The 57671-nt window shown below is 40.6% G+C and carries 57 protein-coding genes and 2 pseudogenes (1 of these 59 running past the window's edge); 32 read left to right on the top strand and 27 right to left on the bottom strand.

Annotation, left to right across the window (positions count from 1 at the left end; translation table 11 throughout):
* From AC4HAL_RS04150 to rpsD, 9 genes are all read left to right on the top strand, one after another.
* On the top strand, nucleotides 1-1323 hold the 3' portion of the coding sequence (locus AC4HAL_RS04150) for a hypothetical protein (protein WP_491093114.1). The gene continues 387 nt to the left of window position 1, outside the view; the window shows 1323 of its 1710 coding nt (coding positions 388-1710); the start codon falls outside the window, past its left edge; the stop codon is at nucleotides 1321-1323.
* A gap of 217 nt (nucleotides 1324-1540) precedes the next feature.
* Complete coding sequence (gene mnmA / locus AC4HAL_RS04145; RefSeq protein WP_491093113.1) at nucleotides 1541-2662, top strand: tRNA 2-thiouridine(34) synthase MnmA; 1122 nt, start codon at nucleotides 1541-1543, stop codon at nucleotides 2660-2662.
* A 165-nt stretch (nucleotides 2663-2827) separates the two neighbouring features.
* Entirely contained in the window at nucleotides 2828-3766 is a 939-nt protein-coding gene (locus AC4HAL_RS04140) for a hypothetical protein (RefSeq protein ID WP_491093112.1), read from the top strand.
* A complete protein-coding gene (gene mnmG / locus AC4HAL_RS04135) occupies nucleotides 3763-5661 on the top strand; it encodes a tRNA uridine-5-carboxymethylaminomethyl(34) synthesis enzyme MnmG (RefSeq protein ID WP_491093111.1) in 1899 nt (632 codons plus the stop codon). The genes AC4HAL_RS04140 and mnmG overlap by 4 nt, the downstream gene beginning before the upstream one ends.
* 81 nt (nucleotides 5662-5742) lie before the next feature.
* Nucleotides 5743-7704 (top strand): GGDEF domain-containing protein, encoded by a 1962-nt coding sequence (locus tag AC4HAL_RS04130; protein WP_491093110.1) that lies wholly within the window; start codon nucleotides 5743-5745, stop codon nucleotides 7702-7704.
* Nucleotide 7705: 1 nt separating this feature from the next.
* The gene (gene rplI / locus AC4HAL_RS04125) at nucleotides 7706-8158 is read left to right on the top strand and encodes a 50S ribosomal protein L9 (RefSeq protein ID WP_447452886.1); all 453 of its coding nucleotides are present in this window, start codon (nucleotides 7706-7708) and stop codon (nucleotides 8156-8158) included.
* A gap of 247 nt (nucleotides 8159-8405) precedes the next feature.
* Nucleotides 8406-9767 carry a replicative DNA helicase gene (dnaB, locus tag AC4HAL_RS04120; protein WP_447452885.1) on the top strand — a complete coding sequence of 454 codons (1362 nt, stop codon included), beginning with the start codon at nucleotides 8406-8408 and terminating at the stop codon, nucleotides 9765-9767.
* A gap of 5 nt (nucleotides 9768-9772) precedes the next feature.
* A complete protein-coding gene (locus AC4HAL_RS04115; protein ID WP_447452884.1) occupies nucleotides 9773-10045 on the top strand; it encodes a Veg family protein in 273 nt (90 codons plus the stop codon).
* Between the two features lie 726 nt (nucleotides 10046-10771).
* Nucleotides 10772-11383, top strand: coding sequence for a 30S ribosomal protein S4 (gene rpsD / locus AC4HAL_RS04110; protein ID WP_447452883.1), 612 nt, complete (start codon nucleotides 10772-10774; stop codon nucleotides 11381-11383).
* 158 nt (nucleotides 11384-11541) lie between these two features.
* On the opposite strand, the gene AC4HAL_RS04105 is transcribed toward rpsD, so the two are convergent.
* The 4 genes from AC4HAL_RS04105 to AC4HAL_RS04090 all read right to left on the bottom strand — a co-directional run bounded on the left by AC4HAL_RS04105 (nucleotide 11542) and on the right by AC4HAL_RS04090 (nucleotide 14558).
* Nucleotides 11542-12084 carry a TetR/AcrR family transcriptional regulator gene (locus AC4HAL_RS04105; RefSeq protein WP_491093109.1) on the bottom strand — a complete coding sequence of 181 codons (543 nt, stop codon included), beginning with the start codon at nucleotides 12082-12084 and terminating at the stop codon, nucleotides 11542-11544.
* Nucleotides 12085-12662: 578 nt separating this feature from the next.
* Nucleotides 12663-13664 (bottom strand): DUF4097 family beta strand repeat-containing protein, encoded by a 1002-nt coding sequence (locus AC4HAL_RS04100; protein ID WP_491093108.1) that lies wholly within the window; start codon nucleotides 13662-13664, stop codon nucleotides 12663-12665.
* On the bottom strand, nucleotides 13661-14245 hold the full coding sequence (locus tag AC4HAL_RS04095) for a DUF1700 domain-containing protein (protein ID WP_491093107.1): 585 nt from the start codon (nucleotides 14243-14245) through the stop codon (nucleotides 13661-13663). Before AC4HAL_RS04095 ends, AC4HAL_RS04100 begins: the two co-directional genes overlap by 4 nt.
* Nucleotides 14232-14558: a PadR family transcriptional regulator gene (locus AC4HAL_RS04090; protein WP_491093106.1), complete on the bottom strand. Its 327-nt coding sequence runs from the start codon at nucleotides 14556-14558 to the stop codon at nucleotides 14232-14234. The genes AC4HAL_RS04095 and AC4HAL_RS04090 overlap by 14 nt, the downstream gene beginning before the upstream one ends.
* A gap of 183 nt (nucleotides 14559-14741) precedes the next feature.
* Here AC4HAL_RS04090 and AC4HAL_RS04085 point away from each other — a divergent pair, with 183 nt between their 5' ends.
* On the top strand, nucleotides 14742-15353 hold the full coding sequence (locus AC4HAL_RS04085) for an NUDIX hydrolase (protein ID WP_491093105.1): 612 nt from the start codon (nucleotides 14742-14744) through the stop codon (nucleotides 15351-15353).
* Nucleotides 15354-15676: 323 nt separating this feature from the next.
* Here AC4HAL_RS04085 and AC4HAL_RS04080 read toward each other — a convergent pair whose 3' ends face one another.
* A complete protein-coding gene (locus tag AC4HAL_RS04080) occupies nucleotides 15677-16435 on the bottom strand; it encodes an SDR family NAD(P)-dependent oxidoreductase (protein ID WP_491093104.1) in 759 nt (252 codons plus the stop codon).
* A gap of 77 nt (nucleotides 16436-16512) precedes the next feature.
* Between AC4HAL_RS04080 and AC4HAL_RS04075 the strand changes: the two genes are divergently transcribed.
* The gene (locus AC4HAL_RS04075) at nucleotides 16513-16881 is read left to right on the top strand and encodes a MerR family transcriptional regulator (RefSeq protein ID WP_491093103.1); all 369 of its coding nucleotides are present in this window, start codon (nucleotides 16513-16515) and stop codon (nucleotides 16879-16881) included.
* 201 nt (nucleotides 16882-17082) lie between these two features.
* On the opposite strand, the gene AC4HAL_RS04070 is transcribed toward AC4HAL_RS04075, so the two are convergent.
* From AC4HAL_RS04070 to AC4HAL_RS04030, 9 genes are all read right to left on the bottom strand, one after another.
* Nucleotides 17083-17283 carry a hypothetical protein gene (locus tag AC4HAL_RS04070; protein WP_491093102.1) on the bottom strand — a complete coding sequence of 67 codons (201 nt, stop codon included), beginning with the start codon at nucleotides 17281-17283 and terminating at the stop codon, nucleotides 17083-17085.
* 153 nt (nucleotides 17284-17436) lie between these two features.
* Complete coding sequence (locus AC4HAL_RS04065) at nucleotides 17437-18213, bottom strand: CPBP family intramembrane glutamic endopeptidase (RefSeq protein ID WP_491093101.1); 777 nt, start codon at nucleotides 18211-18213, stop codon at nucleotides 17437-17439.
* 418 nt (nucleotides 18214-18631) lie between these two features.
* Nucleotides 18632-20041: a PTS transporter subunit EIIC gene (locus tag AC4HAL_RS04060; protein ID WP_491093100.1), complete on the bottom strand. Its 1410-nt coding sequence runs from the start codon at nucleotides 20039-20041 to the stop codon at nucleotides 18632-18634.
* Complete coding sequence (locus AC4HAL_RS04055) at nucleotides 20034-21707, bottom strand: glycoside hydrolase family 13 protein (protein WP_491093099.1); 1674 nt, start codon at nucleotides 21705-21707, stop codon at nucleotides 20034-20036. The genes AC4HAL_RS04060 and AC4HAL_RS04055 overlap by 8 nt, the downstream gene beginning before the upstream one ends.
* Before the next feature lie 127 nt (nucleotides 21708-21834).
* Nucleotides 21835-22551, bottom strand: coding sequence for a MurR/RpiR family transcriptional regulator (locus AC4HAL_RS04050; protein ID WP_491093098.1), 717 nt, complete (start codon nucleotides 22549-22551; stop codon nucleotides 21835-21837).
* Entirely contained in the window at nucleotides 22514-23314 is an 801-nt protein-coding gene (locus AC4HAL_RS04045; RefSeq protein ID WP_491093097.1) for a MurR/RpiR family transcriptional regulator, read from the bottom strand. Before AC4HAL_RS04045 ends, AC4HAL_RS04050 begins: the two co-directional genes overlap by 38 nt.
* A 218-nt stretch (nucleotides 23315-23532) precedes the next feature.
* Nucleotides 23533-24312: a CPBP family intramembrane glutamic endopeptidase gene (locus AC4HAL_RS04040; RefSeq protein WP_491093096.1), complete on the bottom strand. Its 780-nt coding sequence runs from the start codon at nucleotides 24310-24312 to the stop codon at nucleotides 23533-23535.
* Nucleotides 24313-24457: 145 nt separating this feature from the next.
* Nucleotides 24458-25063, bottom strand: a complete 606-nt coding sequence (locus AC4HAL_RS04035; RefSeq protein WP_491093095.1) for a Type 1 glutamine amidotransferase-like domain-containing protein — start codon at nucleotides 25061-25063, stop codon at nucleotides 24458-24460.
* 215 nt (nucleotides 25064-25278) lie between these two features.
* On the bottom strand, nucleotides 25279-26427 hold the full coding sequence (locus AC4HAL_RS04030; protein ID WP_491093094.1) for an MFS transporter: 1149 nt from the start codon (nucleotides 26425-26427) through the stop codon (nucleotides 25279-25281).
* Nucleotides 26428-26540: 113 nt separating this feature from the next.
* On the opposite strand from AC4HAL_RS04030, the gene AC4HAL_RS04025 reads away from it, so the two are divergent.
* Nucleotides 26541-26849 (top strand): ArsR/SmtB family transcription factor, encoded by a 309-nt coding sequence (locus tag AC4HAL_RS04025; protein WP_491093093.1) that lies wholly within the window; start codon nucleotides 26541-26543, stop codon nucleotides 26847-26849.
* A gap of 63 nt (nucleotides 26850-26912) precedes the next feature.
* Here the strand turns inward: AC4HAL_RS04025 and AC4HAL_RS04020 are convergent, their stop codons facing one another.
* Nucleotides 26913-28268: an MFS transporter gene (locus tag AC4HAL_RS04020; RefSeq protein WP_491093092.1), complete on the bottom strand. Its 1356-nt coding sequence runs from the start codon at nucleotides 28266-28268 to the stop codon at nucleotides 26913-26915.
* Between the two features lie 96 nt (nucleotides 28269-28364).
* On the opposite strand from AC4HAL_RS04020, the gene AC4HAL_RS04015 reads away from it, so the two are divergent.
* From AC4HAL_RS04015 to AC4HAL_RS04005, 3 genes and pseudogenes are all read left to right on the top strand, one after another.
* Nucleotides 28365-29462, top strand: coding sequence for an ArsR/SmtB family transcription factor (locus tag AC4HAL_RS04015; RefSeq protein ID WP_491093091.1), 1098 nt, complete (start codon nucleotides 28365-28367; stop codon nucleotides 29460-29462).
* 192 nt (nucleotides 29463-29654) lie between these two features.
* Nucleotides 29655-30605 carry an IS30 family transposase gene (locus tag AC4HAL_RS04010; protein ID WP_491093090.1) on the top strand — a complete coding sequence of 317 codons (951 nt, stop codon included), beginning with the start codon at nucleotides 29655-29657 and terminating at the stop codon, nucleotides 30603-30605.
* A gap of 56 nt (nucleotides 30606-30661) precedes the next feature.
* Nucleotides 30662-30778 (top strand): annotated as a pseudogene (locus tag AC4HAL_RS04005) (IS3-like element ISErh1 family transposase); the annotation flags it as partial.
* Here AC4HAL_RS04005 and AC4HAL_RS04000 read toward each other — a convergent pair.
* The 4 genes from AC4HAL_RS04000 to AC4HAL_RS03985 are packed head-to-tail and all read right to left on the bottom strand — an operon-like array spanning nucleotide 30766 to nucleotide 34453.
* Complete coding sequence (locus AC4HAL_RS04000; protein ID WP_491093089.1) at nucleotides 30766-31428, bottom strand: YoaK family protein; 663 nt, start codon at nucleotides 31426-31428, stop codon at nucleotides 30766-30768. The pseudogene AC4HAL_RS04005 and the gene AC4HAL_RS04000 sit on opposite strands and share 13 nt — an antisense overlap.
* 55 nt (nucleotides 31429-31483) lie before the next feature.
* Nucleotides 31484-32821: an FAD-dependent oxidoreductase gene (locus AC4HAL_RS03995; RefSeq protein ID WP_491093088.1), complete on the bottom strand. Its 1338-nt coding sequence runs from the start codon at nucleotides 32819-32821 to the stop codon at nucleotides 31484-31486.
* A gap of 23 nt (nucleotides 32822-32844) precedes the next feature.
* Nucleotides 32845-34038, bottom strand: coding sequence for an oxalate decarboxylase family bicupin (locus AC4HAL_RS03990; RefSeq protein ID WP_491093087.1), 1194 nt, complete (start codon nucleotides 34036-34038; stop codon nucleotides 32845-32847).
* Nucleotides 34039-34090: 52 nt separating this feature from the next.
* A complete protein-coding gene (locus AC4HAL_RS03985; protein ID WP_491093086.1) occupies nucleotides 34091-34453 on the bottom strand; it encodes a hypothetical protein in 363 nt (120 codons plus the stop codon).
* Nucleotides 34454-34855: 402 nt separating this feature from the next.
* Here AC4HAL_RS03985 and AC4HAL_RS03980 point away from each other — a divergent pair, with 402 nt between their 5' ends.
* Together AC4HAL_RS03980 and AC4HAL_RS03975 are read left to right on the top strand one after the other, a co-directional pair.
* On the top strand, nucleotides 34856-35209 hold the full coding sequence (locus tag AC4HAL_RS03980) for a helix-turn-helix domain-containing protein (protein ID WP_491093085.1): 354 nt from the start codon (nucleotides 34856-34858) through the stop codon (nucleotides 35207-35209).
* Nucleotides 35210-35342: 133 nt separating this feature from the next.
* A complete protein-coding gene (locus AC4HAL_RS03975; RefSeq protein ID WP_491093084.1) occupies nucleotides 35343-36257 on the top strand; it encodes a LysR family transcriptional regulator in 915 nt (304 codons plus the stop codon).
* A 446-nt stretch (nucleotides 36258-36703) separates the two neighbouring features.
* Here AC4HAL_RS03975 and rpmG read toward each other — a convergent pair whose 3' ends face one another.
* Together rpmG and rpmF are read right to left on the bottom strand one after the other, a co-directional pair.
* Complete coding sequence (gene rpmG / locus AC4HAL_RS03970) at nucleotides 36704-36853, bottom strand: 50S ribosomal protein L33 (protein WP_002262412.1); 150 nt, start codon at nucleotides 36851-36853, stop codon at nucleotides 36704-36706.
* Nucleotides 36854-36868: 15 nt separating this feature from the next.
* Nucleotides 36869-37051, bottom strand: coding sequence for a 50S ribosomal protein L32 (gene rpmF, locus AC4HAL_RS03965; RefSeq protein ID WP_491093083.1), 183 nt, complete (start codon nucleotides 37049-37051; stop codon nucleotides 36869-36871).
* Between the two features lie 313 nt (nucleotides 37052-37364).
* Between rpmF and hisS the strand changes: the two genes are divergently transcribed.
* The 5 genes from hisS (at nucleotide 37365) to AC4HAL_RS03940 (ending at nucleotide 42452) form a co-directional block, all read left to right on the top strand.
* The gene (gene hisS / locus AC4HAL_RS03960; protein WP_491093082.1) at nucleotides 37365-38645 is read left to right on the top strand and encodes a histidine--tRNA ligase; all 1281 of its coding nucleotides are present in this window, start codon (nucleotides 37365-37367) and stop codon (nucleotides 38643-38645) included.
* Between the two features lie 34 nt (nucleotides 38646-38679).
* Entirely contained in the window at nucleotides 38680-39096 is a 417-nt protein-coding gene (locus AC4HAL_RS03955; RefSeq protein ID WP_491093081.1) for a hypothetical protein, read from the top strand.
* A 116-nt stretch (nucleotides 39097-39212) separates the two neighbouring features.
* On the top strand, nucleotides 39213-40961 hold the full coding sequence (gene aspS, locus AC4HAL_RS03950; RefSeq protein ID WP_491093080.1) for an aspartate--tRNA ligase: 1749 nt from the start codon (nucleotides 39213-39215) through the stop codon (nucleotides 40959-40961).
* The gene (locus tag AC4HAL_RS03945; RefSeq protein ID WP_447452613.1) at nucleotides 40954-41895 is read left to right on the top strand and encodes a YitT family protein; all 942 of its coding nucleotides are present in this window, start codon (nucleotides 40954-40956) and stop codon (nucleotides 41893-41895) included. Before aspS ends, AC4HAL_RS03945 begins: the two co-directional genes overlap by 8 nt.
* Nucleotides 41896-42095: 200 nt before the next feature.
* Complete coding sequence (locus AC4HAL_RS03940) at nucleotides 42096-42452, top strand: hypothetical protein (RefSeq protein WP_491093079.1); 357 nt, start codon at nucleotides 42096-42098, stop codon at nucleotides 42450-42452.
* Between the two features lie 298 nt (nucleotides 42453-42750).
* Here AC4HAL_RS03940 and argS read toward each other — a convergent pair whose 3' ends face one another.
* Entirely contained in the window at nucleotides 42751-44442 is a 1692-nt protein-coding gene (argS, locus tag AC4HAL_RS03935; RefSeq protein ID WP_491093078.1) for an arginine--tRNA ligase, read from the bottom strand.
* A 112-nt stretch (nucleotides 44443-44554) separates the two neighbouring features.
* Complete coding sequence (gene citC, locus AC4HAL_RS03930) at nucleotides 44555-45601, bottom strand: [citrate (pro-3S)-lyase] ligase (protein ID WP_491093077.1); 1047 nt, start codon at nucleotides 45599-45601, stop codon at nucleotides 44555-44557.
* Nucleotides 45602-45773: 172 nt separating this feature from the next.
* On the opposite strand from citC, the gene AC4HAL_RS03925 reads away from it, so the two are divergent.
* Nucleotides 45774-46856: an AbrB family transcriptional regulator gene (locus AC4HAL_RS03925; RefSeq protein WP_491093076.1), complete on the top strand. Its 1083-nt coding sequence runs from the start codon at nucleotides 45774-45776 to the stop codon at nucleotides 46854-46856.
* Between the two features lie 102 nt (nucleotides 46857-46958).
* On the opposite strand, the gene citG is transcribed toward AC4HAL_RS03925, so the two are convergent.
* From citG to AC4HAL_RS03910, 3 genes are all read right to left on the bottom strand, one after another.
* Nucleotides 46959-47852, bottom strand: coding sequence for a triphosphoribosyl-dephospho-CoA synthase CitG (gene citG / locus AC4HAL_RS03920; RefSeq protein ID WP_491093075.1), 894 nt, complete (start codon nucleotides 47850-47852; stop codon nucleotides 46959-46961).
* Complete coding sequence (locus AC4HAL_RS03915; RefSeq protein WP_447452607.1) at nucleotides 47849-48541, bottom strand: GntR family transcriptional regulator; 693 nt, start codon at nucleotides 48539-48541, stop codon at nucleotides 47849-47851. Before AC4HAL_RS03915 ends, citG begins: the two co-directional genes overlap by 4 nt.
* Nucleotides 48542-48863: 322 nt before the next feature.
* Entirely contained in the window at nucleotides 48864-50267 is a 1404-nt protein-coding gene (locus AC4HAL_RS03910; RefSeq protein WP_491093074.1) for a CitMHS family transporter, read from the bottom strand.
* A 255-nt stretch (nucleotides 50268-50522) separates the two neighbouring features.
* Between AC4HAL_RS03910 and AC4HAL_RS03905 the strand changes: the two genes are divergently transcribed.
* From AC4HAL_RS03905 to AC4HAL_RS03865, 9 genes are all read left to right on the top strand, one after another.
* Nucleotides 50523-50867: a hypothetical protein gene (locus tag AC4HAL_RS03905; RefSeq protein WP_491093073.1), complete on the top strand. Its 345-nt coding sequence runs from the start codon at nucleotides 50523-50525 to the stop codon at nucleotides 50865-50867.
* Between the two features lie 18 nt (nucleotides 50868-50885).
* On the top strand, nucleotides 50886-51281 hold the full coding sequence (locus AC4HAL_RS03900) for an acetyl-CoA carboxylase biotin carboxyl carrier protein subunit (RefSeq protein ID WP_491093072.1): 396 nt from the start codon (nucleotides 50886-50888) through the stop codon (nucleotides 51279-51281).
* Nucleotides 51282-51310: 29 nt separating this feature from the next.
* Complete coding sequence (locus AC4HAL_RS03895; RefSeq protein ID WP_447452603.1) at nucleotides 51311-52432, top strand: sodium ion-translocating decarboxylase subunit beta; 1122 nt, start codon at nucleotides 51311-51313, stop codon at nucleotides 52430-52432.
* A gap of 21 nt (nucleotides 52433-52453) precedes the next feature.
* Nucleotides 52454-52582: an OadG-related small transporter subunit gene (locus AC4HAL_RS03890; protein ID WP_491093071.1), complete on the top strand. Its 129-nt coding sequence runs from the start codon at nucleotides 52454-52456 to the stop codon at nucleotides 52580-52582.
* A gap of 78 nt (nucleotides 52583-52660) precedes the next feature.
* Nucleotides 52661-52966 (top strand): citrate lyase acyl carrier protein, encoded by a 306-nt coding sequence (gene citD, locus AC4HAL_RS03885; RefSeq protein WP_491093070.1) that lies wholly within the window; start codon nucleotides 52661-52663, stop codon nucleotides 52964-52966.
* On the top strand, nucleotides 52954-53841 hold the full coding sequence (citE, locus tag AC4HAL_RS03880) for a citrate (pro-3S)-lyase subunit beta (RefSeq protein ID WP_491093069.1): 888 nt from the start codon (nucleotides 52954-52956) through the stop codon (nucleotides 53839-53841). Before citD ends, citE begins: the two co-directional genes overlap by 13 nt.
* A 1-nt stretch (nucleotide 53842) precedes the next feature.
* The gene (gene citF / locus AC4HAL_RS03875; protein ID WP_491093068.1) at nucleotides 53843-55378 is read left to right on the top strand and encodes a citrate lyase subunit alpha; all 1536 of its coding nucleotides are present in this window, start codon (nucleotides 53843-53845) and stop codon (nucleotides 55376-55378) included.
* Nucleotides 55371-55919 carry a citrate lyase holo-[acyl-carrier protein] synthase gene (citX, locus tag AC4HAL_RS03870; RefSeq protein WP_491093067.1) on the top strand — a complete coding sequence of 183 codons (549 nt, stop codon included), beginning with the start codon at nucleotides 55371-55373 and terminating at the stop codon, nucleotides 55917-55919. The genes citF and citX overlap by 8 nt, the downstream gene beginning before the upstream one ends.
* 116 nt (nucleotides 55920-56035) lie before the next feature.
* A complete protein-coding gene (locus AC4HAL_RS03865) occupies nucleotides 56036-57427 on the top strand; it encodes an oxaloacetate decarboxylase subunit alpha (protein WP_491093066.1) in 1392 nt (463 codons plus the stop codon).
* 128 nt (nucleotides 57428-57555) lie between these two features.
* On the opposite strand, the pseudogene AC4HAL_RS03860 reads toward AC4HAL_RS03865, so the two are convergent.
* Nucleotides 57556-57671, bottom strand: a pseudogene (locus AC4HAL_RS03860) (IS30 family transposase); the annotation flags it as partial.

Raw genomic sequence — 57671 nt, 5'->3', positions numbered from 1 at the left:
CCTATTGCTTTGTTTTACCTGACAACCTTTTCCATTCAATATTGGACTATGCGTCAGGGGTTCACAAGTTGGGGAGCGGCTGTTATGCCCTTCTGTTTTATACCAGCTATTCGTTTTACCTTTTATAAAGAGCTTCACCCCCTGCAGCTGGCTTTTGCAGTCAGTCTCATTTTTCAAATTCACCTCTTAAGCACCCTCTTTCTGGTTATCATGTACCTCCCCTTCTTTACCTATGGTTTTTTCCAAAGTAAAAATAAGCTCAAGATTTTTAGGCAAGGTCTGCTATCAGTTATCTTAAGTTTAGTTTTAACAGCCAATGTTTGGGTAGCTCTTCTCTTTTTAAGGCTGGATAATAAACTATTGGACCCCTTCGTTAACGAACTAATCAACAACAATGCCATCAATACAGGTTCAAGCTATTGGATCCTAACACCGTTTCCCCTAGTCTTATTCCTGCTGGGTCAGATCGTTTATCTGCTTTGGCGCTGGACTAGTATGGCTAAGTGGAAGCGTGTCCTTCATGCAGCTTACCTACTCTTTATCATCCTGTCAACAACTATTGTTCCTTGGAAATGGCTGGTTGACAATGGTGTCAAGTTTGCCCAGCTGGTCCAGTTTCCTTTTCGCTTTTTTATCCCCGCTACTATCCTGCTTTTACTTATCGGAAGTATGACGCTTAATCGTTTTGTTAAATGGCGTAAATTGATTTCAGTCGTATTAATTCTTTTTGCCTTAATTGGTGCAGTTCAAACTGTCAATACTGCCCACAGGCAAGCTCAAGCTGCTAAGCGTTCCCGCTATGTTTTAAAACCCAACCTCCACGTTCACCCAACTGGCAGTTACCAAGACCAGTACGATGCTGTCTTCGATAGCAATCTCAATAACCTCTTAAAACGAATTGAAAAATCTACTCCGGATTATGTTCCGGTTTACAAGTCTGTCAAGGGTAATGCCTATAATGCCTATGCTGAAAAAATTATTTTTAAGAGAGACATGACCAAACGGGTTAATAACGATGGAACCCTTACCCTAAGTTGGAGTACTAAGAACAGCGAGACAGAGCTGCCTATTGTCGTTTATAAAAAGACGAGGTTAGTACTAAACCATCATGCTTTAAAACGTGATGACTACAGTCTGTCAACCTTTGGTGTTCCAAAAATAAAAAATAAATTAGGTACTAACCAATTGACAGTTAGCTTTACAGAACCAGCTTATTTCCCGCCTGTGCTGTGGTTGACAATTCTTGCTTGGCTGCTTCTAGCTAGTTACTGGCTCTATCACCGCATCAAGGGTTACAATTTCCAAATTTTGCTTTCTGACTAAATCGTGTTATAATCTTTTACGATGCTGGCTTAGCCAGCACCGCTTTTTTCAATGTCGACCTTCAAATCGATTGTTGAATAACTAGACCCTTCAAGTCTATGTTAACCAAGAATAGTGGCTAAATTTTAGGTTACTATTTCCAATTGAGCAGGGGCTAAAAACAGCTGAGTATCAGCCTTTTAGCCCTAAGTATCTTATATTTGATGGGAGATTATCTATGACAGATAATGCTAAAACACGTGTCGTCGTTGGGATGAGTGGCGGTGTTGATTCATCAGTCACAGCCCTCTTGCTCAAACAGCAGGGCTATGATGTCATCGGCGTCTTCATGAAAAACTGGGACGACACGGATGAGTTCGGTGTCTGCACAGCGACTGAAGATTATAAGGACGTCGCAGCAGTTGCAGACCAGATTGGAATTCCCTACTACTCTGTCAACTTTGAGAAAGAGTACTGGGATCGTGTTTTTGAATACTTCTTGGCCGAGTACCGTGCCGGACGTACGCCAAATCCAGATGTCATGTGCAACAAGGAAATCAAGTTCAAAGCTTTCCTTGATTACGCTATGAGTCTGGGAGCTGACTACGTGGCAACTGGGCACTATGCCCAAGTTAGCCGTGACCAAGACGGCACTGTCCACATGCTGCGTGGGGCTGACAACAATAAGGATCAAACCTATTTCCTCAGCCAGCTCTCACAAGAGCAGCTGCAAAAAGTCATGTTCCCTCTAGGGCATCTTGAAAAGCCTGAAGTGCGCCGTATCGCCGAAGAAGCTGGTCTAGCGACAGCTAAAAAGAAAGACTCGACCGGTATCTGTTTTATTGGTGAAAAGAACTTCAAAGAGTTCTTAGGAAACTACCTACCAGCACAACCCGGTCGCATGATGACCGTTGATGGTCGTGATATGGGTGAGCATGCCGGTCTCATGTACTACACCATTGGCCAGCGTGGCGGTCTGGGAATCGGCGGCCAGCACGGTGGGGACAATGCCCCTTGGTTTGTTGTCGGCAAGGACTTGTCACAAAATATCCTCTATGTCGGCCAAGGTTTCTACCATGAGTCCCTCATGTCAACCTCTTTACAGGCTAGTCAAGTTCACTTCACCCGTGATATGCCTGAGGAATTCAGCTTTGAATGTACAGCTAAGTTCCGTTACCGTCAACCAGACAGTAAAGTAACTGTCAAGGTATCAGGTGACAAGGCAGAAGTCATCTTTGATGAGCCTCAACGTGCCATCACACCAGGACAAGCTGTTGTCTTCTACGACGGTGACGAATGCCTCGGTGGCGCGATTATTGACAATGCCTATAACAATCAAGAAGTTCGTCAATACGTTTAATAGATTCAATTCAGTTACTTTTGCTAATCTAGGTGAATTGACAAAAATAAGGATTTTGATACAATTACCCTAACAATAATCATGATGGTCAAAGCTCATGAGAATTGTGCGTTTTTGACGTACAGTTTTCGAGAGTTTTGGCTATTTTTGTATGGAGGAAGGGAAATGAGCAAAAGAGATTACAAGATTTCAAACCAAGAGATGAGCAATTTTTATAATGATATTTTTTCAAAAATAAATGATGAGTTTGAAATTGAAGATTTAATATCTTATCAGAAAAAATTTATGGGATGGTTGATAGTATTTGGTTTTGTTTTTTATCTCGCAGTAATTATTTTTTTCATCATACCCTTATTTAATTTGATAGTATTATTAGTCCTTGCAGCTTTAATTGTTCGATTGTTTTATTTAGGTAAAAAGTTTAGGGAGCTTAATAAATCATACTTAAATAGACTAACTTATCTGAACAAGTTAAAAGAAATTAACAATTATATTTTAAAAAAACCCTCACGTCCTTTTGATGAAACTATCCAAGGATTGATGAAGGAATTAGAAATAGCCAGTTCTTTAGACCATCGGAGAACTAATTTTTTCGTCGGGATACTCTTAGCTAGTTTCACGGTTATTATAACCTCTATTACAGCTTTAAATGATGGAGATATAAAGAACATATTAGCAGGAGTTCATATAGTATTGAGTATTGCTACATTATTAATTACTGCCACGATTTTTGGTATTCAAAAGGACATTCCATTCTTAGGTAAACAATATAAATATTCTAAGATTAGGAATATATTAAATGACATTGTTTACTATTACGGCTACGATTCCAAAACTCTTAATCGGTATGGTAAGAGAAGTAAAACATTTAGTCTAAATGCTTTGACATCTGAAAAATCAGAACAGAGTCAAGTCAATCCGAATAAAGTTAATAATGACATGAAATACCGACTATTTTATCGCAAACAAACTGATGCTAATATTGTATTAAATATCTTATGGGGACTGTATTCACATAAAAAATCTCAGACAAAAAAGACTATCAAAGTTTTGTGGGCACTGATTGAATATACTATTTCTATCAAACAGAAGGAGACGAAATGACACACACATTTGCAGAAGAATTTGACGTTATTGTGGTCGGGGCTGGTCATGCGGGGGTAGAAGCGGCCCTAGCTGCCAGCCGTATGGGCTGCAAGACCTTGCTGGCTACCATCAACCTTGAGATGTTGGCCTTTATGCCCTGCAACCCGTCTATCGGCGGCTCTGCCAAAGGGATCGTGGTGCGTGAGATCGATGCGCTGGGCGGTGAGATGGGCAAGAATATCGATAAGACTTACATCCAGATGAAGATGCTCAATACTGGTAAGGGTCCTGCTGTTCGTGCCCTGCGTGCCCAAGCCGACAAGGCTCTCTATGCGCGTGAAATGAAGCATACGGTTGAGCAGCAGGAAAATTTAACCCTGCGCCAAAGCATGATTGATGATATCTTGGTCGAAGATGGCAAGGTTGTTGGTGTTGTCACGGCAACTGGGATCAAGTACGGTGCCAAGGCTGTTGTGGTAACAACGGGGACTGCCCTGCGTGGGGAAATCATCCTCGGGGACCTCAAGTATTCATCTGGTCCCAATAACAGCCTAGCCTCTGTAACTCTAGCTGACAACCTTAAAAAACTGGGACTCGAAATCGGACGTTTCAAAACAGGAACCCCCCCACGTGTCAAGGCCTCAACGATCAACTACGACGAAACAGAAATCCAACCCGGCGATACCACGCCTAACCACTTCTCTTTCTTGTCAAAAGATAAGGACTACCTGCAGGATCAGGTCCCTTGTTGGCTGACCTATACCAACCAGTCCAGCCATGATATTATCAATAAAAACCTCCACCGCGCTCCTATGTTTTCAGGTGTCGTCAAGGGGGTTGGACCACGCTATTGCCCATCGATCGAAGATAAGATTGTCCGCTTTGCCGACAAGGATCGCCACCAACTGTTCTTGGAGCCCGAAGGGCGCCATACAGAGGAAGTCTATGTCCAAGGTCTCTCAACCAGCCTGCCTGAAGATGTTCAGCGCGATCTTTTGCGCTCCATCAAGGGTCTCGAAAAGGCAGAGATGATGCGCACGGGCTACGCTATCGAATACGATATTGTCCTGCCTCACCAGCTGCGGGCTACTCTTGAAACCAAGCTGATTTCAGGTCTTTTTACGGCAGGTCAAACCAATGGCACCTCAGGTTATGAGGAAGCAGCCGGTCAAGGTTTGGTAGCTGGGATCAATGCGGCTCTCAAGGTGCAAGGCAAACCTGAACTTATTCTCAAGCGCAGCGATGCCTATATCGGTGTCATGATTGACGACTTAGTGACCAAGGGAACACTGGAACCCTACCGCCTCTTGACCTCACGCGCCGAGTACCGTCTGATTCTGCGCCATGACAATGCCGATATGCGTTTGACTCCAATAGGTCGTCAAGTTGGTCTGGTTGATGAAGAGCGTTGGCTCAGCTTCGAGATCAAGAAAGCGCAGTTTGACAATGAGATGACACGTCTGTCAATCCATAAACTAAAACCTGTCAAAGATACTAATCAGCAGGTTGAAGCCATGGGTTTTAAGCCCTTGACAGATGCAGTAACAGCCAAAGAGTTTATGCGCCGTCCAGAGGTCCGCTACACAGATGTCGTCAAATTCATCGGACCAGCTGCGGAGGATCTGGATGATAAACTCATCGAACTCCTAGAGACTGAAATTAAGTATGAAGGCTACATCAACAAGGCTTTGGACCAAGTCGCTAAAATGAAACGCATGGAAGAAAAGCGTATTCCTGCCAACATTGATTGGGATGATATTGACTCTATCGCTACCGAAGCTCGCCAGAAATTCAAAAAGATCAATCCTGAAACCATCGGTCAAGCCAGTCGGATTTCAGGGGTCAATCCAGCTGATATTTCCATTCTCATGGTCTACTTAGAAGGCAATCAAAAGGCTAGCCGCAAGTCCTAAATGCCCCCGCGATTTGCCTTAAAAGAAGCCTAGAATTTTAGGCTTCTTTATGATATAATATGCAGATTAAGAGGTTTAATAATGAGAAAAATTCGTTTAGAGACCATCCATCTTGTGATGATCGGTTTGATTTTCTTTGGTATCTTGGCTATCTGTGTGAGAACAATGACTTCTCAGACGTCTTTGCTGCTAGCAATTTTCCTTGTCCTCGTAGCAATGGTCGGTCTCCTTTACTACCAAAAACAGGCCTATGAGTTATCAGAGTTAGAGCAGATCGAGCGGCTTAATGACCAGACCGAACTCAGCCTCAAGTCCCTTCTGGATAAGATGCCTGTCGGTGTAGTTCAATTTGATCCGGAAACTGACGACATCGGCTGGTTCAACCCTTATGCTGAGCTTATCTTTACCAATGATGCTGGTGGTTTGGATGTAGATTTACTACGCCGCACTATCCGCGAACAGAAGGAAGGATCGGCCAATCATCGCATTCGGGTCAACAATCACACTTATGTCATCAATTTAGATCTATCAGCTGGCCTCTTTTACTTTTTTGATTCAGCCAGTGATGACACTAGCATAGATACATCTTTCAAACGCCCAGTTATTGGTATCATCTCAGTAGATAACTACGATGATATTACGACTAATTTGTCTGACAGCGATGTCGCACAAATCAATGGCTTTATTGCCAATTTTATTTCTGATTTTGCCCAGCAGCATCAGATTTATTACCGTCGCGTTAGCATGGATCGCTTTTATTTCTTCAGTGATTATAAGGTTTTATCTGCCTTGATAGAGGATAAATTCACCATGCTGGAGCATTTCCGTGAATCTGCTAAAGAGCTGGAACTCCCTTTGACCCTCAGTATGGGAATTTCCTTCGGTGAAAATAACCATCAGCAGATTGGTCAAGCAGCCCAGCAAAACCTTAATATTGCTCTCATGCGTGGTGGGGATCAGGTGGTTATCAAAGAGACTGATGAACACAAAAAAGCCCTCTATTTTGGTGGTGGAACAGTTTCTACCATTAAGCGTTCCAGAACCCGTACCCGCGCTATGATGACGGCTATTTCTGATCGAATTAAGAGTGCTGAGCAAGTCTTCATTGTCGGGCATGCCCATCTGGATATGGATGCACTGGGGGCAGCTGTTGGTATGCAGCGCTTTGCCTCAAATATTTTAGAGGCCAGCTTTGCTGTCTATGATGATACTGATATGAATACTGATATTGCTAAAGCTGTTCATAGGCTGCAAGAAGAAGGCACTACTCAGCTCTTGACAGTTGAAGAAGCTCTAGCTCACTCTAGTGAGAACGATCTCTTAATCATGGTTGACCATTCAAAAACAGCCCTGACCCTGTCTAAGGAGCTATATAACAAGTTTACAGAGGTTATCGTCGTTGATCATCATAGACGAGATGAAGACTTCCCTGATAAAGCTATCTTAACCTTTATCGAAAGCGGTGCCAGCAGCGCCAGCGAACTGGTTACCGAATTGCTGCAATTCCAAAATGGTCGTCATACTCTATCTAAGATTCAAGCCAGCCTTTTGATGGCTGGAATTATGCTGGATACCAAAAACTTCTCAACTCGTGTGACCAACCGTACCTTTGATGTCGCCAGTTACCTGCGTACTATGGGTAGTGACAGTTTGGAAATTCAAAATATTTCAGCAACAGACTTTGATGAATATCGTCAGGTCAATGAGCTGATATTAACTGGCCAATCGTATGGTAACACTATGATCATTGCTCAAGGACCAGAAGATCAGGTTTACAGCAATATCATTGCCAGTAAAGCGGCTGACACGCTCTTGTCAATGGCCAATATCGAGGCCAGCTTTGTTATCAGTAAAAATGCAGCGGGGCAGACGGCAATTTCAGCTCGTAGCCGCAATAAAATCAATGTCCAGCGTATCATGGAACAAATGGGTGGAGGCGGCCACTTTAATCTGGCTGCCTGTCAACTAGATGACAAGACTGTTAAGCAGGCCTATGCAGAATTAACTGACATTATTGATCAAATACTTGAGGAGGAAATCTGAGATGAAAGTTATTTTTCTAGCTGATGTTAAAGGTAAAGGGAAAAAAGGAGAAATTAAAGAAGTCCCAACGGGCTATGCCCAAAATTTTCTGATTAAAAAGAACCTTGCAAAAGAGGCTACTAGCCAAGCCATCAACGAATTAAAAGGTAAACAAAAATCAGAACAAAAAGCTGCCGCCGAAATTCTTGCTGAAGCAAAGGCTGTCAAAGCCCAGTTGGAAAAAGAGGCAACCCGTGTTCACTTTACCGAGAAAGTTGGACCAGATGGCCGTACTTTTGGCTCTATCACAGCTAAGAAAATTGCTGATGAGCTACAAAAGCAGTTTGATATCAAGGTTGATAAGCGTTCTATCGTGCTGGAGCATCCTATTCGTGCCGTGGGCCTAATTGAGGTGCCTGTTAAGCTCCACAAGGAAGTTGAAGCCCAGATCAAACTTAATATTGAAGAAGCTTAAGCTGCCGGTTCTGTAGAGAGAAATACGCTTGCGAAGAGCAATTTTGAACAGTTTTGGTTTTGACTTGCTTTTAGATGATGTTTGCCATTTCGTTTTAGTCTTATTCACTTATTAAACTCAGGGACTAGGGTCTTTGCTAATACCTGTGAATTGGACATTAAGTGTTAAAGCTAGTGCAGTCACTTTCCTAAAATTCTAGTTATGTTATAGATTTAATTTAATATTTTATGAAAGGGGGTAACCGTTTATGCCAGAGACTCAAGAGCTGCGTGTGCAGCCGCAAGATTTAATTGCTGAGCAGGCTGTTCTAGGGTCTATTTTTATCAGCCCTGATAAGTTAATTTCCGTCAGGGAATATATAGAGCCCGAGGATTTTTATAAATACTCGCACAGAATTATTTTTCAGGCCATGATCAAGTTGAATGATCGTAATGATGCGATTGATGCTACAACTGTTCGGGCTATTTTAGACAGTCAGGACGACCTGCAAAATATCGGCGGAATCGCCTATCTTGTTGAGCTCGTTAATAGTGTGCCAACCAGTGCCAATGCTGAATATTATGCTAAAATTGTGGCAGAAAAAGCCATGTTACGCAATATTATCAGCAGATTGACAGAGACAGTCAACGAAGCTTACGATGGCTCGATCGAATCAGATGATATCATCGCCCATGCAGAAAAAGCTTTAGTTGATATTAATGAACGCTCAAACAGCAGTGGATTTCGTAAAATTTCAGATGTCCTCAAGGAAAACTATGAAAGCCTAGAAGAACGTTCCCAGCAGACAACGGATGTTACAGGGCTGCCTACTGGCTTTAGAGATCTGGACAAGATTACGACTGGTCTCCATCCCGATCAGCTGGTAATATTAGCGGCGCGTCCCGCAGTTGGTAAGACAGCTTTTGTACTTAATATTGCCCAGAATGTTGGCACGAAGCAAAATGCTCCTGTCGCTATTTTTTCATTAGAAATGGGTGCTGAAAGCTTAGTTAATCGGATGTTGGCAGCTGAAGGGTTGGTGGATTCTCATGCCCTGCGGACGGGCCAGCTGACTGATCAAGACTGGCAAAACTTGACCTTAGCCCAAGGAACCTTGGCTGATGCGCCAATTTATATTGACGATACTCCAGGAATTAAAGTGACGGAGATACGAGCTCGTTCAAGGAAGCTAGCTCAGGAGTTAGGCGGGCTGGGACTCATTGTTATTGACTATCTCCAGCTGATCACTGGATCTCGCTCGGAAAATCGCCAGCAGGAAGTTTCAGACATTTCCCGCCAGCTTAAAATCCTAGCCAAGGAGTTAAAAGTTCCCGTCATTGCCCTCAGTCAGCTTTCACGTGGTGTTGAGCAGAGACAAGATAAGCGGCCAGTACTTTCGGATATCCGAGAGTCAGGATCTATTGAGCAAGATGCTGATATTGTTGCTTTTCTCTACCGTGATGATTATTACGAGCGCGGTGACAAAGAGGAAGGGCAGGATCAATTAGAAGATAACACCATTGAGGTAATCTTAGAAAAAAACCGTGCTGGAGCACGAGGAACCGTCAAATTAATATTCCAAAAAGAGTACAATAAGTTCTCATCAATCGCACAATTTGAAGAAAGGTAAGAAATATGAGTGATGCATTTACAGATGTTGCTAAAATGAAAAAAATTAAAGAGGAAGTTAAAAACCATGAGGGCCAAGAAGTTGAGATGACTTTGGATCATGGTCGTAAACGGGAGAAAACAAAGATCGGTCGTTTGATTGAAGTTTATCCTTCTCTTTTTGTTGTTGAATACAATGACCATGCCAGCCAGCCTGGTGAAATTAGCAATGCTTACGTTGAGTCTTATACCTACTCTGATATTTTGACCGAAAAGAGCTTAATTCGTTATTTTGACTGATAGGTTAAGGAAGATAAGGGATTTTTCTTTACATTTAATTGACACAAGTGTAAAGCTATACAAATATTGAAGTGTAAAAAATTCCTGTTTAATAGGGGATTTATTAACAGATAGCTTTACAATATCCTTACCCTTGTGTAAAAGCTGCACAGCAAATGAATCTTATCAGCAGGTGTTCTAAAAACAGCAATGTTACTTGTTTAAAAGCGCCTGTCCCAACGCAGCAAGGCATTCCTTGCAATATAGACTTTTGAGTAAATAACTAGGAAGAAAGTGAATAAAACCGAGGCCTTTTGACCTATTATGTATGAAGAAATCAGCCTATGCAAAGAGGCAGTGTTGATGGTGATTTAATTCTCGATAAAGCGAGAAAGGCACCGCTACCAATTGTCTAGACGGACAATATCGATAGAAACTTAAAACCTTCCTCGTAGCATTATAGACGAAATCTTTGCCCCTTCTGGCGGTTGACGTTTTCATTTTATAGATCCAAACGAAAATGAATCAAGTGTTTAATCAGATTCTAGTCAAAAAGCCTTGTCCTAGGCTTTTTTTTGTGTTATACTTACCTTCGTGTGAAATAACAGCAGGGCAAAATAAAGCTCGTCAACAGATGTTCTGAAAAACCAGTAACCTTGGCTGTTTAGGCGAAGGGCATCTGCACGAATTAGGTTTGTCTAAGACGTTATTTCCTACAAAATTTTAATTTTATAGGAGGACATAAATATGTCACGTTATACAGGTCCATCATGGAAACAATCACGCCGCCTTGGCTTGTCACTTACAGGTACAGGTAAAGAGTTGGCACGTCGTAATTACGTACCAGGTCAGCACGGTCCAAACAACCGTTCAAAACTTTCCGAGTACGGTTTGCAATTGGCTGAGAAGCAAAAATTACGCTTCACTTACGGTTTGGGTGAGAAGCAATTCCGTAACTTATTCGTACAAGCTACTAAGATCAAAGAAGGAACGCTTGGTTACAACTTTATGATCTTGCTTGAACGTCGTTTGGACAACGTTGTTTACCGTTTAGGTCTTGCAACAACACGCCGCCAAGCTCGTCAATTTGTTAACCACGGCCACATCCTTGTGGATGGAAAACGTGTTGATATTCCATCATTCCGCGTAGAACCAGGACAAGTGATCTCAGTTCGTGAGAAATCAGCGCAAGTTCCAGCGATCTTGGAAGCTGTTGAAGCAACCTTAGGGCGCCCAGCATTTGTATCATTCGATGCTGAAAAACTTGAAGGTTCATTGACTCGTTTGCCAGAACGTGACGAAATTAATCCTGAAATCAATGAAGCTCTGATCGTTGAATTCTACAACAAGATGCTTTAATCCATATCATATTATGGCCTATAAACCCCCGTCCAGCTGGACGGGGGTTTATTGTCTAATAATTCTGGCGGGCTGGCTGAGCCCTACTAAAATCCCAAAAACTAGTAAAGTTCACAGATCTCTTGCTTGGAAAAAGAATTTCTTCCATGATAATTTGCTCAATTACTATCCGGTAGCAACTTCATCAGGAGTTTAGTAATTTGTTTTGGACTTTCTTTTTTACCGCGAACCACCCAAATTTGATAGACCCCAAACATAGCATGACTGAGATAGACACTATTGTAGAGTCTTTCTATAGAACTGCGTTCGGGGGACGGTGCATTATCATAAAAATCAGAAGAAATCAGCCGCTGTAGGTGATGGCGGATAAAATTTTGAATTTCTTTCGTTCCATTTTGGGTAATCAAGCTGGCAAAGAGTGATTCCCGATCCAGAAATTCAAATACTTCTAGCAGGGTAGACTCAATATCCCTGTGATGTTTATCAAAAACATACTCCAGTTTATTAAAAATAGCCTGTTGATAGCGGTCAATCATATCATACTTATCCTTGTAATGAGTATAAAAGCTTGAACGACTGATACCGGCAGTCTTGGCCAGTTGGCTAGTTGTGATTTCATCAAAATTATGGCTTCCTAATAGCTGGACCATAGCTTGCTCTAATGCCTTTTGAGTGCGTTTCTTGCGATTATCTTTTGTCATCAAATTCTCCTTTCTTTACCAGTCCGTAAAAAACTGGAGCTAAAGTATCACTGCCTGTTTACAGATAGGGCACTCAGTCTAAATTCCAGGTTTTCATGAAGGTGTATTTAGGAGCTATCCTCTCAAGATTAGCTTGCTTTATATAATTTTAATCACAATGTCTAAAAAATATCGAAATATGCTGAAAATCAGCCCTAAATTTGTATAATATAATATAACAAAAACATGGACATACTGTCTAAAATATAGATCAACAAACATTAGTTAGACTAAAGGCTATTGCGAATCAGCCCAGTCTCTGGGCTACGTTACCTATTGGGAGTATCTTTGATTCCCATATTTTGTAATATCATTTTTAAACTCTATGTAGGATCATCCTTGGGGTAATGTTAATTCCCTACCAGCAACAGTCTATATCTTCTTCTTTGCTGTTCAAATTAGTGGCATCAAACCTGAGTCTTAAAATAAGAAAACGAGAAAAATCGAAATTGTCGTTTTATCAAAATTTATCGGTACTCAAAAGAGGCTGAGACGGTCGTAATAGCTGTCTCAGCCGCTCTATCCTATTGAGGGAATTTTTATTCTATTTCAACATCACCTGTGTTGGATGATATATCAAGGAAATTTGTGTTGGAATGTATAAGTTTGTGCGTAAGCTCCTCATCGCCGGTATCTGTTTGGCTAGAAACATTGAGTTGATAATCGCTCAAGGCAAGAGAGATATCTCCTGTATCAACAGAAATTTTATTATTTTTCCTAAAGGTCAAACCGTCACCCTCGACGTCTCCTGTTGACGTATCAATAGACAAGGAGTTTAGAGTTACACTATCCAGTTCAATATCTCCAGTATCTATGGATAAGCTTAGGTCTGATAAACTCGTATTAGAAATATTCATATCCCCAGTGATAAGTTTCAAACTACCTTTTTTTATGTTTGTTTTGTCCAAAGACAAATCCCCAGTATCTATGGATACAGCTAGATCTGACAAGTGGGCATTAGACGTAACCATATCGCCACTAATGAGATCAATGTGTCCCTTGTTTATAGTTGTTCTATCTAAAGACAAATCTCCAGTAGCCATCTTTACATTAGCTTTATCAATCGTAAGTTCATCGAGCTTTAAATCATTAACGTTCAATGAGCTTTTCAATTCATGAATATTGGTTCCCTTGGGCAGGGAGATGACAACTGTATCTCTATCATTTCTATCAATGAGTTCGCCCAAGACTTCCAAATTAAACATTTCAATAGTGATACGGGAGTTAGGAGAACCAGCAGTGACGGTCAATTCATTATTATTAACCTTTGTTTTAATGGGCTGCTTTTTATACTGATAATAGGTAATGCTAGGCTGTTTATCATCAGTAGTTTTAATTAAAAACTGGTAATTAGGATTAGTAGCTTCAAGATTAATCGTATCGAAGTTAGTCAATTTCTTTTTGACAAAACTGCGTTCACCTTGGTACTTCTGCTGGATACCACTAATGCCACCGGTATAAAATCCAACGAAGGTAAGAATCAAACCAAGCAGACTGGCCACGATTCCTATTGCGAGTAATAATTTTTTCCACTTTTTCATTGCCGGCCTCCTCTCTTACCTACCCAGCGGACCAAATTAGTAATTCCCCTGCCCAGTGCACGTGATAATTCCGTGCCTGCTAAAACAGTCAGTGCAGCGATTCCTAAAGCCAGCAATCCCAGCCCCCAGCCCAAGCAGCTAGCTGGCAGAGAAGTTGGCAGATAAGTAAATCCATCAATAAGAAATGCTATACCCGATAGAAATCCAGCTAAGGCCAGCGAAAAAAAGACAAGGATGACAGAAAAGCCTAAAATCACAAAAGTAAGAACCAATGCTAAGGCAGTAATCGCTAAGGGAAAAGCTAAAGGTGAAGCCAAAATGGCCAAAATGGCAATCCAAATCAGTGTCGCATTATTTTTAGGCGATAGATTGTTACGCTCGGTTTTCTCATCTAGGATATTATGAAGGATTTCATTAGCGGCTTCTCTGGGACTTCCCAGCTCCCGTATAACTTCTGCTTCTTTTTCCGACCCAGCTTCATCAAAATATTCCGTAAAATATTCCATGGCTTCCTGATAATCGTCTTGGGGAAGCTTTTTTAAATATTTATCAAGCTCTCTTAAGTAGTCATTCCTTGTCATGTCTAATCCTCCCTTCGATGATGCCGTCGATAGTTGAAATATGGTCATGCCAAACCTGCTTGCGTTGGGTCAGTTGCTCTAACCCAGCTCCTGTAATAGAATAGTATTTACGGTGTCTTCCCTGATATTCTCGGCTGTAAGTTGTGACATATCCAGCTTTTTCTAGTCTCTTGAGAATGGGGTAGAGAGTTGATTCTTTAATATTGGCGATGATTTTGATGGTTTGACTAATCTCATAGCCGTAAGAATCCTCCTTTTCAATGATAGCTAGAATCAAGAATTCAATGAGGACGGATGATACTGGAAAAGACATACGCACCTCCTAAAATTTGATATATATTATTTTTATATACTAAGCATAATCTATTTGATGGCCTTTGTCAATAAAATGTACAAAATTTTTATATATAAGAGGAAATAGTAGTCTTGGCTTGTCCAACGACGGTTAATCATGGTATTATGGGTAAAAAATAAAGCAACAAACAAGGGAGTTCCTATGTCAGGCTATCTCGATATCTTTAAACATTACCAGCCTAAGCCCATCGGCGAGGAGCGTCGCTATGCAGTTCTTTTGCCCTTGGTCTGGAATAAGGCTAGCCAAGATTGGCAAATTCTTTATCAAGTCCGAAGTAAGCATATTTCGCAGCCAGGGGAAGTGTCTTTTCCTGGCGGGCGGGTAGAAAAGAATGAAACCTTTTATCAGGCTGCCCTGCGCGAGACAGTCGAAGAACTAAATGTTACAATAGATAATATCGAGATATTGGGGGAGATTGACTATCTTGTCCACCATCGTCGAACCATTCGCTGCTTTGTCGGTATCATTTCTGGTGATTGGCATACTATTTCCCCGAACCCAGATGAAGTCGAGCGGCTGTTTGTTCTCTCTTTGTCTGACTTGCTTGCGACTCAGCCTAAAACCTATAATTTAATCGCTAAGGCTAAGCCAGCTGGAAACTTTCCTTTTGAGCGTATTCCTAATGGTCAAAGTTATGACTTTGGTCAAGATAAACGCAAGATTCCCTTCTATGATTTAGCCGGTGAAAATCTTTGGGGGTTGACTGCTCAGTTTACAGCTCGTTTTATTGAAATTATTCAAGAAAGGACATGAATTGTAAAGAAACTTGACACAAACGTCAAGTATACTATAGATTGACTTGAACACTTTCAGTATCTTCTAGCTTGTTTTTGGAAATTTGAATGCTGAGCCCTGCGCTCCTTTAGCAATAGTTTTTTATTAAATATTTAGAGTAGTTTTAAGGTCTAGCTGTCAACCATTTGTAAACCTAATCTGATACTCCACTGATTTGATGTCAAAATCCAGCCTAGTGAGAATCACTAAGCTAAAACTATTAGCCATTCTAGATTTTCGACCGTTAGTTACTTAAAAAAGAGACTCCAGCTGGTCACAGCTGGAGTCTTTGTTTGGCTTTTTTAGTGACGGAAGAGTGGCTGGCTGAGGTGAAAGCTAAAATCTTTGATGTCCACTAATCCCACCACGCTATCGCTTTGATACAGCTGGATTAGAAAATCAGCCATCTCTTCAGCGGTGTGATATTGCTTGAAATGTTGATCATAATCATAGGTGCTGGAGTTTGTTGCGACTTGCCCAAATTCGGTTTGTGTTGCAGCTGGGGCAAGGACTTTTGCCTGCAGTTTGTGCTGGCTGTTTTTCATCTCTAGCGCCAGTCCTTCGGTGAAAGCACTGACATAAAATTTTGTAGCACAGTAGCTCACAGCCTTGTCGACCAACATATAGCCCCCACGAGATGATATATTAATCAGCTGAGCTCCTTCAGTATCCTGATAGTCTCTGACATACAAGGTAGACAATATCGTCAGCGTTTCAATATTCAAATGAAGCATGGTCCTAATTTTTTCCAAACTTTGGTCAGCTACGCTGTCATAACTGCCAAAGCCAGCATTATTAATCCAAACCGAGATATGATAATCTTTTAAATCCTCATACAGCTTATAAGCATTATCTGGGATGGCTAAGTCAATGCTCTTGACAACAATATCTAGATTGGGATAAAACCCAAGGATCTCTCTTTTTAATCCCTCTAAGAGCTCCTGTCGTCTTGCTGCTAGGATGAGATTGAATCCCAAATGTGCAAAAGCCTTGGCGGACTCTAGTCCGATACCGGAACTAGCGCCTGTAATACATACGTATGAGTTTGAAGCGGCTGTCATTTTCAAATTCCTCCTTTTTGAGATATACTTATTATAGCTTCTAGAGTTAACTCTAGGTCAAGGGGGAAATGAGAAAAATGGACTATTCAATTGGAAAAATATCAGAATTAACCAATCTCAGTATTCATACTCTACGATACTATGAGAAAGAGGGGCTTCTATCGCCAAAGAGAGATGAGGGAAACAGGCGTTACTATGACGAGAGCGATTATAGATGGCTCCGGTTTATTCAGCGATTAAAAGCAGTAGGGATGCCTATTAAAGACATCAAAACCTATTCAGACCTTCGTTTACAGGGTGACGCTACCTATCATGAAAGACTGGTATTGTTGGGATCCCATTTGAAGTTATTGGATGGCAACATTTCAGAATTACTGGAAAATCGCGAGAAACTGATTGAAAAAATTGAATTTTATGAAGACGAAATTTCAAAACAAGAAAAGTAATCATTATGGGAGTGGGATCAACCCAAAAATAACAAAAGAGTTGGGTACTAGCCCCATAAAATGAGACACAAGAAAAACGCTCCTGTTGAAATCTAATGAACTGGGACTAGGAGTGTTTTTGTTATGATCAAAAAAGCGTATTCGTTAGAAACTAAGTTAGCCTGTATCGAGATGAAGAAGGCAGGCAAACCCAATTCCAGCTCATGCCTGATAAAGTCTTTCCTCAGAACACTGCCGGATAGATTGATAATACCAATTGTTTAACGGTCGTAGAATACCTGCCTCTATTCTATCATAAGCCCCCTTTCGTGACACGTTAAAATAACTTGTGATCCAACACATAACATCATGCAATTTTTGATTGTAGTAGCGCATATCCGATACAGGCATAGTCCTTTCCATACAATCATCTACTTTGAAATTTTAACTTAATTTTATCAAAAAGTTCCCTCCTATCAAGTTTCTTATTTTAACGTAGAAACTTATTTGAACTCTCCTTGTGTTATTAGAGCAATCCTCCCTGTAGGAGCAACTAATCTTGAGTTCATAAAATAGTTACTGGTGCTTGCCTCTCTTAGATAGATAAAATAGAGCTGCAATGGCTATGGCATAAGCTAAAATCGCGAGGGGAGAAATATCAGCGCCATACTTACCACCGAATAAGAAGGACTGCTGTTTAAATAATACCGTTCCCATGATGAGGTTCCAAACAGAATGAATCAGAATACTATTAACGATTGACTCAGTCAGATAGGTCGCCAAGGAAAATAGAATACCAACTAGCGTTCCAGCTAGTAAGAGCTGAAGGGCTGTTATAGGATTCAAGGCTCCATTTAACAGATGTAAAGCTGCAAAGGCAAAGGATGGTAGGAGAATAGTGACAGTTTTTGAATAGTTTATTTCTAGCAGTCTCATCATAAATCCTCTAAAGAATAGCTCTTCGGCAATGGGGGCAGCTAAACCTCCTATAATGATCGCTTTGTACAAATCATCGGCCAGATAACTTTGACCACCTGACAGATGCAAACCTAACTGTACGGCTAGTGGCATAAGGACTGCTACAGCGAAACAAGATAGGCGAGGGAAGGTCAGCTTTATCCCAAGTTCTTCAAAGTCAAGCTGACAGATTCTTTTGGCTAGCACATAGATAGATAGTAGAGCTAGGCTTACATAACTAAAGCCGAATAATCCATAGCTGACAAGGGGGATGCCAAGAAATCGTGACCCTTCATAGATCAATACAGAAGAAGCCCCGCTAAGCATAAAAGCTAAGAAAGCTAACAGACAGATTCCAAGGATTTTCCAAGTTGACATCTTTTTTACAGTCATCATAATTTTTTCTCCTTATGTATTAATATTTTATACCAAAAGGGTAATCCTTTCTTGAGCATGTGTCAATGCTTTATATATAAAAATTTTATATCTAATAAGAAAAAGATCGACAAGATAGCGCTTATCACAACTTAACAGCCCTGTAAATCACTTACTTGGCAACTTAAGCTATTCATCATAAATGATGACAAATAGCGTTGATCCCATTCCCACGTCAGTCGTCTCTAGGCAATAATAAAAAATTCCCAGTATATGCTATACTGAGAATTTTATCCACTGTCATTAAAACTAGTTTCTACTACAAGAAAGTCTTTAAGCTATAAAACCCTTACCAAGTTCTTCTAAGTCATATTAACTAATCTAGCTTAATTTAACACACAAAGGAACTAAAAGAATGCACTAGTACTAAGGGTTAAACTTATTCTTCCACTAAAATTTCTTCGGGGATTGCAAACATTTTTGTAAGGATGAAGCAGAGCCCCATACTCAAGAGAGATACGACTAAATAGACAAATAACTGATGGCTATCATAAATGTACATCAAGTACGAAGGTAAAACTGCTAAACCATATGAATTCGATTGAATATGGAAAATAGACAGCAGCGCTGCACCTAAACCTGAAGAAACTAGCATAGCATAAAGTGGTTTCAAATTATAACGTAAATGCAGTCCAAACAGAACGGGTTCGCTGACCCCAAATAATTGAGACATAAAGGCTCCGATTACAGTCTGTTTGACTTTTTTGTTTTTTGCAGATGTGTAAAAGGCCAAACAAGAACCTAAGTTCGCAAAACCATACATAGCGCACAGTGTGATTAATTGATTGAACCCAGTATTAGCTAATAGAGAGGTTTCAATCACGACATACATGTGATGGAGCCCTGTAATAACTGCTAATGGATAGGTAGCGCCTACAAAGAAACCTCCAATACCAAATGGTAGATTCATAAGTTGCTCAGTGATAGCAATAAGTCCTGTTTCTAACCAGTGTACAATTGGAGCGAACCCCATCAAAGCAATGATAATGGTCCCTAGCATGGTTAAAAATGGCGTCATAATTAAGTCTAAAGAGTTAGGCATAATCTTACGTAGTCTCCGCTCGATTCTTGCTCCAATATAACCGGTTAAGATAGCAGTTGCGACCGAACCCTGTGCTCCCATAACCGGTAAAAATCCACCAACCATAATAGCTTTTACATCACCTGAGGCTACGGAATATGCGTTTGGTAATTGAGGTGCCACTAACATTAAACCGATAACAAGACCAATCATTGGTGTTCCCTTGAAAACACGGAAAGCTGACATGGTAATAAGAGCTGGTAGGAAGCCAAATACAGTATCAGTCAGCACTGATATAAGAGAATTCAGGTATCCTGGAAAAATTTTTGTTGATAGGCCAAAAATAGCTAAGACCTCATCGTTAAAGATAACACCTTTTAGACCAAGAAACAAACCTGTCGCAGCAATGACTGGAACGATGGGGACAAATATATCTCCTAAAGTACGCATCATGAGTTTGATCCCTTTTTCTTGAGACTTAACATATTGATCCTGTTCAGCCTTAGCGACTGTAGCAATATTCATGGCCTCAAGTTCTTCAAAGACCTTATTAACAATCCCTGCACCTAGAATAATTTGATATTGCCCGCTATTGAAGAATGTTCCTTTCACTTCATCAACATTCTCAATGGCTTTAGCATCAATACTATCCTTATCTTTTACAACAAGACGCAAGCGTGTTGCACAATGCGTTGCGGAAATAATATTATTAGCCCCAACGATTTCTAAAATTTCACTGGCGATTTTATGATACTTGTTATTAGTCATTTTTGACCTCCCTTGCTAAAAAAGCACCGTATGGTTGTAGCTGTATAGTACTACCATTCCATTCTACTTGTTTGTTATCAATGATGATATCTAGTTCTCCAAACTGTTGTTTCAGGAGAGTAGACTTCTTGGATAAATTGACAGCAACTAGATAAGATTCATGGTTATTGTACCGTCGATAGAGAAAGATAGTTTTATCTGTTGAATCAAGAAATTCAATGTCCCCAAATGTTAAAGCTTGGTAACGAGCATCTTTTTTAATAGCAATGAGTTGCTGATAAAATTGTAAGAGACTCTCCTCATCTCTAAGTTGGACCTTAACATTTCTTTTAGAGGAGTGCTCCGTCACTTTAAGCCATGGAGTAACATCTGAGAATCCTACAAATTCCTCATCAGTCCATTGCATAGGCACTCGAGCATTATCGCGACTTCTGTAGTTGATAACCCCTAAGGATTCCTCTTGTGTTAACCCTTCTTCCATTCCACGATAATACTGGTCTAGAGATGAAATATCGTCAAATTCTTCAATATCTGAACGGTGGAAATTAACCATGCCAATCTCTTGTCCTTGGTAAATAAATGGGGTTCCATAGAGATAAAAATACATCAACGCCAGAGCTTTCTGCGCGGTAGGATTTTTTTCTTCTTCTTTTAAATATTTGCTTGGTGCTCGGTTTTGATCATGATTTTCAAGGAATGGTGCCCCCCAACCCATTTTTTTAATAGCTAATTGCGAATTTTTGAGATTCTTGAAAAGATCCTCGACTTGCCAATTTATGCGTTTAAACCATTCACTGCCACTTTTTATATCAATATCAGCTGCTTTAAAATCAAAGATCATCGAGAAAAATCCATTGTCGCCAATAAATTCTCCAAGTTGGTCGTACCGAACTCCGGGTGCTTCCGCAACTGTAACAGCATCATGAGGCTTAAAACAGCGCTCTTGAAGTTCATGAAGAAAGATTTCAATACCTGCTTGGTTGCGACTCACTTTCGTACATTTAGCAAGTCCGTCTTGGCCATCGGGAGTTATACTTTTGAAGCTGAGCTCTTTTTTAATAAAAGTAATAGCATCTACTCTAAACCCAGCAATTCCTAAATCTAACCACCAATTAACCATAGAGTAGATTTCTTCGCGCATCTGAGGATTTTCCCAATTTAAATCAGGCTGTTTTTTATGAAAGGTGTGGTAATAATAAACTTCTTCATTTGGTAGTTTTTCCCAGACGCTTCCACCAAAAACGGATCGCCAATTATTGGGAATAGTAGTTGATTCTTTAAAAATATAATAATCTCTATACTTAGAGTTTTTATTTTTTATAGCTTCCTGAAACCATGGATGTTCATCGGAAGTGTGATTGATAACTAGATCTAGCAAAATTTTAATATTCTTTTTTTGTGCCTGATTGATAAGTTCCCTAAAATCTTGCATTGTCCCAAATTCAGGAGCTATATCAAAATAATCAGAAATATCATAGCCATTATCTGCCATGGGAGATTTAAAAATCGGGCTAATCCATATCGCTGTTATCCCTAGCTCTGATAGATAATCTAGTCTAGAAATAATTCCTTGAATATCCCCGATACCGTCATGATTACTATCCTGAAAACTTCGAGGATAGATTTGGTAAATAATTTCTGATTGCCACCATTTTCGTTCTATCATCTGTTCTCCTTTCTTGTTTGCGCTTACAATCTTATTATAAAAAATAAAAATCGTTAGACAATAACTTCTAACGATTTTAAAAATTTGACACAACTTTAAACATTTTTACTAAAATAGTAAAAATGTTTCATCTTTTTAATTGTAACTTCAAATAAAGCATCTCCAAAGCTAGTATGTAGGGAGTGATCATCAACTGATACTCACTTGAAACAAAACTAGTATTGATAGTAGGGATGAATAGATGTTCATTAGAAATGATAGGAAGGTAGCGTACATCGCTTATTAAAACACTATAAATAGATTCCATCTTTAACTGGTTTTGTAGGATTAGTGGATAATTACCTGAACTATCAATAGATAAAATAAATAGAAACTGTGAACGCATCTGTGAAAAAATATTTTCTAAAGCATTTTTATTAGGAAGGATAAATATGGGCTTTCCTAAAGGAAGAAAAATGCGTTGAAAAGCCTTTGCAAGTCTTAATTCCACCTCGCTTAAGGCCAAAATATAGATTTCTTGACAGGTCATAAGGTGTTCACTGATTTGGCTAATATCATAGTTTTGGATATAAGTGACGATGTCATGATAGGTTGACTGGACAAAACTTTTCTGGAAGTTTTGAGAACTAGTCTTTTCCTTCAATATAGCTTTGAGTTCCCCAAAGCCTGCCAGATCTAATTTTTTACAAAAACGAAAAACTGTCGTTGTTGACACATGGATATTATTTGCAACTTTTTGAATGGTTAAATTTGGCCTTGGGTTAGAAGTTATATAATCGTAAATTTGCCAATCAATAGGTGTTAATTTAACCTGATTTTTTTGAATCGCTTCTTCCAGATGCATCGCTTTTATCCCTTTCTACGGCTGATAAATACTCAAAGAATAACTGATCAATAATGAAGTAAAAGGTGGTACTAACTTCATAGGTCAAACGAGTAGGTGTTGGAATGGATTCCGTCGGAACATACAAGCAATAATCAGCTAACTGAGCCATTGTATTCCTAGATGTTTTTGTAAAGGCTAGACATTTGATATTTTTTAGCTGACTCTCCTGTAAAAGTGTAATTCCCTCAGCTGACTCTCCTTTGTAAGAAACCAGAATAAGGAGATTTTTGCTAGTCATACTATTTTTTACGTAATCAAACTCTCCCTTATCAAAAAAAGTGATGACCTTTTTACCTGCTGATGTAAACAATTGACGTAAGGTCTCTATTTCCAGTTTTTGCTCATTTCCTGTTCCATAGAGGTAAAGTACATCGATTTTCACTAATAAATTAACAATCTCAGTTAAATTTAAGTGCTTAAAAACTTGGTCAATATAAGTATGATAAGATTGAACAACACGATCAAAAGCCAGTTTATCCCGACCACTTTCTGGGATTTTTCTACCCTTTTGAAGAAGGTATTTTAATTCAGCAAAACTATCAATGTCCAGTTTTTTAAGTAGTCTAAAGATGCTTGACCTTGAGACAAAACAGGATTCAGCTAAGGATTCACTTGTTAAGTTATCCCGATCAAAAGATCCTTGTTGGAGATAATTAATGATCCCCTTTTCTTGCTGACTCAATTCATCAAAATGCGAATTAACGATTGCTATAAAATCCAAGGTCTATACCCCCCATTTTTTTCTGAAAGTATAACTACTAGATAGTGTAAACTAAGCAAAAAGGCCATTAAAGAGTTTCTATTCACAAACAATAAATAATTCTCTTCCCTTCTAAAAAGTACAGAATCCATGAGGAGAGCATTATAACTGCTTGCTTATGATTGATTTTAAAAATGCAGATTAGCACCACTATTGTGGAATTTATTCTAAGGTCGTAATCAGCCTCTATTAGCGATAGGCTTGTTTTTTATAGAGATAACAATAACTAAAGCTAGGATAATGGCCTGGCAGCTGTATAAGATCCAACTATTCCCACCAGAAGCTAGCTGTGATAAGGTATTTAGCATAGAGTGGGCCATAGCACACATCCAGAGATTGTTGGTCTTGTGGTAAATAGCTGACAGCATAAAGCAGTTGACCAGCAACCCGATACAAAAGCTCATACTTTCGGTTAAACTCATGGTTGCTAGACTGCCATCAATATAGAAGAAGGCAAAGTGCCAGATCCCCCAGCTGATAAAAGTGATGAGAGTAGCTGGGATATAGGGGATTTTTTCCTCGAGTATGGGCTGAAAGGTATAGCGCCAGCCGATTTCTTCTATTCCTCCAAATACTAAAGCTCGAATAAAGAGGAAAAAAGGAAGATACCAGAAATTTATCAAAAATTTCCCACCAATAAGAACATAAGCGAAGTCCAAGACTAAAAACAGACCTACGAGTAAGTAATCTCTAGGATCCTGTTTGATGTGAAAGAAATCTCCCAACAAAGCCTTCAAGTTAATATGCTTATAGGTGTAAGCGATGATAGCTCCCCAAAGAGCCGAAGAAGTTCCTCCCACGGCAATCATCACCAGCCCAAGACCAGACGAATAGCCAGTCTCAAATCCAAGATAGTCAAGACCAGTCACAAAAATAACAGCTATAAAGATTTGTCCTAAACTGCCTAATAAATAGGTTATCAAGGCTTGCTTTCTAGTCACTTTAAACAGTCCAATCATATGAAATCTCTATTATTTTAACCAATATTCGATTGGAACTCAATAGAGATTATAGAGTAAAGGGGAGTTGTCAACCTGAAACAATCCATCCTCCAATTGATTCACCCTCACACAGTTGACAAGATTAGGCTAGGGGGTGCTATATTTATCTGACAACTGAAAATTGCTCATTTTCTATAATAACTGCGGTCTGATTATCAATCAGTGGTAAGTCCAATTTTTCAGAGTAAGTCTGAATAGTTTCAGCAGTACTTTCTATGAAGGGAAATTCGTTATTATGAGGGAGCAGGTACTTATTCCAGAGATTGAGGCCAGTGTAATCTTTTAACGCAGTCGCACTACTTGGGTTATCCAAAAAGCGACTATATTCAATATCCTTGGAGGTGATAATTGCCCCAGCAGACTCTCCTATATATAGCATTCCTTTTCTTATTCTTTGTGTAATAAGTTCTACCAAACTCTTCTTCTCTAATTCCTGTAACAGATAGAAGGTATTTCCACCTGCTATACAAAGACAGTCACAAGAGGCAATAGCAAAATCACAATCTTTCTTGCTTTCTTGAGCTATGTTTAAGATATCGAGAGTAAAACCAAGATTGTTAAGAGTTTTTATCCCTTCGTCAATATATCCTGTATATTCTTCCACATTGCCTGCAGTTGGAATAAATAGAATTCTTGAACTATAATCTTTCAAAAAATCTTTTAATTGCTTCTCTGTACCAGCTATGTAAGATGTTAGAAAAAATTTCATACGATAACTTCCATTTTTGGATACATTTATTGAAGATATTGTAACACACATTTTGTCGTCTACTCTCAATCAGACAAAATTCCATTTTGAGCAGCAGAAAAAAACTAGAAACAGCGATTTTATGGCTTTTTGCTTCTGAAAAGAGCTTGGGACTGCGTTTGTCCCAAGCTCTTTATTCGTGTGAAATATTATTGTTAAAACAATAGAATCTATAGTTAGTTTTTCTTAAACGCTCCTGCTTGTGCATAAAGCAACCAAGATAAAGCAATCATGATAGCAGCAAAGATGGAAATTCCTGAGAACCCTGTAAAAGTTACAAAGAGAATTCCTCCAACAATGCCGGCAATGGTTTCTCCTAGGTACATAGCTGCATTTGACAATGAAGAGATCGTACTGCGTGCGTTTTCGACAGTTCCCTGTAGGGTTGTCATGAACAACGGGAAGACAAAACCATTATTAATATAAATAATCGTTAATAAAATTTCAGTAATCCAAAAATTCTGTGCCAATGGTAATATTAAATAAAGAATAGTGAGTGTCATTAGCTCTGTTCTGAATGTCTTTTGCAGACCGAAATGTTTAACGATTTGACTGCCGAAAAGAGAACCAAATAAGTTCCCTGTCCCAATAGCAATAATAGCTGTACTAATGGTTGTCAGGCTCATATGAAAATCATGTGTAAACCATGTTGAAATAAAGGTGATAGCTGTAAATGAACCTGTTTGGAATACAAAATAAGCAACAAGATAACTCACAGATTTTCTATTGGTTAAAATATTTTTATAGGCCTCTGTAAATGAAATTCTATTAGCCTGACTGATTTCAAGTTTAGGCAGATAAACATGAATCAAAATGAGTAATATAAGAGAAGCTGCTGCAATAGTATAGAATGGTGTTTGCCAAGAAAAGCTGGCAAGGTAACCGCCAATTGGGACACCAGCCATTTGAGAAACAGATAAACCTGCAGTCGCATAACCCATGACTTGAACAATATGACTCTTATCTACTACAATTGGAATAGATGCCCAAACCTGAGGGGTTACAAATGAAGCACTGATGCCTGCAAATAAGCGGAAAAGAAGCATAAGAGGGAAGCTAGTTGCAAATCCGCATAGGAATGTTGAAGTAGCGAAAGCGGCTAATCCGTAAGTCATTACTTTCTTCCTATCTCTACCATCAGAAATTGGACCTGAGATAAGTGAGAAAACAGCATAACCAATAGCGTATGCACTAACCATCCAACCTGAAATAGAGGAATCTATCCCGTACAATTTGGTTAGAGTTGGCAGCAAGGGAGATACTAAGAATGTATCTGTCCCAATGATGAACATGGTTAAAAAGAATAAAAGAGAGTATTTTTTCATGATTGACAACCCCATTAAGATGTTATATATATTCAATAGTTAAAAAACTATTTAACTACTATAAGAGATATTGTAGCATTGACAGATAAAAAATTCAATAGTAAAATAATCTTATGACTATTGAAGAACTATCTAAAAATCAAGATGAACAAAGAATCAAAATATTTAAAGCCTTGGCTGACCCTGCTCGACTACATATTGTCAGACTGCTATACCAGAAACAGGACGAGCTGAATTGTGGTGAGATTGGTACTCTGCTGGCTATTAGCAAGTCAGCTGCCTCTTACCATTTTAGAACCCTACGCGAGGCAGGCCTTACAAATACAAGGAAGGTAGGGCAAAATAAGTTTGTAAAATTAAATCAACAGACATTTGATAGCTTATTGCCTGGCTTCCTGACTTCTCTTGAAGCTGAAGAATGAAAATGTGTAAGCTTATCTAAAAATAAAGAACCAGCTTAATCTGAACAGCTGGTTTTTATTGTCTTAATTATCATGATTTGAGAAATGTATCATTTCTTTTAAACTGATAATGACTAGAGCCAGTGTAATGCCCCAGCCAATTCGAGTGGCTAATAAAAGATTATTGGACCAAAGGTTTAAGCAAGTTGAGCCAATAGCGGAACCAGCTGAAATGGCAACATTTTGTACCATTCGCTGTAAAGCTCCCGTGCTGCCTTGCATTTCCATAGGGCTAGCTTGCATAATACTAGCAATATTGGCAGGCTGGAAATAGCCGCCACCAATACCATAAATAAACAATCCTAAAGTTAAGAAGAAATAAGGCCAGCTAGGAGTGAGTAGCAAAAGGAAAAGCAAAGAAGCAATAATAATCCCGAGGCCTAAATGATTAAAGGCTTTATTTTTGCTACCGTCATTGTACTTCCCTGATAGCCTTGAAAAGATTACTAATCCTGCTGGTGCGCCTAGCACAAGAAAGCCAGTCTGTCCCACTCCTAAATGATATAATTGTTCAAAAATAAAGGGAGGAAGTAAAAATATCATGGCAGAAGCAAAACCAAAGGCGACCGTTTGCAAAAGATAGGAGATTACTTGTGGGTTGTTTTTTAATCCCTCAACATCAACAAGTGCCTGTTTATTCCTAAATTCAACATGGTAAAAGATGATTCCGAGGAACAGGCTGGATATGATTAAGATAAGACTAACTACTAACAGATTAGATTTACTTAACAAAGACAATCCCAATAAAAGGCAAACTAGCACGGTAGCATTGACTACTGTTCCAAGAGTATCTAATGTTCGTTTACTAGTCTCTTCGGAGACCTTGTTAAGAAGGTAGTGATTGCATATTATTCCGAGGATTGCAAAAGGAACATTTAGCCAGAAGATAAAGCGCCAAAAATTTAAAGAAAGTAATATACCTCCTAAAGACGGGCCCAGCACAGGCCCTAGGCCAATCATAACGCCTAAAATGCTAATAGCGCTGTTTTTACGATCTTCAGAAACTAAAGTAGTAATCAGAGCTGCTGAAGTAGCTTGTAGAGCGGCAGCCCCTATGCCTTGAATAATCCGGCCAGCAATAAGCCATCCTATACTATTAGCAAACCCACAAAATAGTGAACTCAGTCCAAAAAGTACAAATCCTAAGTAGGAAATCTTTAACTTTCCAAATTTATCGCTTAATACTCCTAAAGGCAGGATAGAGATAGCTAAAGCTAAGGTATAGCCAGTTATTGTAAACGATGCAATACTAGTTGTCGTTTGAAATTGTCCCTTCAAAAAGGATAAAGCGACATTGATAATACCTGTATCAAGGGTGGACAACAACATTCCCATACCTGCGATAACTGTTATCAGTGAATCTTGAAACCGTTTTGTCATTTTACTTCCCTCCTTTATCTCAAACTATGATACAATGAAGACAACCTATAATCAATCGATTCTAGAAATATCGAATCGTTAGGAGGGAGTATGCCCATGGCTATTACAGTTCAATTTAGCCATTATGCTCGGAAAACGGATGAAACGCTGACACAAAGGATACAATTTGTCTATTCTCCCTTAAATGAACTGTTTAGAAGTTTACATGTCTTATTAAACCCCCGTCATCATGGAACTAATATTGACTGGGTGATTGGGATACAAGACAAGTTGACAGACGATTTCCATGAGAACCTTCACTATTTTCAACTCTTTTATGAACTTGGTGTTTCCCCTATCTTGCTTTGTAATTTTCGCTATCATGCGACAACGATTGAAGAAGAGATACAAAATCTAAAGAAATTTCTTAGTGAGTTGCCTGCTGCTCAGCTAATTGAGCATTTGGAAAAAGTAACCAGTGACCGAGAAAATTCCTTCATTCCGACATTGGCAAAAGGATTAGAGTGGAAGGATTTCTCATTGAGTAACGATAAACAGCTGCTTAAGGATTTAAAAAAGGATGCTTCTGATGTCTACCAACGACTTTTTTCCTTTATTGATTGGTACCGACAAGAAATATTTGATAACACTTGGGAAGAGAAAGCCATTCAGCAGAAACTGCTAGATGAAATTCAGAAGCAATCTTCTTTTTTAAGAAAAAACGGTTTAATCGAAATGTTTAATCATTTACAGGTTGACCGCATCCATTGGAGAGAGGATGAGCTGGTCGTTATTAAGCCGTTTGACCAAGAAATTCAACTGCAAGACAGTGATTCTATTATGCTATTACCAAGTTATTTTATTTGGCCTCACCTCTTTGTTGAAACTTTCGACCAAGGACTTGCCATTACTTATGATATTACTGAGCAGCCAAGTTACTATAACGCCACACCGGAAAATTTGATTACTATTTTTAAAGCTTTAAGTGATCCTGTCCGCTTGCAAATTATGAATTATGTCATTGATAAGCCTAGCACGACTCAATCTTTGGCTCAAATTTTATTAATGAGTAATTCCAGTGTCTCCAGACATTTGCAAATTTTAAAGGAAGCTAACTTATTAACAACAAGAAAAGCTAAAAAATTCGTTCTTTATGAGCCGACACAGCTCGTTACACAACTGATGCCAAACTTTTATCAATTCTTTAAGAATTGAGACTAATAGTCAACAAAAAGGTACTGCACCCAACAATTGAGACACAAGAAAAATACTCCTGTTGAAATTTAGTAAACTAGAAACAGGAGTGTTTTTTATATGGCCCAATTTGTAAAATTAAGCTAGACAGAAAAAAGCCATTTATGATAGGCTCAGATAAACACCACATTTGTCTGAGAGGAACTACCATAAATGACCTACACCCATCTTACCACAAACGAACTCGTAATGATAGAGGCTTACTACCAAGAAAACAAGAAAGTTGGCGATATTGCAAAATCTCTAGAGAGATCTAAGCAAACCATTTACAAGGTCATCCACTTTCTAAAAGAAGGTCACTCAGCCTATGATTACTATGACCAGTACAAAACGAATAAAAAGCGCTGTGGCCGTCGACAAACACAATTATCAAAGTCTGAGAAAAAGCTCATTGATGATCATCTGAAACGGGATTGGAGCTTAGATGTCATCAAGGGCGTTTACGCTGATGTTATTGCTTGTTCGATGCGGACTCTCTATCGTTTAGCTGATCGAGGGATCTTTGACAAACAAGAGCTCCCTTGGAAGGGAAAACGCAACCCCAATGGGAAAAAAGAAACACGAGGGAAGCAAGCCTTTCGTAGAGACATCCGTGAAAGGTCGACAGTTTATCCAGACTTTGACACTGAGTTTGGTCATCTTGAGGGTGATACCATCGTTGGTAAGAATCACAAGAGTGCGGTGATTACTCTAGTTGAGAAACAATCCAAAGCCATTATCACGCTTCAAACCGCAGGAAGAAAAGCTAGTGATATTGAATACTCAATCAATCACTGGCTCTCCCGATTTCCCAAACATCTGTTCAAGTCCATCACATTTGACTGTGGAAAAGAATTTTCTAACTGGAAATCCATTTCAAATCAACATGATATTGATATCTTCTTTGCGGATCCTGGTTGTCCTGGGCAACGAGGCCTTAATGAGCATTCTAACGGTCTTTTAAGGAGATATGGACTACCTAAGCAAATGGATTTTAAAGGTGTTTCACAAAACACCTTATCAGCTATAGCTGATAAGAGAAATAGAATTCCTAGAAAATCTTTAAACTATCAAACCCCTTATCATGTTTTTCTGAGTCAGGTCCAACTTAATTTGACAATTTAAGTGGTCAAAAAAGCTTATTCTTTAGAGATAAAACTAGTTTGCATGCTTGCATCGAAATGAAAAAAGCGGGTAAATCTAATAAGGTCATTATGGAGACTTTAGGCACTAAGAATGTTAGTCAAGGGAAAACTTGGTGGCGCTGGTATCAAAACAATGAATTTTACCGCTTTTCTGACTGAGATGGTGTCATAAAGAGAGCAATTATAATAACTGGAATAAGAAGTGCTAATAAAAATAAAGCATTATCCAGTAAAATATTTTGCGCTACTGCTGAAAAAAGTGCGCCAGTAATAAAAGATAGAACAATTTTAGTGAAGAAAATAGCAGACTCTTTATTTTGGGGATCTTTCATAAAAATGAAGTCTGCCCAGTTTAAAATCATTTTCTTAATATTTCCGGTTGTAAAAGAATTGTTATAGTTGTGATTACCCACTTTGTCGAATACTGTGACTGTTAATGCAAGTCCAAAAGATACAGGAAGGATAGCTATTGGCTTGTCTACATGCTCCATAAGTAAATAGGTCCATAAGGATGATATTAAAGAATAGAATAGCATGTGTAATTTCCAAGTCATTGATGAGAATTTTTTATGAAAAAATCTAGCAACAATAATTCCTAAGATAAAAGCAAAAAGTGAGGACAATTTAGTAGAGATGCCAGACCAGTCTTTGTTAACTATATCAGTTGTTAGTAGAACCATATTTCCTGATTGTGTTAGTGGTAAGGTATGATTGAAATAATTATAGGAAAAACTATCAATGGCCCCTCCGGTAAAAGTAACAGCCATTGCGATAACTGTGTCCTGTTTTAATGTAGAGTTCATATTTACCTTTCTAATCTAGCTAAAAAGGAATTCACACCTGAGGGTGAGTTCCTTGTCACGTCCATATCCCATACAAATCTGTTGCCAGTGATGGGTAAGCAAAAATAATGGCTTGTACATCTTGAAAGCTAGCTTCTAAATTAATCAAAATAGCCAAATAATTGATCATGATATCTGCCGAGTCACTTAATATTTCTGCACCAACGATATGCGTGGTGGTGCGATCAATAATTAACTTGATTTGAGCCAGATCATCACGGAGTCTGCGGTAATTTTGCCAATGGCTCATATCTATATCTTTGACAAGGTAGTGCTGTGAATCTTGCTTAGCTTGCTTGACAGAAATGCCCACCTGTCCGAGTTTTGGAATGCTAAATACAGTGGCAGCAGAGGCCTTAGGATAGGTAATCGGTGTTGAGATATCTCCCAGAAGATAGTCCACTAGATATTTGGCCTGAAAATCAGCATAGCTGGTTAATTTCGGGACTGGTGCATCACAACAATCTCCAAGAGCATAAATCCAAGGCTTCGCTGTCTGTAAAAAGTTATTTATTTGAATGCCCTTCTCTGTATATGGGATATCCGCTTTCTCTAAGTCTAAGTGGTGGATATGAGGTATACGCCCGGCAGCATCGTAGATTCCATCAAGAATAAGTTCTTCACCATTTGATAGACTTACTTGATAGCCGTCAGATTGTCGCTCAACATTAGTGGGTTCTGCCTCGAAATGAAAGATGGCACCTTTTTGTTCCAACCGTGAAACTAGATGGGAGACAAGCTCTCCATCAAAACCAGCTAGTACTCTATGATTATGCTGAATGACATGAACCTTTACCTCGGCTTCAGTGAAGCTAGAAATGAGAGAAAGAGCAATAATGCCAGCGCCAATGATAGCAATTTCCCTTGGTTTTCTGTGTAGACGCAGAAGGTTGCCACTATCATCAACAAAATGAGAACCCTCAAAATCAAGCTCCCTCGGAATCGACCCCGTCGCTAGGACGATGGTTTGGGCAAAAATAATTTTATCATCTACAATGACATGATGATCGTCTAAGAATCTTGCCTGGCCTTCAAGCGTAATAGCACCTGAGGCTAAAACCCTTTCCTTAGCTCGCGCTCGCTGGTCTTCAACCAGCCAGTCTCTGTGAGACATCATATCCTCCCAGTTAATATCTGGTAAACTATTAAAACCAATACCTTGAAAAGAGTCGAGTTTATGATGGATCTCGCTTAAAGCTAAAATAGCTTTTTTAGCAGTCGCACCACGGTTAATACTAGTTCCGCCCCAGTCCTTATTCTCGGTGATAATGACATTCTTACCAGCATTTGCTAAGTTGCTGGCCAGCGTTAGCCCTGCTATACCACCGCCTATGATAAGATAATCTGTTTTCATATCTAATTCTTCAGAAACTGGGCTCAGAAAGGCTTTTTTTCATTTTTGTCGACTTTGATTTTCTCTGGGTCGAACCAGACGACTGGCTGTGCTTCTTGTGGAAAGCTTTGAATCACCTCTTCGGAGAGGTTTAAATGTTCAGCGACAGTCTTACTTGGTGTAGTTGCCAACCATTTATTTAATGAAACGTCTGAGTAGTCAGGATTTGGGAAAACTTCTACAAAGACTAATTTTTCAGTTCCTGTATTTTGAACATAGTGTCCCGCTACATTAGGAACATAGCCGACATCGCCAGCCTTGAAATCAAAGGTTCTTGCTAATCCATTAGAGTTGAAAACTCCCATGCGCGCTTGACCTTTTATATAGTATTGCCATTCAGAAGATTTAGGGTGCCAGTGGAGTTCACGCATACCACCAGGTTCCACTTCAACAATTGCACCAGCGATGCTTTTAGCTGCTGGGAAGACTGCTTGGTCTATAATCCAAACACGACCTGCTTCGGTTTCGATCGGATCAATATCATCGAGGTGGAAGGTCAATGGATGAATGGTATCGCCCGCGCTGTTTGGACGTTTTTCTTCTATGATACTTTTTGGCAAAGTACCATTAAAAATATATTTTTCTTTCTCAGGAAGTGAAGACAAGGTTTCGTGGTCTTGTTTGAAGTTGGCTTCGATAACTTCGTCTGGTGTATGCGCTAGCCAATCGCTAAGTAACAGCGTTTGATTTTCAGAGAAATTAGCATCATTGAAAACCAATAGGAATTCACATCCTTCTTCAAGCGCTTGGATAGAATGGGCGACCCCAGACTCAAAATTCCATAGATCACCTGCCTTAACATCGTCGATGAAGGACTGTCCGTGCTCGTCGATACCTGTTACACGTGCACGACCATAAAGCATCAAGCCCCACTCTGCTTCTTTATGCCAATGCATTTCACGATAGGCACCAGGTGCTAAAGACATATTGACACCAGCAAGTTCATCAGAAATTGGTAATTCACGGATGGTAATCTCACGTGCCCAGCCACCTTCTTCGAGTCTATTATGCGCATCAGAGTAGCTATAGCGCATGTTAGGGAGAGTCCCATGGTCTGTTGTTGGAGGAGTGAGAATATCAGGGTTTTCTTGGTCACGGCCTAAATTTCGAGGCCCAAAGTCTAACCATCCTTTATTATCCGCAGTACGAGTTGGTTGAGGGTTATTTGTGTTTGACATATGATCATTCTCCATTCGTTAAAGATTTATAAAACTATTTAAAGTGAAGCATTTAGGGCTTATATTTTAAAAATTTTTCCTTGAGGTCTTGTTTGAACTCTTCAATTTTTTCGTGATGTACTTTCTTTTTATCGGCTTTGAGATGGGCTTTGGCTTGGTGAGCTAAGTCTTTTTGAAGTTTGACTGCTGAAGTTATTTCTGCTGCAACCTCTGCAACGGTCCAACGAGCAATGAAAACTTGATATTTTTCAAAAATGCTATCGAGAATAGCTTCATCGGTCTCTTGAACCAGTGCGATGACAGCCACCTCATTATTAACAAGATTCTCACTAACCGTCGTTATGAGCGCATTTTGAGTCAACTCCTTATTAGAAGCGATTGAAGCGCCAATAGTACCGCCAGCCGCAAACCCCAAAAGAATGCCAAGAGAACCACCAAGGATTCCGATCAGACTACCGATTAATCCCCCTTCAAACTAATCACTTCCCATAGCGTTTATAAGATCAAAACTATCTTTGAGTTTAATGGTACCAGCTTCGTTTTTGACGATCGCAACTTGTGCCAGCTTGGTCTGATCTGTCTGATCAAACTACTTAAGTTCTGTGAAGGCCTGAAAGGCTTCACTTTCAATGCGAAAGATAGAGACAACAACATTTTCCATAATGCTACTCCTTTCTGAATTTAGAAATAGATGAAAATTACTATATAGTAAACAAAGTACTATATAATTATATTATATCACAGAATTGTACTTTATATATAACAAAGTATTCTATAAAGGGTTATAAAACCACCTATAAATTAGTATCCTAACTTTATGATAAAGGAACATTTTTTACAAAAGTACATTGCTGCAAAAATACGGTATTACCGAAAGAAAAAAAAGATCAGCCAAGAAGGTCTATCTGAAAAAGCGGGACTAGGACTTAAGTATATTAATCAGATCGAAAATCAAAATATAAATTTAAGTATTCAGACACTTGAAAAAATTATTGCTGCCCTTGACCTAACCCCAGAGGAGTTCTTCAATTTTAACGGTTTAGAAGAAACCGTGGATTCTTCAGATAGCCTTGTTTTTAGAAGATTTAATATGAAAATAAAGCAACTTCCTAAAGAAAAACAAGCCTCTTTTATTGATATTTTTGAAAAGATACTTGATCAACTTGATTAATCAAAATAGAAAACTGCCACGTGAACTAGATTGATAATGGAAATTGCTTTACGATTGACATTTTAAAGAAAAGCTCATAGTATAGTCAAACACAACCATAGCTATAAGTTTTTTTAATATGAGGATGAATAGAATGAAGTTACGTCAATTAGAATATTTTAATGCTTTATGCGCCTCAAATTCATTTTCTAGAGTTGCAAAACAATTTGATGTTAGCCAACCAACCGTTAGTCAGGCCATTAAATCTTTAGAAGATAGCTTACAAATTACGCTTATTACCAGAGATCAATCACATTCCACTATACGGTTGACTGAGGCTGGCAAGTTGTTTAGGGTTTACTCAGAAAATGCCATTCAGCAACTTAGCATGGGTAAGTCTGCCTTAAAAACACTAACAAGCACTCGTATTTCATTTGGACTCTCGGCGACTTTATCACGTTTCTTTAATCTATCTCAGCATATCTCTACGGTTGAGAATATAGTGAAAAATGAAATTAGTTTAGTAGAAGATGGTTCGAAGGACATCATGAAGAAAATAGCTTCCAATAATTTGGATATTGCTCTATTTGCTTCCAATAAAAAAGTATCTAGCGATCATTTAGACTTGGTTAAAATAGCAGCAATTCCATTTAAATTGGCCGTTTCCAACAAACACCAGTTTTCAAAGCAATCTCAGATTCAATTGATAGAAGTAGAAAAAGAGGAATTTGTTTTATTCAACGAACACTTCATCCATCATAATGTTTTTTGGAAATACGTACATGATTCGAAAATAATTCCTAATGTCTTGGCCGAGGTTAGTGATATAACTAGTTTTAAAAATTTTATTATTGAGAAAAATGCCATTGGTATCTTAATAGATTTGTGGAAATTTAATGACATTAGCTTGATAGAGTTGAATGAAACTCCGGAATACTGTTTTAATCTATATTTAGGTAAACAGAAATATGGAAAAGTTTCAGATGAAATGTTTAAAGCTGTTGAAACTTATATTCTTAAGCAACTAAAAATAATGAGAGGTCCATATGAAAATAATCACAAGAGCTAGGCTAATAATCTAACGCTGTTTTGCAGTCCATAGCACTATATTCGAGAGTTAGACTCCATGAAACCTATATTTAGTAAATAAGAGAATGGGCAAAACTAGGTTCAGAAGACAAAAAAAAACGAGCATTTCCGCAGTTGGAGATGCTCGTTTCGTCGGCTCTATAATTTTTGTAGTGGGTAAAATCCACTTTGGAGATTATAGGGCTTTTTGAATATACAAAAAGCCTCATAAGACTTATAATAAAAAGGCGCTTAAATTTTTGTTAATAGCTTATCAAACAGTTCTCTAAGTTTTGCCTTTTCAACAATCTCTTTTTTGGGATACAACTACTATGAACAGTATATCACAATCTTTCTTATGTTTGCTCTCACTTTTTAATCAGAAAAAACCACATTTTAAGTAAGAAAAAAGCCTTTGAAGCGTTGATTTCATAGGCTTTCTTTGTGTTATTTCACCTCAGTAAAAATTACGTGTTTACGCAATTTTGGTGAGTACTTTTTCAATTGCAGACGGTCTGGAGTGTTACGTTTGTTTTTTGAAGTAAGGTACAAGCGTTCACCAGATTCTTTGTGTTCAAGTGTAATATTTACGCGCATGGTATCTCCCTTCTATTATTCAGCTGCGTTAGCTTTAGCGATTTTACGTCCTTTGTAGTAGCCTTTGAGGGATACACGGTGAGAACGTGAGTAATCTCCAGTAGTTTCGTCAAACTTAACAGCTGGAGCTGTCAAATTGTAGTGTGTGCGGCGTTTGTTTTTTTTCGCTTTTGACGTGCGACGTGCAGGTACTGCCATTTGTATGTTTCCTCCAATAGATTAATCTTGATTTTAAATCAACTCTAACAGTTTATCATAAGATTTCTGTAAAGTAAAGTTACTTGACAGAAGTTTTGAAAAAAATTCTGATATCCAACCCAAAATCCTCTAAAAAATGATAAAATGATAGGGATTTTAGTCTGTACAGAAAGGAAAAGGTCCAAAGACTGTGAAAAAGGAATTGAACACGGTCGGAAAGCCCAGAAAATCGACAAGCCAGTCTAGTCATAAGGCTGATTGTCTTCCTAATTTTCTTTCAGTCGCTTTCTTTTCGACCTTTGTATCATAAAATATGAAACTTCAAAAACCTAAGGGAACGCAGGATATTCTGCCAGTTGAGAGTAGTAAGTGGCAGTATCTAGAGAATGTTGCACGTGAAACATTTAAAAAATACAACTATGGCGAGATCCGAACCCCCATGTTTGAGCACTATGAGGTAATCAGCCGTTCAGTCGGAGATACGACCGATATCGTAACCAAGGAGATGTATGACTTCCATGACAAGGGAGACCGCCATATTACTCTGCGTCCGGAAGGAACGGCCCCAGTTGTGCGTTCTTTTGTGGAAAACAAACTTTTTGCGCCTGAGGTGCAAAAGCCTGTTAAGATGTATTATATCGGATCCATGTTTCGTTACGAGCGTCCACAAGCCGGGCGCTTGCGTGAGTTCCACCAGATTGGAGTAGAATGTTTTGGGTCCAGCAATCCAGCAACTGATGTGGAGACCATCGCTATGGCTTATCAATTGTTTAAACAGCTTGGTATCAAGAATGTAACCCTCCATCTCAACAGTCTTGGCAACACTGAAAGCCGTATGGCTTACCGTCAAGCACTTATCAATTATCTAACCCCCATGCGTGAGAGTCTGTCTAAAGACAGTCAGCGTCGCTTAGAAGAAAATCCCTTGCGCGTGCTGGATTCTAAGGAGAAGGAAGACAAGTTAGCTGTTGAGAATGCGCCCTCCATCCTCGACTATCTGGATGAAGAAAGTCAAACGCATTTTGATACAGTGCGCCAGATGTTAGAGACTCTGGCTATCCCTTATGTCATTGACACCAACATGGTGCGCGGACTCGACTACTACAATCATACGATTTTTGAGTTCATCACAACCATTGATAAATCAGAGCTAACCATCTGTGCGGGCGGTCGCTACGATGGCTTGGTTGAATATTTTGGCGGACCAGCAACACCGGGATTCGGATTTGGTCTGGGGCTTGAGCGTCTCCTGCTCGTTCTTGAAAAACAAGGTGTTGAGCTTCCTATTGATGAAGGCTTGGACGTTTATATGGCTGTTCTTGGTGATGGTGCCAATCTTAAGGCGCTTGAGTTGGTAGAGGCCCTTCGTCAGCAAGGCTTTAAGGCTGAGCGTGATTATCTGGGACGCAAGATTAAAGCACAATTCAAATCAGCAGATGCTTTCAAGTCTAAGACTGTCATTACTTTAGGTGAGAGCGAAGTTGAGACGGGTAAAGTTGCGATTAAAAACAACCAAACACGTCAAGAAGTTGTTGCCAGTTTTGAAGAAATTACTACAGACTTTGCTGGCATTCTGGCTAAACTCCAAGAATAAGAGAGAAAAAAGGGTAACCCTATAGGAGAATTCAGTGACAAGTATTGAACAGTTGTTAAAAGAAGAGCAGACCTTTAGCCTAGGCTTCGATCGCAGTCTGCCTATCCGCTTTCAGGAACAGTTTTGGAAGATGATTGCTTATTTGGATAAACACGATATCCCATGGTTCAATGGCGAGAGAGCCGGCGATCACGCTATGTGTCAGCAGTTTTTAGGACAGCAGTGGGACCATGACTACCAAAAGGTTATTCTGGTCTTCAAGCCAGCCGAGCGTTATCTAGGCTGGCAATACGATGAGGAAACAGATGAGTGGGGTGTCACGATTGAGGACGTCTATGGCTTTCGTTGGAATCATCTGGCAGATGAGGCAGAGTACCAATTTGACGAGATTGAAGAGTTTCAGGATGAGTTTGTTGATACCAGCGCTCTGATTGCTGCATTTGGGAAATAAGTGAAAAACTCCGCCTGATGGGTGGGGTTTTAGTGTGCTTTTTGCTATAATAGATAAGAATGTAAAAACTCAGATGGAGAAAGGATAAAGCCGTTTTGGGCTTGGTGTCTCAAAGTATGAAACGTAGTATGTATGCTGGTCATGTTCGCAGTGACCATATTGGAAGTCAGATTACCCTTAAAGGGTGGGTTGCCCGCCGCCGTGACCTCGGTGGTTTAATCTTTATTGACTTGCGTGATCGCGAAGGTATCATGCAACTGGTTATCAATCCTGAACAAGTGTCTAGCGACGTTATGACTAAGGCTGAAAGTCTGCGCAGTGAATTTGTTATTGAGGTAACAGGGACTGTTCAAAGCCGTGAGCAGGCTAATGATAAGATTGCAACTGGTCAGGTTGAACTCCAAGTCAGTGAACTGACTATCCTCAATACGGCTAAGACAACACCTTTTGAAATTAAAGATGATGCGGAAATGACCGATGAAAATCGTTTACGTTACCGTTATCTGGATCTCCGCCGCCCTAATATGCTGGGTAACCTCAAGCTGCGCGCCAAGGTAACTCACAGTGTGCGTAACTACCTTGATGAGTTGGAATTCATCGATGTGGAAACACCGATGCTGACCAAGTCAACACCAGAAGGAGCGCGTGACTACTTGGTGCCTTCTCGTGTCAGCCAAGGTCACTTTTATGCCCTGCCGCAAAGCCCACAAATTACTAAGCAGCTGTTAATGAACGCTGGGCTTGACCGTTACTATCAGATAGTTAAGTGTTTCCGTGATGAAGACTTGCGTGGGGACCGTCAACCTGAGTTTACACAGATTGATTTGGAAACTTCCTTTCTTGATGAGCAAGAAATCCAAGATATTACTGAAGGCTTGATCGCACGTGTCATGAAGGAGACCAAAGGTGTTGATGTAGCGCTTCCTTTCCCTCGTATGAGCTACGATGATGCTATGAACAACTATGGTTCAGATAAGCCCGATACACGCTTTGACATGCTTTTACAAGACTTGACAGATCTTGTTAAGGACATTGAATTCAAGGTCTTCTCTCAAGCACCTGTTGTAAAAGCTATCGTAGTGAAAGATGCCGCCGATAAATACTCCCGTAAAGACATCGATAAATTAACAGAAGTGGCTAAGCAGTACGGCGCTAAAGGTCTAGCTTGGATTAAACTTGTAAATGGTGAAGTGACAGGTCCAGTTGCTAAGTTTCTAACAGATATTGCAGGCGCATTGACAGATCGTTTACAATTAGTTGACAACGACTTGGTTCTCTTTGTTTCAGATAGGCTTGAGGTTGCCAACGCAACGCTGGGTGGTCTGCGTATACGTCTAGCCAAGGATCTTGACATGATTGACAACTCTGCCTTCAATTTCCTTTGGGTAGTTGACTGGCCAATGTTTGAGTGGTCAGAAGAAGAAGGGCGTTATATGTCAGCTCACCATCCTTTTACACTGCCAACGGAAGAATCGGTTTATGAATTGGAAGGTGATCTATCCAGGGTTCGTGCGGTAGCTTACGATATTGTCTTAAATGGTTACGAACTAGGCGGCGGTAGTCTGCGTATCAATCAAAAAGACTTGCAAGAGCGTATGCTCAAGGCTCTTGGCTTCAGCCAAGAATCAGCTAAGGAGCAATTTGGCTTTTTGTTGGAAGCTATGGATTACGGTTTCCCACCGCATGGTGGCTTAGCGATTGGACTCGATCGCTTTGTCATGATTTTAGCTGGCGAAGACAATATTCGTGAAGTTATTGCCTTCCCTAAAAACAACAAAGCTTCAGACCCGATGACTCAGGCACCGAGCCTTGTAGCAGATAAACAATTGGAAGAACTAGCTCTGCAAGTGCAAGACCATGAATAAAAAAACACAGCCTAAGCGACAATTTAAATATGCTGTTGGTAAGGCAGCTAAAAAGGTCGGTCTGCTTCATGCGGCCCGCAGTATTTCCCGTGAGAAGTACGCTGAGAAAATCTCGGCCTCGCTCTTTTACGGAATTCTTTCTAGTATTGCGGTAAACTTCTTTTTTCAACCGGGACATGTGTACTCAAGTGGGGCGACTGGTCTAGCTCAAGTCTTATCTGCACTCAGTGAGCGTTTTGTCGGCTTTGTCATTCCTGTAGGGATCACCTTTTATGCCATCAATATTCCTCTAATGTTACTAGCCTGGTTTAAGATTGGCCACCGTTTCACAATATTTACCTTTATCACAGTAACCGTCAGTTCCTTCTTTATCCAGATAATGCCCCAGGTTACATTGACCAAAGATCCCCTAATCAATGCTATTTTTGGCGGTTTAATTATGGGAATTGGGATAGGCTATGGTTTGCGCTCGCGCATTTCTAGCGGGGGTACTGACATTGTCAGCCTTTATATTCGCAAGAAAACAGGCCGTGATGTTGGTTCCATTTCGTTGATTGTTAATGGTTTTATCATGGTTTTTGCTGGTATATTATTTGGTTGGCAGTATGCCTTATATTCAATGGTTACCATTTTTGTTTCCAGTCGGATGACTGATGCTCTTTTCACAAAGCAAAAGAAAATGCAAGCAACGATAGTAACCAACCAGCCTGAGCGCGTTATCAAAAAAATCCATAAGCAGCTCCATCGCGGTGTTACTTTGATTAACGATGCTGAAGGCACCTATAATCATGAAAAGAAAGCTGTCTTGATTACAATTATTACTCGTGAAGAGTTTAGTGACTTTAAAGAGGTTATGCATAAGAGCGATCCTGAAGCCTTTGTTTCCATTGCTGAAGATGTCCACATCCTAGGCCGTTTTGCTGAGGAAGATTAGTATAGTTCAAATCAAGTGCCTGTTGCTTTTGCCAAATAATTTTTGCCTGCTGTCAAATGATTCTGAACTAGCTTGAGGATTCTAGTAAAATCATTTACAATAACAGGCCGATCGATTTGAGTGAAACTGTTCTGTTTATATACTGGCTATCACGCAATACAAGGTAGCGTTAAATTTGTCCAAAAGCTGAGGTGGCTATCATGAAAAGAAAAAGTTCTTTTACGATTTGTACGATCCTTATCGTTATATCAAATGTCCTTATGATGACATTGCTTAACAATGGTGAAGAGAAACTCTCAAACCTGTTTATAATGGCAATAACCCTGCTGTGCTTCCCTGGGTTTTTATGGGCAATTGATAATGAGATAGTTTCACTGATTAGGATTGAATCCTCTACCTTATTCCTTATCGCCACTCTTTCCGTTCTTCGGTTAATAAATAGACTTAGTCCTTTACCTGATGCGGTAGGTGCTACGGTAGCTATTGTTGCCTTTATCCTAATAACAGTACTGTTAGTTGCTGGAATTGCCAGATGGGTGACTAAAAAGAAGGAGTGAGTGATCGAGAGCTTAAATGGTGTTAGGAGTTTATTCGTTTATTCAAAATCATAGAACCTGACCAAACTAAACTGACCTGCCCCCAATCACTAGATTTTTTCTCTAACTTTTAGGGAGCTGTTCACTTGGTCAGGCTCTTTTTTTATCTTTTAAAGTCTGTTTAATGTGAGAAAGTAAAGAAAAGCCTAGGAGGAGAAATATGCTCCTTCTAGGTTAATAGTATTTTTGAGCTTCATTATATCGCAACTGTAAGAGCTCACAGCATTTTATGGATGAGGGCAAAGCCTTGGCCATCAATTTACATCTCTTCAGGCGCTTCAACCCCCAAGAGGCGCAGAGCTTCTTTGAGGACAGTGGCTGTCGCGTGGCTGAGGGCTAGACGACTGTCGCGTTCTGAACTGTCATCTAAAATACGGGTATGAGCGTAATATTTATTGAAGGCTTGAGCCAGATTAATAGCAAATTTTGCAATGACAGATGGTTCAAAATTATCGGCCGCTCGCTTGATAGTGGCTGGGAAATTTTGAATTAATTTGACAATTTCCCAGCTTTCAGCATCATCTAAGGAATAGTCAGCTGCTGGATCAACCTTGAAGTCCGTTTTGCGAAGGATGGATTGAATCCGAGCATAGGCATATTGGACATAAGGGCCGGTCTCTCCTTCAAACGAAACCATAGCATCTAGATCAAAGTCATAACCGTTGAGACGATCTGTTTTAAGATCATAAAATTTGATAGCTCCCACACCAACAGCGTGAGCGACCTCCGATTTATTAGGCAGGTTAGGATTTTTAGCGTTGATTTGTTCTTGGGCCCGCTTGATAGCCTCTGCAATCGTTGGTTCTAAAAGGATAACGTTGCCCTTACGAGTTGATAGCTTCTTCCCATCTTTTGTGACTAGGCCAAAAGGCACATGAACAATATCGTCTGCCCAATCGTAACCCATCTCTGTTAAAACCGCCTTGAGTTGTTTGAAATGGCTTGCCTGCTCGTTTCCAACGACATAGACAGATTTGGCGAAATCATAGGTACGATTGCGGTAAAGTGCTGCGGCGATATCACGAGTGATATAAAGGGTGGCGCCGTCAGATTTTTTAATCAAGGCAGGGTGTTCGATGCCATATTTTTCAAGATTGACAACCTGAGCCCCCTGAGACTCCTGCAAGAGCCCTTTCTCTTCTAGGAGAGAAACCACTTCGTCCATTTTATCATTGTAGAAAGCCTCCCCATTGTAGCTGTCAAAGCTGACTTGGAGTTCATCGTAGAGGCGGTTGAATTCAACTAAACTTTCATCGCGAAACCATTGCCAGAGTTCAATAGCCTCCGAATCTCCAGCCTCTAATTTGCGGAACCACTCACGAGCTTCCTCATCGAGCTCAGTGTGCTCCTTGGCTTCCTTATTGATACGAACATAGAGCTGCAGCAGTTCATTGATGGGATTGGCTCTGACAGCTTCCTCATCTCCCCATTTTTTATAAGCAACGATTAATAAACCAAACTGTTTGCCCCAGTCACCCAAATGATTGATTTTAACAGGCCGATAACCAATCTTTTCAAAAATCTTAGCAAGACTGTCCCCGATAACTGTTGAACGCAAATGTCCGATGGAGAAGGGCTTAGCAATATTAGGACTAGACATATCAAGAGTAATATGACGTCCCTGACCGATATTTTGGGCGGCATAGCCCTTTCCCTTTTGCAAAACTTCAGCCAAGACTGCCTGAGAAGTGTCCTTCTTGTTAAGAAAGAAATTAACGTAAGGGCCGACAGCCTGAACTTTATCAAATGGTTGTTTATCAATTTTTTCAGCAATATCACTGGCAATTATCTGCGGTGCCTTGCGCAGGGTTTTAGCCAGAGAAAAAGCAGGAAAAGCCAAGTCTCCCATGGTCGAATTCTTAGGGGTTTCCAGTAGACTAATAATATCTTCAACCGCTAAATCAGGCAGGACAGCCTTGATTTCTCGGGCGATAGTAAGTTTGTTATCCATGATTTTCTCCTGTGAAAGTATTCATTTTATTGTAACATAATTAGCCTAGTTTTTTAAGCTAGCTTATTGCTAAAGCTTTTATCTCCCCCTATGAGTCAAAAATAGTTTGACCTCAATAATGAATGACTTCCTCAGCCTTTTGAATGCTTGAAATCAAAGGCTGCGCTTCAGCGCTCAAAAAGTAATGGAGACTAGTTTCTGGCAGCAGATCCTTTAGGCGCTCCAGTTGTCCTTCTTTGATAACTTGGCGAGCTGTAGAAGCACTGATGACTTGTCCGTCAGCAGTTGTTTTTCTTGGGACAAGCAGGCAGTCAATGTCAGCCTTGGGCAACTCCTCCTGCATAATTTGATTATAAATATTAGTCACAAAACTCCGAGGTTCCTCTCCGACATAGCGTTTAGAAATACCTAGTCCTTTAGCAATCTGGATAAAAATATTAACATCGATCAAGGCCTGTCCTCTGATAACCGCTTCTTCTTCCTGCAAAAAGTAGCTGGGAAAGGTGGCACGACTGATGATGTAATCCCCTGTGTCATGGTAAATAATATTGTCCAGATGGGCAGTTCCCCGTTTAATCAAGTCCTTACGGATTTTAAAGGGAATCAGGCTGGTATCTTCACTGACGATAAAGACATGCAGGTAGTCATTCTCGGCTGCAGCCCGCTCAATCAGATACTGGTGCCCCAGTGTAAAAGGATTGGCATTTAAGACTAAGGCAGCTGTCTGTGCTTCTGGGTTAGGAGATGATTCTAAGCTTGACAGATAGTTTTTGAACCCTGTCTTTTTATTTTCCATAAAAACTACCTGAGGCAATCTAACGATATCATGGAAGCCCAGATCCGCAAAGTATTTAGCTGTGCAGGGTTTAGTATAGAGAAATAAATGGGTGTTTCCGCGTTCCCATTGAACCTGAACCAAATGGGTGACGATTTTATTCAGCAGGCCAGCTCCCTGATAACGATGATCGACGCTGAGACAGCGCAGCGTATTTCCAAAACAGCTCCCCGTCGCAATTACTTCAAGGTTCTCATTAAAAATAGCGCAGGTATAATCGAGATGAGCGTCTCGCTTAAGTCCTTCTCGCTCTAACAGTTCATCGATCTTTTTGAGGCTAGCAGTGTCCCAGGGAAAAATCTTTGAAATGGTATCAGTTGACATCAGCCTATCCTCCTCTATTGGCTTTTGCCTTATTGTACCACTATTAAAAACAGCTTTTCAATGCTAGTTCTTTTTAAAACACTTTTAGTACACAGCTAACTTTATAAGTCCTTCAAAATATGTCATAATTGAGACAGATAAAGATACAGAATCAAATGATGGGAAGGCGAAAATGATGATAGGGCACCTTTTTTTAACAGTGACAGTAGGACTTCTTGGTGGTGTACTGGCGAAAAAAATTGGCCTTCCAGCCCCCTTTATGGTGGGGAGCATGATAGCCGTCGCTACTGTTTCTATCATAACGGGACAGATGGTTATTGCTTCTGGCGCAAAAATCTTTGCCCAAATTGTCAGCGGTGCCTATATCGGCCAGCAAGTCTCTAAATCAGACCTGCGCAACCTTCCGCATCTGGCTAAACCTATTGCTGGCTTGATGGGCTTATTCACACTTAACATGGTGTTTGTAGGACTAGTATTTATAGCCTTCTTTCAGCTAGATCCAGTAACCGCCTTTTTGAGCTGTTTACCGGGAGGGATTGTTGATGTCTCCTTGATGAGTATTGATATGGGGGCTCAGTCAGACATTGTAGCTACCTTGCAGTCAGCTAGGCTGATCGGCATTCTAATTATTTTACCGCTTTGGGTAGCCTGGTTGACTAAAAAAATAACGCCCATCTCGCCGACTGCTTCTAAAGCAGATATCTCCGCTCCTCCCCAACAGTTGTCAACACACATAAGAACCGAGCTGACCAAGAGCCAGCAGTGGAAAAATAATGCCTTAATTCTCTGCATCGCTAGCTTGGGAGGCCTGCTAGGGTGGTGGCTTGGCATTCCTGTAGGCGCCTTAATTTTCTCCCTGATTTTTTCTTGTGTCTTGAAAATACTGCGGGACACCAAGCAGCTCTCCATTTCTATTCGTTACCTAGCGCAGATTGTTGCAGGTGCGCTGATAGGGGTTAATTTTACCCAGACCAGCTTATTTAGAATGTTTCATTTATTGATTCCTATCCTTCTTCTATTAGCCAGTTATCTGCTTATTAATGGTCTATTTGGTTTTCTTGTTTATAAAACTGGTTTGCTTGATCTACAGTCGGCCTTATTTGCCTCCTCTCCTGCGGGGGCAACAGATATTTCCCTGTTAGCTGGAGAACTGGGCGGAGATATGCCTAAAATAGCCGGTATGCAAATTAGCCGAACTATTTACACGACTCTTATCATGCCTTTTATTGTCAGATGGCTTGTGACCGTTTTATAAAAGAGCTCTTTTAACGCTGAAGTGCACTCCAAAAGTTAGATAGAAAATTTAACTTTTGGAGGATGCTTCACGCAGTGAAAGGGCTCATTATTTTGTATAGGGTTACAATAATCGTTCTAAAAAAGCAAAATAAAGTGTTAAGGCTAGCAGATCAGCGCTGCCTCCGGGACTGAGATTGCGCTCAATCAGTGTTTGGTTATAGTCCGATAATTCTTGTCTTAAGAGCTTTTTTGAAGTTTTCAAGTCTTCGCTAAGCAATAAAAGACGGGATTCTTTTTTGACCAGCTGCCAAGCTTCAAGCCCGCCTCGATGGATGATATTGCCATCTTCAAGTTGAGACATTAAGTAAAGCAGCAGTCTTAGCTGACTCCATTCCGGATCCTGCTTTGCTTTTAGCTCCTGTCGAAAAAAAGGCAGGGCTCTATCAATCAGGGTTGGGAAGCCTGCTGCAGCTTCCCCGCGAGGTCCCTTAATGCCGTAATCAAGAAACAGACGCTCCCCATAACTAAGCTTGGTCTTTGTATCTAACTGCTCCCAATCGGCCTGTATAGCCTGAGCGGATATCGTTTGAACTAGTTGGGCAAGATCTTGGCTTGTCTGAGGGGTAAAAGTAACACATTTGGTCTTAGAGTCATTCTTAGCCAGATAAATACCGGTTGCTCCCAGCAGCAAGGCCAGAGAAAAATTGACTCCTTTATGGGTATTGACCCCATTTGTAGCTTGAAACATGGCTTTTTCTGCTTCTATACCGATGGAACGTAAACGCTCAAAGATAAACTGAGGCTTATCAGAGGCATAGTGCCAACCAGTCTGAATATAGCGCTCGAAAAAGGGAAACAGAGCTTCTATACTCGCGATAAAACTAGCATAGGTCATATCCTTGTGAGCTCCATTATCAAAGCGGTCTACCAGTCCGGGTTTAGGGCTCAAATTTAGCTCGTAAAGCAGCGCTTGCCTAGCTGCATAGGCATAAACAGCTAAATCTGTATCAGTCATGTTTTTCTGCTTTCCATTTCCTTCATGATAAAATTCAGGGAAGAATTAAGGTGTTCGTGCGTGATTAAGGTAATCTGCTCAACGTCCTTATTTCTCATCCCGCGGTAGATAATCCAATGTTCAGCTAACGCCTGCTTACGTCGTTCCAGAGAACCGATTGAGATTTCTCGGAAATATCTAAGGTAGGTCTGCAGTTCCAGCACAATCTCGCGCAGGCGGAGCATTTGACTCTTTTGATAGATGAGCTCATTAAACTGATTGAAGTTCTGTAGGATTTGTTCCACGTCCCCATCGTCAATAAAGCCCTCACAGTCGGTTAGAATCTTTTCCATGTCTGCAAAATCGGCCTCGGTCATTAAGTACATAGCTTTGGTAGCTGCCAAGGTATCAAGAGCCTTTCGGATATCGAAAATTTCTATGGCATCCTTAAGACTGATACCGCGCACAATGATGCCTTTTTTGGGAATATGTTCGACCAGCTTTTCCTCCTCCAAGACGCTTAAGGCATAGCGAATTGGTGTCCTGCTGATGTTGAGAGCCGCTGAGAGCTCTTTTTCATTGATGCGTGCACCCGCAGGAATCTCACTCATAATAATAGTCTTTTTTAAAGCCTCATAAAATGAGATTTTCAAGGGAACATTTTTGGTTAAATCCAAATTGTTTTTTATGGCTTCAATAATTTGAGACATTCTTTCTCCTTGTAAGGTGTTATTTCTCTATTATAACGAAATTTATAGAAAAATGCTTTTCCTTTCCTACCCCTAGGGAGCTCTTAAGTAATTCGAGGAAAGATAGGAAGCATAGCAAGGGGAGCATTTAGAGAATAAATATTTTTACTGGGACTGCCAATAGCCAAGAATAAAGAGTAAGCGATATTAGAGTTATTAAGACAAAATCTTAACCAATTTCCGAACTATTTATAAGCACTCAAAAAACGCTCCACTGGAGCGTTTTTTCACGGCTGAAAACAAGAGGGAACACAAACAGGTGAGAGACTTAGCTTCAAGCTTCTTACTGAGGGATGTAGAGAGGCATATGGCCCATTACCAGAATAGTCACCACAAAGATAACAAAGATAACCACAGCATATTTAGCCGATTCTCTTTGCCATTCCCCCATATCCAGTCCTGTTAGGCGAAGGAGCAAGTAGATAAAGGCTACCAGAGGACTGAGCAAGTGGAAAGCTTGTCCCATCAGCGATGCCAAGGCCATAGCCATATTGCTAAAGCCGTACTGAGCACCCGCTTGTGCCAAGATTGGCATGATACCATAGTAGAAGCCATCGTTGGATATAAAGAAGGTACCAGGAGCGGAGATAAAGGCAATCACTAAGCCCCAGAAGCCGGCTAATTGTTTTGGAATGATGGCTGTAAAGCTTGTAGCTAAGGCGTTAGCCATACCAGTACCTTGGAAAAGTCCCATAAAGATACCAGCAGCAAAGACCAGAATAACAACTTGAACAGCGTCTCCGGCATTTTCACTAATACGTTTAGATTGATCTTTTAAGTTAGGGTAGTTAACCATCAATGCGATACAGGTACCAACTGCAAAGAGCATAAGTGATGGCATCTCAATTGCAGGGACAAATGAACTGGCAACCAGCCAAGCGATAAGGATAACGGTCAGGAGGGCATTGAAAATAAAGTTCTTGGGACGGCGAATCTTTAGAACCTCTGGGTCTGTGACCTTGGTCAGTTCAGAAATTTCTTCATCTGATAATTCGGAAATTCCTAACCGTTTACGTTCCTTTTTACCCATGCTTCTAGCAACAAAGAAGATAACATAGAGGACAGACAGGATCATACCTGGTGCTAAGTAGCTGAGGATTTCAGCTCCGACATTGAGCACTGACATAGCGCGTGCTGTTGGTCCGCCCCAAGGCAGAAGGTTCATGATTGTATTTTGCAGGATGATCAAAACAGCCAAATTCATAATCCGCATGTCCAGCTTTTTATAGATTGGCAAAAAGGCTGAACAGCAAATCAGTGTTGTTGTTGTACCGTCACCATTGAGGGATACAGCAGCGGCAACGACAGCAGTTGCAATCAAGACCTTCAATGGATCCCCTTTGGCAAAGCGAATCATTTTTTCTGTAATGGGATCGAACAAGCCGGCATCAAGCATGATAGAGAAATACAGAATGGCAAATAGCAGCATGATACCAGTTTGTGCCGTATTATTAATCCCGTACATAACCATTGGACCGATGGCCGTTAGATTTTTGGAAATGCTATCATCACCGAGAAATTCGACGAAGGCTTTGTCGGCCTGTAAATCAACGACCCCTGTCAGAATAGCAATAACTGCTGCGACAAGTGGAATCATAATCAATGCTGTTAGCGGAGACATTTTTTTCCTCATAACAACATACATGAAAACGATAATCATAGCATAAGCTAAAATTGTGAGTAACATGGCAGTGCTCCTTTTATTTGATTAATATAATTATTTACGATGTAGAAATTTCTTAAACAATTCTAGTATATATGAAAGCGCTTCAGAAACAAAGACCTATTATTCTGAAAAAACACAAAAAAAACATAAAAATCTGCTAGAAAAAACACAAAAAAAGCATGCGAAACCGCTAAATCATTATATAATCAAAATGTATAGAAGCCTTAATGGGCACTGCCCCTCTCATTTTATACTTAAGGAGAAAGGAGGACGGTCATGGGCATTTTTCAGCGTTTATTTCACAGCAAGGCGGATAATCCTAACCCCAGCGGTGAACAAGTCTATGACAACACGAGTCAGTCAGGGGAGGAGTCGTGCTGGGAGCCTTTGCCAGCTTTTATTCCAGCTGCCCCAGAAGATATCGAACTGATCAGTATATTAGCATCAGCCATTGCTGCTGGTGATTATCCTGATAGTCAATTTGTGGTCAAGAAAGTTTGGCAGCGCAATCCAGAAGTTAAGACGCTATCTTTGATTGCCGCCAGTATCGCTGCCGGTGAACGGACAGACAGTCAGCTCGCTATTAAAGCGATTTACCAAAAGAAAAACCAAAACCAATAATAAAGGAGAACATTGCTTATGTTACGTAAATTTAAGATCTCTGTAGATGGGAAAGAGTATCTGGTTGAAATGGAAGAAATTGGCGCTAGTCCAGCAGCCCCAGCCGCACCTGCTCCAGCACCAACTGTAGCCGCGCCTCAGCCGACTGAACCCGCTCCAGCCGCACCTGCTCCAAATCCAGTTGCTTCATCACCAGCGGGGGCAGATGCCATGCCAGCGCCAATGCCGGGAACAATCCTCAAAATTTTGGTTAACCCAGGTGATACCGTTTCAGAAAATCAACCCCTCATGATTCTGGAAGCCATGAAAATGGAGAATGAAATTGTGGCTAATGCTTCGGGCACTGTCTCTGCCGTTCATGTAAAAGAAGGGCAAGTCGTTAATGCCGGTGACGGTCTTATTACGATTGCCTAAATACCTATAACAAGAAAGGAAGTGGATTTGTGGACACTTTAATTTCAGGAATTACCTCCATCACTCTTCCTCAAATCATTATGATGGTTATTGGAGCCATCTTGATGTATTTGGGGATCAAGAAAGAATATGAACCAACCCTCTTAGTCCCCATGGGACTTGGTACCTTGCTGGTTAATTTCCCGGGAACTGGGGTTCTAACTCAGGTGGTTAACGGGGTTAAACAGGAAGGTGTATTTGATATCCTCTTTAAGATAGGGATTAACACGGAACTCTTTCCTCTTTTGATTTTTATCGGTATCGGAGCCATGATTGACTTTGGCCCCTTGCTACAGAATCCATTTATGCTGCTCTTTGGCGCGGCAGCTCAGTTTGGGATTTTCTTTGTTGTCGTTGTCGCTGTCATGGCCGGTTTCGATATTAAAGAAGCCGCTTCTATCGGAATTATCGGGGCTGCTGATGGGCCAACTTCAATCTTTGTCGCCAACCAGCTGGCCCCTAAATTACTGGGGCCGATAACGGTCGCGGCCTACTCTTATATGGCCTTGGTTCCTATTATCCAGCCTTTTGCCATTAAGCTGGTTACGACTAAAAAGGAACGTCGCATCCGTATGACCTATAAGGCAGAAGATGTTTCTAAATTAACTAAAATTCTATTTCCAATTGTTATTACCATTGTTGCAGGTTTTATCGCACCTATCTCTCTACCGCTTGTTGGTTTTCTGATGTTTGGTAATCTCTTGCGTGAATGTGGTGTTTTAGATCGTTTATCGCAAACAGCCCAAAATGAGTTGGTTAATATTGTCAGCATTCTCTTGGGGCTAACGATTTCAGTTAAAATGCAGGCCGATCAGTTCTTAAATGTGCAGACCCTCATGATTATTCTTTTTGGCCTAGTCGCTTTCATTATGGACTCTGTCGGAGGGGTTATTTTTGCTAAGATTTTGAATATTTTCCGCCGCAAGAAAATCAATCCGATGATTGGTGCTGCCGGGATTTCCGCCTTCCCCATGTCCAGTCGGGTTATCCAAAAAATGGCAACGGATGAAGATCCACAGAACTTTATTTTGATGTACGCAGTTGGTGCCAATGTATCAGGGCAAATTGCCTCTGTAATTGCAGGTGGTTTGCTGCTGTCATTCTTTAGTTAAAAAAGGTGAGGAGAGATTATTATGTCAATAGATGATTTAATTCAAGCCTTTGAACTGATGGGCTTAGGTATGGCTGGAGTTTTCATTGTGTTGGGAATTTTGTATGCTGCTGCGGAATTGCTGCTCAAAATTTTTCCAGTAAAAAAATAGCTTAGTTATCATACGCGACACTCGTGGGATTGTCTCACCTGCGCCGCATATTAATATTATAGTAATATGAGGTGAATTATGAATATTAAACAAACAGCTGTTGCCGGTTCACTGGAATCCAGTGATATTATGGTAACGGTCAGTCCGAGTAATGATGGTATTTCTATTGAATTGGAAAGCAGTGTTGAAAAGCAATTTGGTCAGCAGATTAGGACAGTTATCCAAGAAACACTGAACAAGCTAGATGTCCAGTCAGCTGCTGTTCAAGCGGTTGATAAGGGAGCTTTGGATTGTACCATTCAGGCGCGTACGCTTGCTGCAGTTCACAGAGCAGCAGGAGTAGAGCAGTACAACTGGAAGGAGATTGACGCATGGAACGCTTAAGAAGAACAATGATGTTTGTCCCCGGAGCCAATGCAGCCATGCTTAGGGATGCTCCGCTGTATGGCGCAGACTCCATTATGTTTGATTTAGAAGACTCGGTCTCCTTAAAAGAAAAAGATACATCCAGAGCATTGGTACACTTTGCTCTTAAGACTTTTGACTACAGTCAGGTAGAGACAGTTGTCCGGGTGAATGGTCTGGATACCTGCGGCGCACTGGATGTTGAGGCTGTCGTTCTTGCTGGCGTCGATGTAGTCCGTCTACCTAAAACGGAAACAGCCCAAGACATTATTGATGTCGAAACAGTTATTGAGAAAGTGGAACGTGACAACGGTATTGAAATCGGCCGTACTAAGATGATGGCTGCTATCGAGTCTGCCGAAGGTGTCCTCAATGCCCCAGCCATTGCCAAGGCTTCTGATCGTCTAATCGGTATTGCCTTAGGTGCAGAAGATTATGTAACCAACATGAAGACCCGTCGCTATCCCGATGGTCAAGAGCTCTTCTTTGCTCGCAGCATGATTCTCCATGCTGCCCGTGCAGCTGGCATTGCAGCGATTGATACGGTCTACTCAGATGTCAATAATCCCGAAGGCTTCCAAAACGAAGTGCGCTTAATTAAGCAACTGGGATTCGATGGAAAATCCGTTATCAACCCTCGCCAAATTCCTTTGGTTAACGAAATCTATACGCCAACAGAAAAAGAAATTCAAAATGCCAAAGAAGTTGTTTGGGCAATTCGTGAGGCAGAAAGCAAGGGTTCTGGTGTTATTTCGCTCAAGGGTAAGATGGTTGATAAACCGATTGTTGAGCGCGCCGAACGTGTTATTACCTTGGCCAAGGCTGCTGGAGTGTTAAGCGAGGAGGATATTTAAAATGGTAGAAAATAAATTAGGTCGTGATATTCCTCAAGAATATGCTGAGCGCTACGGCGTATTTGAAGGGGAATTGGCACATATTAAAGATTATCAAGAATCCAGTCGGCGGGTGAAACCAGTGAAGCCCGCTGATGACAAGCTCTTGTCTTCTGTCCGTGAAGCGATTGAAAAAACAGGACTAAAAGATGGCATGACTATCTCTTTCCACCACCATTTTCGTGAAGGTGACTATGTGATGAACATGGTTTTGGATGAAATTGCTAAGATGGGGATTAAAGATATCTCTATCGCCCCAAGTTCTATCGCCAATGTTCATGCTCCCTTGATCGATCACATCAAAAATGGCGTTGTTACTAATATCACGTCCAGTGGTCTGCGCGATAAGGTTGGGGCCGCAATTTCAGAAGGAATCATGGAGAACCCTGTTGTCATCCGCTCCCATGGAGGACGTGCCCGTGCGATTGCAGCTGATGATATTCATATTGATGTCGCTTTCTTAGGAGCTCCGAGCTCTGACGCTTATGGTAATGCCAACGGAACAAAAGGAAAGGCAACCTGTGGTTCACTGGGCTACGCCATGATTGACGCTAAGTACGCAGATCAGGTTGTTATCATTACAGATACCTTAGTATCTTACCCTAATACGCCAATCAGTATTCCGCAAACAGATGTCGATTACGTCGTTGTTGTAGATGCGATTGGGGATCCCGAAGGTATCGCTAAGGGTGCAACTCGTTACACCAAAAATCCTAAAGAATTGCTCATTGCCGAGTATGCGGCTAAGGTTATCACCGGTTCTCCTTACTATAAAGAAGGGTTCTCCTTCCAAACAGGAACGGGTGGAGCTTCATTAGCTGTTACGCGTTTTATGCGTGAGCAGATGCTTAAAGATGGTATCAAAGCCAATTTTGCTCTCGGTGGTATCACCAATGCCATGGTAGAATTGCTGGAAGAAGGTCTTGTTGATAAAATTATGGACGTTCAGGACTTTGACCATCCTTCGGCCGTATCGCTTGACAGCAATGCTGAAAAGCATTATGAAATCGATGCTAATATGTATGCCTCTCCGCTTAGCAAAGGTTCTGTGATCAATCAATTGGATACCTGTGTGCTCTCGGCCTTAGAAGTAGATACAGACTTTAATGTCAATGTTATGACTGGATCAGATGGCGTTATCCGCGGGGCATCAGGCGGCCATTGTGACACGGCCTTCGCAGCCAAAATGAGTTTAGTCATTTCACCTCTTGTGCGCGGACGCATTCCTACCTTTGTTGATAAGGTTAACACCGTCATTACACCCGGAACCAGTGTTGATGTCATTGTGACAGAAGTGGGCATTGCCATCAATCCTAATCGTCCCGATTTAATAGAACACTTTAAGGACCTGAAAGTACCGCAATTCACAATCGAAGAATTGAAAGAAAAGGCTTATGCGATTGTTGGTAATCCAGATCCTATCCAATATGGGGACAAGGTTGTAGCCCTTATTGAGTATCGCGATGGCAGCTTGATTGATGTAGTCCGCAATGTCTGAAAAGCTAAGTATCGAAAGAGTCTTCGATGGACCACAAGTAGGCTTGGAGGATATGCTGGCTGCGCGTGAAGACCGCAGCTGTAAACAGACAGAACTGCTGAAAACTTATAAGTCTCACTCTCTGCTTTGCGCCACTATGAATATCCCCGGTCCAATTAAAACCTCTCAGGTTTTAAACCGAGCTTTTACTCAGCTGGTCGAGCACCTTCAGCAAGAAAAAAGCGGTTTACAAGCTGTCTATGAGGAACTTAGGACATCAGTGACCGGCTGGGAATACTATCTCGTCAGCAATCTAGAGCCAGAGCAACTAAAGCAAAGGATGGTTGCTCTTGAGATCCAGCTTCCCATCGGACGCTTACTAGATTTGGATGTGCTCAGTTTACAGACCAATCGCGCCCAGGCCATAAGTCGCACAGAATTAGGGCTGCCTACGAGAAGCTGTTATATTTGTAGAGAAGACGCCAAGGTCTGTGGACGTTCTCGCAAGCACAGTATTCAAGAGGTGCAAAGTGCCATTGTTAACCTACTCAATCAAAAGTAAATAAAATCAAGCTAGGATTGGGCAAAAAGATTTTCCCAGATGCCAGCATCTTCGTCAAATCTCCTATTTTGCTTAATCCGCAGGCGTCCTTTATACCTTATGAAAGGAAGATTGAAATGACAAAAGTCCGTATTACGGAAACCGTACTAAGAGATGGTCAGCAAAGTCAGATTGCAACGCGCATGACTACCCAAGAGATGCTCCCTGTTTTAAAAACTTTAGATGAAGCCGGTTATCATGCCCTAGAAATGTGGGGGGGAGCTACTTTTGATTCCTGTCTGCGTTTTTTGGATGAAGACCCTTGGGAAAGGCTGCGCACCATCCGTAAGCATGTGAAAAACACCAAACTCCAGATGTTATTGCGTGGGCAAAATCTGCTTGGTTATCGCAATTATGCTGATGATGTTGTAGAATCCTTTATCCAAAAATCAGTTGAAAATGGAATAGATATTGTTCGTATTTTTGATGCTCTCAATGATCCTCGCAATCTGCAAACAGCTGTAGCAGCTACTAAAACAGCCGGAGGTCATGCCCAAGTTGCTATTTCCTACACCACCAGTCCCGTCCATACGGTAGATTACTTTGTTAATCTATCTAGGCAGTATGCTGAAATCGGAGCAGATTCGCTTTGTATAAAGGACATGGCTGGCGTTTTAACGCCGCAGACTGGTTATGAGCTAGTAAAACAAATCAAGGAAGCAGTAGACCTCCCTCTTGAAGTACACACACATGCTACTAGTGGAATCTCAGAAATGACCTACCTCAAAGTAGCTGAGGCGGGAGCAGATATTATTGATACGGCAGTTTCTTCTTTTGCCGGTGGAACTAGCCAGCCAGCCACGGAGTCCTTGGTTATCGCTCTCGAAGAACTTGGCTTTGAAACAGGTGTTGACCTTAAAAAAGTCGAAACAGCAGCGGCTCACTTTAATACAGTACGTGATCATTACCGCAAAGAAGGTCTCCTAAATCCTAAAGTCAAGGATGTTGAACCTAAGACCTTGATTTATCAGGTTCCAGGCGGTATGTTATCGAATCTGCTCAGTCAGCTAACAGAGCAAGGTCTAGCCGATCGCTATGAAGAAGTTCTGGCTGAAGTTCCTCGTGTCAGAGCGGATCTGGGCTACCCACCGCTAGTAACCCCACTGTCTCAAATGGTTGGGACCCAGTCGCTCATGAATATTATTTCGGGGGAACGCTATAAAGTCATTCCAAACGAGATTAAAGATTATGTCCGTGGACTTTATGGGCGTCCACCAGCAGCCATTGATGACAAGATTAAACAGCTTATTATCGGCGATGAAGAAGTCATTACTGTCCGCCCCGCCGATCTGATTGAACCGCAATTGCCAGATTTGCGTCAAGAAATCGCGGATTATGCTAAGAGCGAAGAAGATGTGCTCAGTTACGCTTCTTTCCCTCAGCAGGCTAGAGATTTCTTGGGGCGTCGTGAGGATCCCTTTTATGACGTTCCTGTACAGTCGGTATCTGTACAGATTGATTTTGATTAGTCCATACATTTGAGGGCGAGGTAACCAACCATGATAGCTTCCTTCGTCTCTACTCATCTCAACCAGTCTAAGATAGTGTTTGAACTATCGCAGACTGGGGGCTGCTATAGTTTTAGTCTCTTAAATTGTCAAATTAAGTTGGACAGTTTCACCTGACTCAGAAAAACATGATAAGGTGTTTGATAATTTAGAGATTTTCTAGGAATCTTGTTTCTCCTATCAGCTATAGCTGATAAAATGGTTT

The organism is Streptococcus sp. ELY_125 (assembly GCF_058314535.1).
The sequence above is the reverse complement of the archived record's forward strand: the minus strand, read 5'-3'. Positions and strand labels throughout refer to the sequence as shown.

Coding starts and splice junctions, on each gene's coding strand:
- mnmA (WP_491093113.1), top strand. CDS start 1,541: ATGACAGATAATGCTAAAACACGTGTCGTCGTTGGGATGAGTGGCGGT.
- AC4HAL_RS04140 (WP_491093112.1), top strand. CDS start 2,828: ATGAGCAAAAGAGATTACAAGATTTCAAACCAAGAGATGAGCAATTTT.
- mnmG (WP_491093111.1), top strand. CDS start 3,763: ATGACACACACATTTGCAGAAGAATTTGACGTTATTGTGGTCGGGGCT.
- AC4HAL_RS04130 (WP_491093110.1), top strand. CDS start 5,743: ATGAGAAAAATTCGTTTAGAGACCATCCATCTTGTGATGATCGGTTTG.
- rplI (WP_447452886.1), top strand. CDS start 7,706: ATGAAAGTTATTTTTCTAGCTGATGTTAAAGGTAAAGGGAAAAAAGGA.
- dnaB (WP_447452885.1), top strand. CDS start 8,406: ATGCCAGAGACTCAAGAGCTGCGTGTGCAGCCGCAAGATTTAATTGCT.
- AC4HAL_RS04115 (WP_447452884.1), top strand. CDS start 9,773: ATGAGTGATGCATTTACAGATGTTGCTAAAATGAAAAAAATTAAAGAG.
- rpsD (WP_447452883.1), top strand. CDS start 10,772: ATGTCACGTTATACAGGTCCATCATGGAAACAATCACGCCGCCTTGGC.
- AC4HAL_RS04105 (WP_491093109.1), bottom strand. CDS start 12,084: ATGACAAAAGATAATCGCAAGAAACGCACTCAAAAGGCATTAGAGCAA.
- AC4HAL_RS04100 (WP_491093108.1), bottom strand. CDS start 13,664: ATGAAAAAGTGGAAAAAATTATTACTCGCAATAGGAATCGTGGCCAGT.
- AC4HAL_RS04095 (WP_491093107.1), bottom strand. CDS start 14,245: ATGACAAGGAATGACTACTTAAGAGAGCTTGATAAATATTTAAAAAAG.
- AC4HAL_RS04090 (WP_491093106.1), bottom strand. CDS start 14,558: ATGTCTTTTCCAGTATCATCCGTCCTCATTGAATTCTTGATTCTAGCT.
- AC4HAL_RS04085 (WP_491093105.1), top strand. CDS start 14,742: ATGTCAGGCTATCTCGATATCTTTAAACATTACCAGCCTAAGCCCATC.
- AC4HAL_RS04080 (WP_491093104.1), bottom strand. CDS start 16,435: ATGACAGCCGCTTCAAACTCATACGTATGTATTACAGGCGCTAGTTCC.
- AC4HAL_RS04075 (WP_491093103.1), top strand. CDS start 16,513: ATGGACTATTCAATTGGAAAAATATCAGAATTAACCAATCTCAGTATT.
- AC4HAL_RS04070 (WP_491093102.1), bottom strand. CDS start 17,283: ATGGAAAGGACTATGCCTGTATCGGATATGCGCTACTACAATCAAAAA.
- AC4HAL_RS04065 (WP_491093101.1), bottom strand. CDS start 18,213: ATGATGACTGTAAAAAAGATGTCAACTTGGAAAATCCTTGGAATCTGT.
- AC4HAL_RS04060 (WP_491093100.1), bottom strand. CDS start 20,041: ATGACTAATAACAAGTATCATAAAATCGCCAGTGAAATTTTAGAAATC.
- AC4HAL_RS04055 (WP_491093099.1), bottom strand. CDS start 21,707: ATGATAGAACGAAAATGGTGGCAATCAGAAATTATTTACCAAATCTAT.
- AC4HAL_RS04050 (WP_491093098.1), bottom strand. CDS start 22,551: ATGCATCTGGAAGAAGCGATTCAAAAAAATCAGGTTAAATTAACACCT.
- AC4HAL_RS04040 (WP_491093096.1), bottom strand. CDS start 24,312: ATGATTGGACTGTTTAAAGTGACTAGAAAGCAAGCCTTGATAACCTAT.
- AC4HAL_RS04035 (WP_491093095.1), bottom strand. CDS start 25,063: ATGAAATTTTTTCTAACATCTTACATAGCTGGTACAGAGAAGCAATTA.
- AC4HAL_RS04030 (WP_491093094.1), bottom strand. CDS start 26,427: ATGAAAAAATACTCTCTTTTATTCTTTTTAACCATGTTCATCATTGGG.
- AC4HAL_RS04025 (WP_491093093.1), top strand. CDS start 26,541: ATGACTATTGAAGAACTATCTAAAAATCAAGATGAACAAAGAATCAAA.
- AC4HAL_RS04020 (WP_491093092.1), bottom strand. CDS start 28,268: ATGACAAAACGGTTTCAAGATTCACTGATAACAGTTATCGCAGGTATG.
- AC4HAL_RS04015 (WP_491093091.1), top strand. CDS start 28,365: ATGGCTATTACAGTTCAATTTAGCCATTATGCTCGGAAAACGGATGAA.
- AC4HAL_RS04010 (WP_491093090.1), top strand. CDS start 29,655: ATGACCTACACCCATCTTACCACAAACGAACTCGTAATGATAGAGGCT.
- AC4HAL_RS04000 (WP_491093089.1), bottom strand. CDS start 31,428: ATGAACTCTACATTAAAACAGGACACAGTTATCGCAATGGCTGTTACT.
- AC4HAL_RS03995 (WP_491093088.1), bottom strand. CDS start 32,821: ATGAAAACAGATTATCTTATCATAGGCGGTGGTATAGCAGGGCTAACG.
- AC4HAL_RS03990 (WP_491093087.1), bottom strand. CDS start 34,038: ATGTCAAACACAAATAACCCTCAACCAACTCGTACTGCGGATAATAAA.
- AC4HAL_RS03980 (WP_491093085.1), top strand. CDS start 34,856: ATGATAAAGGAACATTTTTTACAAAAGTACATTGCTGCAAAAATACGG.
- AC4HAL_RS03975 (WP_491093084.1), top strand. CDS start 35,343: ATGAAGTTACGTCAATTAGAATATTTTAATGCTTTATGCGCCTCAAAT.
- rpmG (WP_002262412.1), bottom strand. CDS start 36,853: ATGCGCGTAAATATTACACTTGAACACAAAGAATCTGGTGAACGCTTG.
- rpmF (WP_491093083.1), bottom strand. CDS start 37,051: ATGGCAGTACCTGCACGTCGCACGTCAAAAGCGAAAAAAAACAAACGC.
- hisS (WP_491093082.1), top strand. CDS start 37,365: ATGAAACTTCAAAAACCTAAGGGAACGCAGGATATTCTGCCAGTTGAG.
- aspS (WP_491093080.1), top strand. CDS start 39,213: ATGAAACGTAGTATGTATGCTGGTCATGTTCGCAGTGACCATATTGGA.
- AC4HAL_RS03945 (WP_447452613.1), top strand. CDS start 40,954: ATGAATAAAAAAACACAGCCTAAGCGACAATTTAAATATGCTGTTGGT.
- AC4HAL_RS03940 (WP_491093079.1), top strand. CDS start 42,096: ATGAAAAGAAAAAGTTCTTTTACGATTTGTACGATCCTTATCGTTATA.
- argS (WP_491093078.1), bottom strand. CDS start 44,442: ATGGATAACAAACTTACTATCGCCCGAGAAATCAAGGCTGTCCTGCCT.
- citC (WP_491093077.1), bottom strand. CDS start 45,601: ATGTCAACTGATACCATTTCAAAGATTTTTCCCTGGGACACTGCTAGC.
- AC4HAL_RS03925 (WP_491093076.1), top strand. CDS start 45,774: ATGATGATAGGGCACCTTTTTTTAACAGTGACAGTAGGACTTCTTGGT.
- citG (WP_491093075.1), bottom strand. CDS start 47,852: ATGACTGATACAGATTTAGCTGTTTATGCCTATGCAGCTAGGCAAGCG.
- AC4HAL_RS03915 (WP_447452607.1), bottom strand. CDS start 48,541: ATGTCTCAAATTATTGAAGCCATAAAAAACAATTTGGATTTAACCAAA.
- AC4HAL_RS03910 (WP_491093074.1), bottom strand. CDS start 50,267: ATGTTACTCACAATTTTAGCTTATGCTATGATTATCGTTTTCATGTAT.
- AC4HAL_RS03905 (WP_491093073.1), top strand. CDS start 50,523: ATGGGCATTTTTCAGCGTTTATTTCACAGCAAGGCGGATAATCCTAAC.
- AC4HAL_RS03900 (WP_491093072.1), top strand. CDS start 50,886: ATGTTACGTAAATTTAAGATCTCTGTAGATGGGAAAGAGTATCTGGTT.
- AC4HAL_RS03890 (WP_491093071.1), top strand. CDS start 52,454: ATGTCAATAGATGATTTAATTCAAGCCTTTGAACTGATGGGCTTAGGT.
- citD (WP_491093070.1), top strand. CDS start 52,661: ATGAATATTAAACAAACAGCTGTTGCCGGTTCACTGGAATCCAGTGAT.
- citE (WP_491093069.1), top strand. CDS start 52,954: ATGGAACGCTTAAGAAGAACAATGATGTTTGTCCCCGGAGCCAATGCA.
- citF (WP_491093068.1), top strand. CDS start 53,843: ATGGTAGAAAATAAATTAGGTCGTGATATTCCTCAAGAATATGCTGAG.
- citX (WP_491093067.1), top strand. CDS start 55,371: ATGTCTGAAAAGCTAAGTATCGAAAGAGTCTTCGATGGACCACAAGTA.
- AC4HAL_RS03865 (WP_491093066.1), top strand. CDS start 56,036: ATGACAAAAGTCCGTATTACGGAAACCGTACTAAGAGATGGTCAGCAA.